The organism is Moritella sp. 24, from assembly GCF_018219155.1.
In the GTDB taxonomy this organism is placed as follows: Bacteria; Pseudomonadota; Gammaproteobacteria; order Enterobacterales; family Moritellaceae; genus Moritella.
In genome coordinates this window covers 749730-807400 of sequence record NZ_CP056123.1, presented here as the reverse complement: position 1 = coordinate 807400, position 57671 = coordinate 749730, and the positions used below count along the sequence as shown (strand labels likewise).

Genomic DNA, 57671 nt, shown 5'->3' with positions numbered 1-57671 from the left:
ATTGTCCCCACAGATCACTGCTACTTACTTTCAGTTGATCATCAAGATCCATAATTGGGAATAACACAGGAATACCACGTTTGTTTGCTTGGGCTTTAATTGCATTGATAAAGTCGGCGTAATCAGTGTCATTCTCGCCTTTTACACTTCGGCTAAAGTTTTCATCAACCACCAGCCATAAAACTTGCTGTGGACGGTTTTGGCTCCACACACCAAACTCGCTACTGCGTAATAAGCGATTTATTTTTTGCTCATTAAAGCTTGCTTGTAAATAACGTTCGCCGTCAACACGCTCTTCAGCCTGTTTAACCAAATACTCACGGGCTCTGAGCAATGCTTTTTTGATCACAGGGTTTGTCGCAATTGTCGCATTACCAGATATCTTCACGAGTACCTCAGCAAATGCCACTTTCTGTAAATCGCGGTTAGTTTGGTTACCAACAGCCATAACAGATGCAGAATAAAGATGCTCAACTTCAACCGCACGTGTAGTTAACGGTAAAAGAGATAACAATGATAATAAAATAGGAAATAAACGCTTCATACGATCCTTTTTAAGAGTAACGTGATGACTCAAATTGATTATTTAGATAATAACATAGCAAAGACTATTAATTTACCTCAAATAATAACCAAACCATACACTAAGTCCAACATATTCCATGACATCAACCTAATTAGCGATATAGCAAAAACTTGACCATACTAAAATATCAAGGAGTTAACTTAAAATGAAGGGGAATATTTATGTATTTTCAATCTAAAAATACAGATGATAAGCAGGCTGATAGTGAACGATACTTTAATATTGATATTGAGAAGGTTTATATATTGAATATGCTGTTCATATGGGGCGGGTATTTAGTGGGTAATCAAACAGAATAAAAAGGGTGGTAAAAAAAGACACCAACATAATTTGTTGATGTCTCTATAACTCAATTAATCAGATTAATTCAGTTGCTTATTACTGTACTTATTTAGTACCGAAAATCTTATCGCCAGCGTCACCAAGACCTGGAACGATGTAACCTTTTTCGTCTAAACGTTCATCAACAGATGCAGTGTAAAGCTCGATATCTGGGTGTGCTTCTTCTAGCGCTTTTAGACCTTCTGGTGCAGCAACAAGAATAAGCACTTTAATGCGCTTACAACCTTTTGCTTTTAACAGGTCTAATGTTGCGATCATAGAACCGCCAGTTGCTAACATAGGGTCAACAACAATTGCTAAACGTTCATCAATGCTGTGAACGATTTTTTCGAAGTAAGATACCGCTTCTAATGTTTCTTCATCACGGTAAATACCAACAACACTTACACGTGCACTTGGCATATGTTCTAGTACACCATCCATCATGCCTAAGCCAGCACGTAGGATTGGCACTACAGTTACCTTTTTCCCTTTGATTTGATCAACGGTAACATCACCATTCCAACCTTCAATGGTCTTCTGCTCTAACTCTAAATCAGCCGTTGCTTCATAAGTAAGTAGGCTACCCACTTCTGTTGCTAGTTCACGAAAACGTTTAGTGCTGATATCCGCAGCGCGCATTAAACCCAGTTTATGACGTACTAACGGGTGTTTTACCTCAACAACTTTCATGGAATCTCCTAATAAAATCAAAGTAAGTGCAATACAAAAACGCGCAATATTACCAATAATGGCACTATAATGATAGCTTATTCCAAGGAAAAGCCAGAGTTAAGAATAAAATCAATTAGCAGGTCAAACAAGGCATAATTTTGTTTCTATTATGTGAGTAAAGTTGTTAACATGACCGCGATTTTTTAATCCAATTGATACGATTAGTTTGTGAGGGATCCAGTGAGCAACCAAAATACTTCTCTAAGTTATAAAGATGCAGGCGTTGATATCGACGCAGGTAATGCATTAGTAGAACGCATTAAAGGTGTAGCGAAAAAAACTAAACGCCCTGAGGTTATGGGTGGTCTAGGTGGCTTCGGCGCTCTTTGCCAATTACCTACTGGTTATAAAGAACCAGTGTTGGTTGCAGGAACAGACGGTGTAGGAACGAAACTACGCCTCGCTATCGATTTAGCTAAATATGATACGGTAGGTATCGATTTAGTTGCTATGTGTGTAAACGACCTTATTGTACAAGGTGCTGAACCACTATTCTTCTTAGATTACTATGCAACAGGCAAGCTAGATGTAGATGTAGCTGCATCTGTTGTTACCGGTATCGGTGAAGGTTGTTTATTATCTGGTTGTGCGTTAACAGGCGGTGAAACTGCTGAAATGCCAGGTATGTACGACGGTAAAGATTTTGACATTGCTGGCTTCTGTGTTGGCATTGTAGATAAAGAAAACATCATTGACGGCACTAAAGTTGCTGCCGGTGATAAACTTATCGCTTTAGGATCGAGTGGCCCTCACTCAAACGGCTATTCTTTAGTTCGTAAGATTCTTGAAGTATCAAAAGAAGATCCAAGTCAAGCATTTGGTGATTCTACATTAGGTGATACCCTTCTAACGCCAACTAACATCTATGTTAAGTCTGTGCTAGCTGTGCTGAAAGAGTGTGAAGTTCACGCTTTATCACACATTACTGGTGGTGGTTTCTGGGAAAATATCCCACGTGTACTACCAGCACAAACAAAAGCTATCATTGATGAAAATAGCTGGCAGTGGCCTGAAATTTTCAACTGGTTACAAGAAAAAGGTAACGTTGAACGTACGGAAATGTATCGTACATTTAACTGTGGTGTTGGTATGGTTATCGCTCTACCAGAAGCACAAGTTGAAAAAGCACTGGAAATATTCACTGAACACGGCGAAAATGCGTGGCTAATCGGTGAAATTGCAGACGCTGCAGAAAATGAAGAACAAGTAGAGATAAAATAATGTCTAAACAAGCATCTATCGTAGTATTAATTTCTGGTAATGGCAGTAACTTACAGACCATTCTAGATCAGTGCGAACAAGGTACGATTAACGGCAAAGTAACTGCTGTTTTTAGTAACAAAAGTACTGCCTATGGCCTAGAGCGAGCTCAACAAGCGGGTGTAGATGCAATCTCACTTAGCCAAGTTGATTTCGCTGACCGCGCTGCATTCGATGCAGAGCTAATGACACAAATCGATCAATACCAACCTGATCTAATTGTGTTAGCAGGCTATATGCGTATTTTAAGTGACAACTTTGTTCAGCATTATGCTGGCAAGATGCTTAATATACATCCTTCTCTATTACCTAAATATCCAGGTTTAGATACACATCAACGTGCAATTGATAATGGCGATGAAGAACACGGTGCTTCAGTGCACTTTGTTACACCAGAGTTAGATGCTGGTCCCGTTATCCTACAAGCAAAAGTACCAGTATTTGCTGACGATACGGTAGATGATTTAAGTTCGCGAGTGCATACTCAAGAACATATGATCTACCCAATGGTTGTGCAATGGTTCTGTGCTGAACGTTTAGCAATGACTAACGGAAAAGCCGTACTTGATGGTAAAGAACTAGCACAAAGCGGCTACGCTGCTGACTAAGTTAGTTAACTAACCCTAGATAATAAAAAGCCTTTATCGCATGACTGCATAAAGGCTTTTTTAATGGCTTTAATTTTTATGACTGTACTAGATGCTACAAATAAATAAGTACTACTTATTTGTTAACATAATACTACCTCGACAAAATACACAGTATTCACCGGGCTGCATTTTATGCCACACTTCATTATCAGTCAGCGGTTGCGTTGCAATAATAGCCACTACATCTGTATCTGACGTTTCATTCTCAAAGTTAATTTCAATGTTTTCATCGATTAACTGAGCATGGCCAAACGGCGCTTCGCGAATAATATGATGTAAATTGTTCGTGCAGTACGCGAATACAAAGTCACCATCTGTTAGCAATAAGTTGAATACACCCAACGCTCTTAATTGATCACACAAAGTGGCAATAAAACGAAATACCGCTTTCATGTCATCAGGTTTAGTTGGAAACTCTTTACACACTTCCTGTAAAATCCAACAGAATGCTAATTCACTGTCGGTTTCACCAATCGGGGTGTAAAAACCAGTCGCTAAACCTTGATAATCAGTTAACTGGCCATTATGCGCATACGTCCAGTTTTTACCCCAAAATTCACGGGTAAAAGGATGGGTATTCTCTAATGCTACACCGCCACGATTCGCCTGACGAATATGTGAAATAACTGCTTGGCTTTTAATTGGGTAATTTTTTACTAATTGAGCAACTTTAGATTCACAGCTTGGTTTAGGATCGCGAAAAGTACGGCAACCCTTGCCTTCATAAAAAGTAATTCCCCAACCATCAGAATGTGGTCCAGTCTTACCACCACGCTGCATCAGCCCAGAAAAACTAAAACAAATGTCGGTAGGCACATTTGCGCTCATACCTAATAATTCACACATATACTGATAACTTCACTTTTATGACTTATAACAACATTAACCACACAGGGCTAAATTCACTTCATAATCTTTATTCTACTTATTGCCAAGCAACTGTCTATGGCAAATAACACTATATTACGCACCATTGTGCAATATCATATAGCTAAACAGCCTAGATTAATCAGCATAACCCATCATTTTTTCTACTAGCTGAATTAACAGGTGAATCACTTTAATGTGGATCTCTTGAATACGATCAGCATAACCAAAATGTGGCACGCGAATTTCGATATCTGCGATACCCGCCATTTTGCCGCCATCTTTACCGGTTAATGCAATCGTCTTCATGCCTTTTGCTTTCGCAGCTGCAAATGCGTTTAACACATTTTGTGAATTACCACTGGTACTCAATCCCAATAGCACATCACCTTGCTGGCCAATACCTTCAACATAACGTGAAAATACGTACTCATAACCAAAGTCATTACTCACACAAGACATATGGCTAACATCTGAAATTGCGATCCCAGCCATTGCAGGACGATTTTCACGGTAACGTCCAGATAACTCTTCAGCAAAATGCATCGCGTCACAATGTGAACCACCATTGCCACAAGATAACACTTTTCCGCCCGCTTTAAATGAATCTGCTAATAATGCCGCTGCAGCTTCAATATTTTCCGCGTTTTTAGAGTCTGCTAAAAAGTCATTTAAAACCTGTGCTGCTTCAGCTAATTCTTGCTGAATTAAGCCTTGATAATTTGTCATTTTTTATCGCCTTTACGTCTTAAAATACAGTTGTATAATAATACTATTGTTTCACAAAATAATGCACTTGTATTACTCATATAAATAAAAGGTTAAGCATAACCAAAAATAAGCTGACAGTATGATAAAGTGCTTAGTTAACACCCACTTACTACCCAAAAATAAGTACTAAATATCGTTATTTCTTGACCGAACTGACCTAAAATAAAGTTAAATAGGCAATTAAGTTATCCATCCAATAACGCTATTATCAGTGAACGCTTGTAAACCCAATTGGTCAAAAACAAGCGGTTAACGACAGGTTCTATAAATAGTATGTAAATTGCATGTAAAAAACTTGCTAATTTAATAGTTTTCAACTAGAACTAATAATTAAACCAGTCTTCTGGTCTGACCTCTGACCTAGCTATTTTAGTTGCTTTATGAAAGGAGAAAATCATGGCAACCACAATTTCACTATTAGCCTTAGTGGCAATATTTGGTACATTATCTTACCAACGAGCATCATTAGCTGCTTTTACTGGTGCGTTTTTTGTCGCACTTGCAGCCGTTTCATATTTCGGTGATGTACCACTAGCTATCTGGATAATAACAGCTGTAATTGCGATACCATTAAACATCACCAGTATTCGTCAAGGCTATTTAACAGCACCAATCTTAAAAGGCTTTCGTAAAATAATGCCTGAGATGTCTCAAACTGAGACTGAAGCATTGGAAGCAGGTACAACTTGGTGGGACGCTGATTTATTTAGCGGTAAGCCAAATTGGGAAAAACTGCATAATGTGCCTGCACCAGCACTAACTGCAGAAGAACGCGCTTTCCTTGACGGCCCTGTTGAAGAAGCATGTCGCATGGCTGATGAGTTTGATATCACTCACAATCGTGCAGACTTACCTCCAGAGCTGTGGGAATTCCTTAAAACTAAGGGCTTCTTCGCAATGATCATCAAGAAAAAATACGGTGGTCTAGAATTTTCAGCATTAGCACAATCAATGGTACTGCAAAAACTAACTGGCTCAAGCGCTGTAATGGCGAGCACAGTTGGTGTACCTAACTCATTAGGACCTGGTGAATTACTACAACATTACGGTACTAAAGAGCAACAAGATTACTACCTTCCTCGTCTTGCTGTTGGTGAAGAAATTCCATGTTTCGCACTAACAAGTCCTGAAGCCGGTTCTGATGCAGGTGCAATCCCTGATTTCGGTATCGTGTGTAAAGGCGAATTCGAAGGTAAAGAAGTTCTGGGTATGAAACTGACTTGGAACAAACGTTATATTACACTTGCACCTGTTGCGACTGTACTTGGTCTTGCAATTAAACTGCGTGATCCAGATGGTCTACTTGGTGATAAAGAAGACATCGGTATTACTTGTGCGCTTATCCCTACGGATATCCCAGGTGTTGAAACGGGTCGTCGTCACTTCCCACTTAACTTACCGTTCCAAAATGGTCCAACTAAAGGTAACGAAGTATTCGTACCATTAGACTACATCATTGGTGGTCCAGAAATGGCTGGTCAAGGCTGGCGCATGCTAGTTGAATGTCTGTCTGTAGGTCGTGGTATTACCCTTCCGTCATGCTCTGCAGGTGCAGTTAAACTTGCAGCACTAGGTATGGGCTCTTACACAGCTATCCGTCGTCAATTTAAAGTTGCGATTGGTAAAATGGAAGGTATTGAAGAGCCACTAGCACGTATCGGTGGTAATGCTTACCTGATGGGCGCAGCATCAACGCTAACAACAAGTGCAATTGATTTAGGTGAGAAACCATCAGTAATCACTGCGATTGTTAAAATGCATTTAACAGACCGTGCTCAAAAATGTGCTATCGATGCAATGGACATTTCAGGTGGTAAAGGTATCTGTCTTGGTCCAAACAACATGGCAGGTCGTGGTTACCAAGCGGCGCCAGTTGCAATTACAGTAGAAGGTGCAAACATTCTAACGCGTAACCTGATCATTTATGGTCAAGGTGCAATCCGTTGTCATCCGTTCGTATTACCAGAATTAACTGCAGCAGCACTTGAAGATCATAAGAAAGGGCTACAAGACTTTGATGCAGCACTGTTCGGTCATATCGGCTTTGCAATGTCTAACTTCTTCCGTTCATTCGTAATGGGCGTGACTAACGGTAAAGGGTCTGCAGCACCATTTAAAGATGAAACAGCGCAGTACTATCAACAGATGAACCGTTTAAGTGCTAACTTAGCGTTCTTATCTGATGTAGCGATGGGCGTACTCGGTGGTGACCTAAAACGTAAAGAACGTGTTTCTGCACGTTTAGGTGATATCTTAAGCCAACTATACCTATCGTCTGCAACGCTAAAACGTTTTGAAGATGAAGGTCGTCAAAAAGCTGATTTACCATTAGTACACTGGGCACTACAAGATTCATTATTCAAAGCTGAACAAGCGATTGATGAATTACTACGTAACTTCCCTGTTCGTGTTGTTGGTATCGCATTACGTGCAATGGTATTACCAGCAGGTACGCGTCTATCACGTCCTACTGATAAACTAGACCATGTTGTTGCAGGTTTACTACAAGTACCTTCTGATACACGTAGCCGCCTAGCAACAGATATGTACCTAACTGAAGAAGAAGGTAACCCTGTAGGTCTACAAGAGAAAGCCTTGAGAGACGTTATTGTTGCAGAACCTATCTTCATCCGTGTTTGTAAAGAGAATGGTGCGAAACAAGCATTTATTTACTTAGACAAATTTGCTGATATAGCGCTGGCTAACAAACAAATCACGGCAGATGAAGCTGAACTATTAAAAGTAGCTGAAGTTGGTCGTTTACGTACAATTAACGTTGATGACTTTGACCCTGAAGTACTTGCAGCTGACAAATCGTTAGTTAACCAACTAAACGGTGATTGGCGTGCACGTGCTCAAGCAGGCGTTACACAAAAAGCAGCACCTAAAAAGAAAAAAGCAGTAACAGCAGCTTAGTTTTAAAGTAAGCGCTTAACTTAAATAAAATCCCGCTACTGATAGTTTTCATAAATTATCAAGCGGGATTTTTTCGTCTAAAAATATAAATTAACAGTCATTTTTCATCTGATTTAATCGCTAATAATACAATAACACTATTAAATAACGCTATTATTTATTCTCCCTTTTATTGCCTATTCATTCCATAACTATACCTATATAATGCGCCGCATTAATTAGCACAAAACTCTAAACATGAACTCAGTTGCGACATATTGAGTTAATATATCTTTATGGATAAGTGAATATACCGATGAAATTGAAATCAGTTACAACAATGATGACCTTAGTTCTATTTCCACTGGCAACCCATGCTAACGTAATGACAACAGATTTAGCAATCAATGCGCTAAACCTGAAGGAGTTAGCATTAACTTACAATCAAGATAAAATTGCAAAAGCAACAGGAAGTGAAGCAGCTTCTCAAGCAGATGCACTATTAGTTGATATGGGCATTATCACTACAAAAGATTTAGCCAACACAAAAACAATGTCGCTAAAGCTAACCTCTTTTGTAAATGACTATAATGAACCATCAGGAAACTATATTGGTAACCTGTCTGATAAAAACATCGTTGAGCGAGTGTTAAATAAATGGAGTAGCGCGACGATCATCCAAGATAAAAAAGCGCTTAAGCAACTTAATAGCCTTATCGATCATGGTTACACCACGGGTTATAACGTGATTAACATGAAAGATGATTCAAACTTCAATACAGCGCTTATGATCCGTTATGGCCATAACAATATTAAGCATGCTACTCAGTTATTGTATTTAATGAAAAGTGAAGGCTTTGATCCCAAAGTACAGTTAACGCCGAAATCATCTGCATTTGAATATTTGCCTGAATGGGGCGAACCAAACTACTCTGTAACGACTTTAGAGAGCGGTAAAATGGTTTCAGTCGTAAAAGAATATAACTTGGATTTTGAGTTTGAAAACACTGTAAACAAAAACAAGTTTATGGCATTAATTAACAAATATGCTAAAAAAGATACAGCTAAAGAGACAGGGTTAATTGCTGAATCTTGGTGGCAGCCGTTCTATCGATCATACACAAAAACAGCTAATTACAGTGTACTGATAGAAAACAACGTAACCATCAACAACTATAAAATTGACTTATTAACGTTACCAGCTAAAGCTAAACTACAGGCGAAACAAGTGAGTGTAACAATGAACGGTGCTGAAGTAACACCAACGACAGTATGGGTTAACCCATCATTTTATCGTTACATGAATGGTGACTTTAAATAAAATAAAACACACCATCCTATTTGCTATACGCAGTGTATAAATAGGATGGTGTATCAAATACACTGACTCTAAACGTTAACTTAATCCAAAAAACAGCCCTGCAATTGTTGCAGCCATCAGATTAGACAATATACCTGCAACAAGTGCCTTCAACGCTAATTGAGATACTTCTGAACGTCGCTCCGGCACCATCATGCCAATACCTGCGATAGCAATCGCGATAGTACCCAAATTCGCAAAACCACACAGTGCAAACGAGAGGATCAGTTGGGTTTTTTCTGTCATTGCCATGCCAGTTGCATTAACAAGCATATCGCCATTAAGATAAGGCACTAAATTGATATAAGCAAAAAACTCATTAATAACAATTTTTTGGCCAATGAATGAACCTGCCAGCATAGCCTCATTCCAAGGCACACCCATTAAAAATGCAACCGGAGAAAAAAGGTAGCCAAGCATTAGCTGTAAACTCAGTTCAGGATAACCTAACCAACCGCCAATACCACCAAGTATACCGTTTAACAATGCGACTAAACTAACAAACGCAAGTAACATTCCGCCTACTTCGATCGCTAATCTAACACCGCTTGATGCTCCTGTTGCTGCAGCTTCAACAATATTCGAAGGTTCATATTCATCCTTGTCAGCTAAATCTTGCTCTACAATCGTCTCTGTTTCAGGTATCAGGATTTTGGCAAATAGCAAACCGCCTGGCGCAGCCATAAACGATGCTGCTAATAAGTATTCCATAGGAACGCCCATTTGTGCATAACTTGCCAATACCGTACCAGCAATAGATGCAAGGCCACCGCACATAATGGCAAATAATTCAGAACGCGTCATTTTAGGCAAGTAAGGTTTAACAAGTAGTGGCGCTTCGGTAACACCTAGAAAGATATTAGCAGTCGCAGACATAGACTCAGCTTTACTGGTTTTCAGTAGCTTTTGCATTGCCCCGCCAATCCACTTAACCACTAAGGGCATAATGCCTAAATAATATAATACCGCTGATAATGACGAGAAAAATACAATAATAGGTAATACTTGCAATGCGATGACAAAACCGCCACCACCAAAGAGTTCATACATTTTATCGCTAACTAAACCACCGAAAAGAAAGCTAATACCGTCATTACTGTAACCAATAACAGCAGATATACCATCAGCAATCGTTAATATGATTGTCTGCCCAATTGCAGAGTATAAGATGAAACCGCCTAATAGAAATTGAATTAAAAAAGCAAAACCAACGGTTCTTAAGTTGATTGCTTTTTTATTTTCAGAAAGAAGATAAGCGACACCAAGTAGGACTAAAATCCCGATAAGACTAATTATTGTTTCCATGTTTTCCATTTGCATTTGAGCATTTGAGCGTTAGCGCATCTGAGCGTTTGAGCATTTTAAGGGGCGCGAATATTAGCATAAAACAAGTCTTAAGCAATAAAATAAACTGGAGAGGCGGATTTATCAGCATTTATAACTAAATCGTGGTGTGTTTATTCGTTCATAGCATTATTCAGGATATTTATGATGAGTCATTAAATAATAAAAAGCCCGAATTATGGATGCTATATCCAAATTAATTCGGGCTTATTCACTTTCTTAAAACGGGGATGAGTTAATCAAGTAATGTTTTAGCTAATGTGCGGATACCATGCCCTTTCGCACCCGTCGCCCATAGATCATTCGCTGCCTTTTGATAACAACCTGCTAAATCTAAATGCAACCAACCTTGTCCATCTTCACGTACAAAACGTGATAAGAATGCCGCAGCAGTAGATGCTCCAGCACGACCTTCACCGGCATGGATATTTGCCATATCAGCAAAGCTCGATGGCAATTGCTGTTGATGCCATTTTTCTAGTGGTAGTTGCCAAGCAAACTCATTTTCTGCTTTCGCATTTGCTAATACTGAGTTAACGAAGTTCTGATCAAAGCCAAATAGTGCATTATAATCACGACCAAGCGCCATCTTAGCTGCACCAGTCAATGTCGCGGCATCAATCAAGCGTTGTGGCGCGTTCTCTTCTGCAGCCAGCAAACCGTCAGCTAGCACTAAACGACCTTCAGCATCAGTATTAAGCACTTCTACAGTGATATCATTTTTGTAGGTAATAATATCACCCAGTTTAAAGGCATTGCTGCTGATCATGTTCTCAGCACAGCATAAGAATAGCTGTACACGTTTATCTAAACCTTGGCTAATCGCTAAAGCAAGTGCGCCAGTTAATGTCGCTGCACCGCCCATATCACTTTTCATTACAGCCATGCCATCAGAAGGTTTAATGCTGTAACCACCCGAGTCAAACGTAATGCCCTTGCCTACTAGTGCTGTTGCAATAGGTGCATCAGCATCACCTGTTGGGTTGAAGTCTAATTGCAACATTGCAGGAAGGTGTTGACTGCCACGACCGACGGTATGAATACCGGTAAAGCCATGTGTTAATAAATCGTCACCCGCAATGATATTATACGTGATCGATTCAGGCGCTATTTTCAATAATAGATCCGCTGCACTTTGCGCTAGCTTAACCGGATACATTTCTTCTGCATCAGTGTTAATTGTTTTACGAACCCAGTGACTTGCTTGCTGAAAAGCATAAAAGTCTTTCTTCTCAGCGACACTTGCTAGCTCTAAACCAAAACAAGCTTCCTGATTTTCTTTCGCGGTGTAATAACCTTGATCAAATGCAATACGTAACTCAGTATTCCATAACTCGCCTTTTAAGCTGACTTTACCTATGCCTTGATTTGATAACTTACGTGCTGCACGTTGTACTTGTAATGAGTAGTCAGCACTATTATCACCAAGATGAATAGATGCAACTCCGGCATTAAAACTCACTAATGCATTCTTGCCCCAAAAACTGTCAGCGGGAGCAAGCGTTAGTTCTACGCTCATGAAATCCTTCATTAAATATCCTTAATATCGACGTGTTAGTGCGATTACTATAACAATACTTTAATGATTTGTTTGGTTATGTATCATAAAAGTACGGTTAAACACTTTATTATTCCACACCTTAAAAGTCGAATTGGACATTTAATGTATCTATGAATAATTCGTTCGACTTAAATGAACGTTTTTTTCGAACATTTCACGACCAATAGAATAATCTCAAACTACAATTTTTTTATCCCCCTTAGCGAACTGGTTTTTGCAAAAAAATCGGAAAAAGTGTCATGATATAAATCACGCTCAATGCGATGATCGGGGATAGCTTCGCGCCCTACTTTTATGATTGGTCCGGGCTTTATGCCGAGGGCATGATTGACGCGAGCGAATGGAAAGCGAATCGGTTTAGGTTGATGTAACGAGCCAAACATAGATAAATACAGCCATTTACGGCCATCTTACCTGAAACTACAGATCACCAAATCAGTGCAGAATTAAGTTGTCAATTTAAGCGGTAATCATCAGGGTTTAAGCTTTTCGAGCGACATTTTGATCGAACATCCTTTTGACGCTGCGTATTATCACCTTTATGTGCAATAGCCCGCTCAGGAACTATTTAAGCCCTAGATCTAAAAAGCCTCCAACAAGGAGGACAAATTTACTATCCCACTACAAAAAAGCATTGCAAACGCTAATGATATTCATTATCATTACCTTGTTTTTCAGAGGTTCAGGTTCCTTTTTAGGATAAGACATTGCTCACATGGCTTCAGGTTTACCTTATTACTCACTTATATTTGTAGGGTAAACCTATCCCCCCATTTTTCTGAAAGACAAAGTCTCATCACCAACATAAATTTTAATCCATTGTTATCCACTTTTCATTCCACCCTCATTTTCATGCGTATTAATCACTTTTATGTTCAATCGGCCGCTAAGAGACTGTTTTATCCCAAGATCTATAAAACCTCCAATTAGGAGGCTTTATAAAATTTTTATCTACTTGGATTTTGAACATAGGCCACCTTTGGCGGTAACTAACATTAAAAAAACAACGTTTAATATAAAAACTACACCTAAAGGGCATTGTCATGAATTGGAAATTAATATTTTTTTCCACCATCATTATTACTTTATCTTCTATAACTATAGGATTTATAGAGGGTTACATGAGCATTACATATGAATATTCGGAGTGGAGAGGATATTTTCTATTCATTCTATATTTTATCGTACCCACATATATTTTTATTTTAATAACTAATCGTCAGTTACATTACCCCATTGTTCACTCAATAACAGCAGCGTTTTTAAGTGAATTACTGGGTTATTTAGGTTTTTATTTACTGACAGGGGAAGTCTATTCCGGTTGGGACTCATATGACTTACTAGTTATATTTTCTTTAATATTCGGTTCCTCGATTGGCCTGTTCTTCCGTAAGAGACACGTATCGAATGGCTATTAACAAACCCAATCATCCTTATTCGCATGATTGTAGTGAAATAGCTAATTTGGCCACAAACTAAAAGGCTAAAATCACTGCGTATAACGCATGCTATGTAAGATTAGGTCGTGAAAATGGTTCGCGACATGAAATATAGCGAACTAATTCCAGACAAAGTGTGTAACGAACAGGCCTCAATAAAAACCTGCAATGACACACTTTTTTGATTGGTTCCATAATTTATGTAGATTACATTTTATACGTAGTGTTCTACAATGATGATTAAGATAAACAAGAACTTTCATAACCACCCGTAGAGATAGACCAGTACACGGAGATATAATAATGAGTGCAGAAAATACATCTTATATTTTAATGGCCATCTCAGGAACAACTGCGATTATTTGTTTGGGTTTTGCATTTTATTTTAGTCAGAAAAACAGTAATAACTGAAAATAACGCCATGAAGTAGAATAGTTAATTAGGCCACAGATTAAAACCCATCAACGATAATTAAGCCATGCGCGGAACCAAGGTTACAAAATGAAAAACGAGATTATTTCATCTTGTTTTTCATAAGTTAAAGCAAAAAAAAGCCCACAATCAGCATAATGCTAACCATGGGCTTATTCTGTATTAACGATTATCCATTAACAATTAAATAGTTAATATTCATCAATCCAAGCAAGCATCACTGCTTCAAGAACTCGTTCACCACAATGATTAGGATCATCGGTAAACTCATCTAACCCTAATATCATCTTACGTAAATCCGTAAATCTGACTTGTTGTGGGTCTTGTTCTGGATAATGTTCAGCTAACGTAATTGCAATCTCAGCACTGTCTGACCAAGCTAACGCCATAAAACCTCCCTGAAATAAACACCGTACAGTAATCAATACTGTACGGTTACTTTCAGTTTAGTTCGGTTACGTCATAAATGCGCGTAACCAAGATGCTTTCACTTAACTGTAATTAGTGGCTTTCAGAAACCATATTAATTGTATATTTCGGGATCTCAACAACCAGATCTTCGTCTTCGATAATTGCTTGGCAACCTAAACGAGAATCAGGTTCTAAGCCCCATGCTTTATCTAGCATGTCATCTTCAAGTTCATCGCTTTCTTCAATTGAATCAAAGCCTTCACGAATGATCACATGACAAGTAGTACAAGCACATGATTTTTCACATGCATGTTCAATGATAATTTTGTTTTTTAATGCAACATCAAGGATTGTTTCACCTTTAGCAGCCTCTACAGAGAGACCTTCTGGGCATAAATCTTCATGAGGTAAAAATATAACTTTTGGCATTTCTTAGACCTTATCTACCGACTGACCCTGCAACGCTTTACGGATTGATTGATCCATACGGCGAGCAGCAAAATCTTGTGTTAATTTATCGACTGTTTCAATTTCTTTTTCAATCGCATCTCTATCATCACCCTGACGGATCTGATAAAGCGTTTGAATCGCTGTTTCAATGACATTTTGTTCAGCATCAGAAAGTAATGCTTTACCGTCTTGTTGTAAGGCAACGATCAGGCTTTCCATTACGCGGTCAGCTTCTAACTGTTGCTCAGCTAACATACGCGCAGTTACATCTTCTTTCGCATATGTCATTGAATCTTTAAGCATGTTTGCAACTTCATTATCACTTAAACCATAAGACGGTTTAACTTGAATCGAAGCAGATACACCCGATGATTTTTCCATCGCTGATACACTTAGCAAACCATCAGCATCAACTTGGAACGTCACACGAATATGTGCAGCACCTGCCGCCATAGGTGGAATACCAGTTAATGAGAAACGCGCTAATGAACGACAATCAGCAACCATCTCACGTTCGCCTTGCAGCACGTGAATTGTCATTGCCGTTTGCCCATCTTTAAACGTGGTAAACTCTTGCGCACGTGCTACAGGGATAGTTGTATTACGTGGAATAACTTTCTCAACCAGGCCGCCCATGGTTTCTAAACCAAGTGATAACGGTGTAACATCCAGCAGTAATAAATCTGAATCAGGTTTGTTACCCACTAATACGTCAGCCTGAATCGCAGCACCAATCGCAACAACTTTATCTGGGTTAATACTCGTTAGTGGTTCTTGAGCGAAGAACTCACCTACTTTTTCACGTACTAATGGCACGCGCGTTGAACCGCCTACCATCACAACTTCAAGTACGTCATCTTTGCTGATATCGGCATCTTTTAACGAACGGCGACATGCTAATAAAGTGCGCTTAACTAATGGCTGAATAAGACCATCAAACGTTTCACGGCTTAATGTTCCCTGCCAGTTAACAGACTCTAATGCGATAGTAATATTAACGCTAGCTGAATCTGTTAAGTCTTGTTTCGCTTGTTTTGCTTGTGTTAGTAGCAAACGCTGCATTGCTAATGATTGCTCTCCCACAAGTCCCGCTTCAGCACTGATCCAATCAGCAACGAGATGATCGAAGTCATCACCGCCAAGCGCTGAATCGCCACCAGTCGCAAGTACTTCGAATACGCCTTTATTAAGACGTAAAATAGAGATATCGAACGTACCACCACCCAGATCGTAAACAGCAATAATGCCTTCTTGACCCGCATCTAAACCGTATGCAATCGCAGCGGCTGTTGGTTCATTCAATAAACGTAAAACATTCAGTCCTGCGATATTTGCCGCGTCTTTCGTACCTTGACGTTGTGCATCATCAAAATAAGCAGGTACAGTAATAACCACACCGTTAAGCTCACCAGCAAGTGTCTCAGTTGCACGTGCTGCCAATGCTTTTAGGATCTCAGCAGAAACTTGTACCGGATTAAGTTCTCCAGCTACCGTTTTAATTAACGGTTGGCCCGATGCAGATTCTACAAGTACATTCGGAATACGAGCAGCGTCAATATCTGAAAAGGCTTTGCCCATCAAACGCTTTACCGAGGAGATAGTATTTTCTGGATCCGTTACCGCTTGTTGCGCAGCGTCTTCGCCAACAACAATTGAATCTGCAGTATAACGAACCACGGAAGGTAAAATATCTTGACCCGTGTTATCAACTAATGTTTTAGCGCTGCCACTACGGACACTTGCTACTAATGAATTAGTCGTACCGAGATCAATACCAACTGCAAGTTTATGTTCATGAGGTGCTGCCGATTGACCCGGTTCAGCAATTTGAAGTAATGCCATGTTTTAGGTTCTTAAATTTAAATTATTTGATTAGTAATCAAGTAAACTATCTTCAAGTGTACTTAATTGTGCTTGCAGTTTGTAAACAAATTTTAATTTACGCACTACATTTGCCGCGTCGTTATAATGCTCTGCACTGAGTAATTTAGAAAATTCTTGCAAGTATGCTTTGATCGAGGCTGTTAGCTCATCGTCGAAGTCTGCAATTTCTTGCTCAGGGTCCGCAGAATCGGGAATATCTTCAAGACGCTCGTGTAGTTCCATTTGCTGCATAAGAAACATTGGATCTTGCAGTGTTTTTTGTTCACCACGAATATCTTCATGACAAACAGCAAGGATATATTCTGCACGTTGAATTGGCGACTTTAGAGTGGAATACGCATCATTAACTTGCGATGATTTTTGCACTGCAATTAAGCGATCTCGCTCACTGCCATTAGCAAAGTTATCAGGGTGTAGTGTGCGCTGTAAGTCTCGATATGTTGTTGCTAAACCGGCACTATCTAGTTCAAAATTAACGGGTAAACCAAACAGCTCAAAATGGTTCATCTGACGACCTTTAATGGATAGATTAAATAAACAAAACCCAAATAACGAGGTTATTTGGGTATATCAATATTACACGTTGAAGCTTTCACCGCAGCCGCATTCGCCTTTCATGTTGGGATTGTTAAATTCAAACCCTTCATTGAGGCCTTCTTTAACGAAATCTAATTCGATTCCATCAAGATAAACGTAGCTTTTTTTATCCACGATAACGGTAACACCTTTTTCAACAAAAACTTCATCGTTCTCATCAATAGTGTCAACAAACTCAAGGATATAAGCAAGGCCAGAACAACCAGATGTTTTCACACCCAGACGTAGACCGGCACCTTTACCACGCTTCTCAAGATAGCGAGCAACGCGCGCTGCAGCAGAGTCAGATAAAGTAACAGCCATCGTTAGCTCCTAAGACTCTTTTTTCTTTTTGTAATCATCAATTGCAGCTTTGATTGCATCTTCAGCAAGAATTGAACAGTGAATTTTCACTGGAGGCAATTCTAGTTCTTCAGCAATAGTTGTATTGGTGATTTCGCCTGCTTGCTCAATGCTCTTGCCTTTTACCCATTCGGTAACTAAAGAACTTGATGCAATAGCAGAACCACAACCGTAAGTTTTGAATTTAGCATCTTCAATGATGCCTTCTTCATTAATTTTAAGTTGTAACTTCATTACGTCACCACAAGCCGGTGCGCCAACCATACCGGTTGCGATAGATGGGTCACTTTTATCAAATGAACCTACGTTACGTGGGTTTTCATAATGGTCGATTACTTTTTCGCTATAAGCCATGATATAACTCCTTCAAACTGAATATAAATTTTCGTGAAATAAGGGTGAACGTTTAGTGGTGATCCCACTCGATAGTGCTTAAATCGATACCATCTTTAAACATCTCCCATAAAGGTGACATTTCACGTAATTTACTGATGTTTTCTTTAATGATGCTTGTTGCATAATCTACTTCTTCTTCTGTCGTAAAACGACCGAATGAGAAACGAATTGAGCTATGCGCCATTTCATCGTTTAGACCTAATGCACGTAGTACATAAGATGGTTCTAAACTTGCTGATGTACAAGCAGAGCCTGAAGAAACCGCGAGGTCTTTCAGTGCCATCATTAATGACTCACCTTCAACAAAGTTGAAGCTTACGTTCAGGTTACTCACGATACGCTGTTCAGCGTGACCGTTTAGATATACTTCTTCAATATCGGTAATACCAGCCCAGAAACGTTTACGTAATGCTTCTGCATGGTCTGTATCTTGTTGCATTTCTTCTTTAGCAATGCGGAAAGCTTCACCCATACCCACAATTTGGTGAGTAGGAAGTGTACCACTACGCATACCACGTTCATGACCGCCACCGTGCATCTGTGCTTCTAAACGGATACGAGGTTTACGTTGAACGTATAATGCACCAATACCTTTAGGGCCATAAATTTTATGTGCCGATACTGATAACATATCTACTTTAAGTTCAGAAAAGTCGATTGGTAATTTGCCCGCACTTTGCGCAGCATCTACATGGAATAAGACTTTCTTAGAACGACAAAGTTCACCCAATGCAGCGATATCATTAATCGCACCAATTTCATTATTCACGTGCATGATACTAACAATAATTGTATCTTCACGGATTGCAGCTTCAAGGATTTCTACTGTAATTAGACCTTCAGAAGTTGGGTCTAAATACGTTACTTCAAAACCTTCACGCTCTAGTTGACGACAAGTATCAAGCACTGCTTTGTGCTCAATTTTACTTGTAATGATATGCTTGCCTTTTTTATTATAAAAATGCGCAGCACCTTTAATAGCAAGATTGTTTGATTCAGTAGCACCCGACGTAATAACAACTTCACGTGGATCTGCATTCACTAAATCTGCAATTTGATTACGAGCAATGTCTACTGCTTCTTCTGCCTGCCAACCGAAACGATGTGAACGAGACGCAGGGTTACCAAAGATGCCGTCCATAGTCAGACACTGCATCATTTTTTCTGCTACACGAGGGTCTACAGGCGTAGTCGCAGAATAATCCAAATAAATAGGTTTTTTCATCTAGTCATTGCTCCATACAACACAATTAGGTCACTAATTAGTGTTCATATCTTATAATTATAATTATGATTACTTATGTATTCTTTAAATACGTATCAAATGATATTGATATCAATTTTATTTAATACTTGGCGGTTATGATCTTGATCATTGACCATCTGCTTAATCTCATTATTTTTCATCAAATCAGCAAGCGATATGTTATCAAGAAAATCACTAATTCGCTCACTTAAATCATCCCAAAGTGAATGCGTTAAACAGCGTTTTCCATCATTACAACCACCTGTAGAATCACATTTGGTCGCTTTTACATTCTCGTCTACTGCATCAATGATCATCGCAACAGAAATGTCCCCAGGTAACATACCTAACTTGTAGCCACCACCGGGTCCTCTTGCACTTGCTACTAGCTTCTTTCGACGTAATCGAGAGAATAGCTGCTCCAAATACGACAGTGAAATACTTTGTCGTTCCGATATTTCAGCTAATGGCACAGGTTTCACTTCTGCGTGCAATGCAAGGTCGATCATAGCCGTAACGGCGTAACGTCCCTTCGATGTCAATCGCATAGCAACCTCTAAAACTGTTATTTACAGTTATGGTTACATACCCGACTAAAATGGTCAAGTATATACCTGACTAATTTACTCAGGTATTAAAATTAAGCAATCGATGGAACAACGTCGTCACTATTTTTTCAGATTACGTTGAATAGACACTAATGCGCCACGTAGAATATTTAATTCAACGGTTTCTGGACGAGCTCGAGTGAAGAGTCGACGTAAACGATTCATAACCACACCTGGATGCGCTTTATTGATAAAACCAGAATCCCATAACGTCTCTTCAAGATGCGTATGGAACATTTCCAATTCAGCTTGCTTTGGATACGGATTATCTTGTTCTGGGAACGAGTTTGTCGCCAGATAAGCCATACGTGTTTCGTATGTTAAAATCTGTACAGCCATTGCGAGGTTTAATGAGCTATATTCAGGATTTGCAGAAACACATACATGGTAAGTACATTTTTGTAGTTCATCATTGGTTAAGCCAATACGTTCGCGACCAAATACTAATGCAACAGGATAGTTAGGCACTTCTTCGATTAGCTTCAAGCCCGCTTCACGTGAATCTAGCATTGGCCACTGCAATGTACGAGAGCGTGCACTTGTGCCAATCACCAGGCCACAATCTGTTACCGCTTCTTCTAAGGTATCGACGATGATCGCATTTTCTAGTACATCTGCGGCACCAGCAGCCAACGCAACTGATTTTTCATCAATTTCACAAAGAGGCGCAACTAACACTAATTGCGTTAAACCCATTGTTTTCATGGCGCGAGCGGCCGAACCAATATTACCTGGGTGAGATGTACCGACTAATACAACTTTTACGTTTGCTAACATTATTAATACCTAAAAAGACGCATAATAGTAAAACTGGGAAAATTTAAACCTCGTGTTTAAACCACCGTTCAGACTATTATTGGAATTGTTAATTTACTGGTCGCGAATTCTATCACAGTATACGAGGTATATCTCGCTTCAATATCATCCCCACCTTGACTTACAACTCTTACTCTAGCTTACGTCTGCTTACGTTTTTCCTATTCTTAATATGACACCATAACGATGAACAATAAAGTTCAATGATTTCAAATAAATGGCAATCTAAGGATGGTAAAATGAAACGCTTAATGTTCGTCACAATAATGCTAGTAACAACCTTACTCAATTATGCAAATGCTGCAACCAATCGAAATTATACAGATACACAATACCCGATTGTACTTGTACATGGTTTTTTAGGGTTTGATGATATTCAAGGCTATGACTATTTTTATAAAATAGCGCAAACACTAAGACAAAACGGTGCAACGGTTTATACCGCTCAAGTATCATCAACCAATACAACTGAAATTAGAGGCGAGCAGCTTTTACTGCAAGTTAAACAGTTTTTAGCGCGTACAGGCGCAAGCAAAGTGAATTTAATAGGTCACAGCCACGGCGGTCCAACGTCTCGATACGTGGCATCTGTCGCCCCAGAGCTCGTTGCATCAGTAACCAGTATTGGTGGTGTGAATAAAGGATCTAAGTTCGCAGATTTATTTTATAGCGTGGCGCCAGATGGCACGTTAGTTAATAGTGCAAGTTCAAGTGTTATTGGCTATTTATCAAAAATAACACAATATCTATCGAGCGGTTCGACACTTCCAGTCAATGCTAAAGGGGCTTTAAAAGCATTAACGACACATGAGTCTCTCGCCTTCAATAAAAAATATCCAGAGGGTGTACCTACAACAGCATGTGGTCAAGGTGACCCTGTAGTAACAAGTACAGTCAACGGCATCCAGCACAAGGTGTATTATTACTCTTGGAGTGGTAGTCGATTAATGACGAGTCCAAAAGATGCACTTGTTGATGCTCCACTAAAAGCAGTGAGCTTACTTGCTTTCGGTTCATCATGGTTAGGTGGTGAAGCAAATGATGGCATGGTTGGTGTTTGCAGTACGCACTTAGGCAAAGTCATCAACGATAGCTACCGCATGAATCATGTTGATGAAATTAATCAGGTACTGGGGCATACCGCTTTATTCTTGTCTGTACCAAGTATTTACCGTCAACACGCAAACCGATTGAAACTACAAGGCTTATAATCATGAAAAAGGCTACGCTAGCAATCACAATTATCACCGCGGCTGCGAGTGTAGCCTATATAAAGTTAATCGATGATCCGATTCATAAACAAACTATCGTCATCATTAATCCCGCAGTTGATTCCAAAACAAAAAGAATAGAAGCAGTACAGCATAACGGAGAGATAGTGCTAAAAAGCAAAGATAAAAAAATAATACCGTCAATCATCAGAATCGATAACGCTTCAATTCAAGCCGTATCTCAACAAGACACTGAGATTGATCAGGCCTCATTACGCGATATGTTTGATTATTTTTTATCGGGTTTTAATGAAACAGAAACAGAAACAGATATCGAACACTTAAAAATGAACGTCAAAAAGTTCATTACAAATAGCCCTGAACACTACAGTTCAGCAGACTATGATTTATTCGAACGCTTCCTTTTATATAAACAGTCTTTACTCTCGATAGACATAAACAGCGCACCCAGTATTGATGATTTAGAACGCCTCGATAGTGAATTAAGGAGTAAACAGTTGGCGTTATTTAGCCCTGAAGAGCAAACGTTACTCTTTAATAACGAGAATCTACATCGACAAGTCACTATAAAAAAACAACAATTACAAGCAATCTCTGTATCTCAAGTTGATTACAACTACCTATTAAAAGAAGAGTTGTCGAATATGCCCGATGAGATTAGTCGCGTTTATCAAGATGATCTTATCTCTGCCGAACTCAATCAAGTAGCGAGTAATGATGATGCACAACAACGTTATATCACGTATGAAGCATTACTCGGGTCAGAGGCCGCAGTAAGAATGACAGCCCTAGAACAGCAAGAAGCGCGATTTAATCGCAAAGTAAATTCATATCTAGCGCAGAGAAAAGTAATTCTCAACGATGACAGTAACTTAAATAAAGAAACACATATAAATGAGTTAAGAGACGCACACTTTAATGCCACAGAGCAAAAGCGGATCCGATCCCTTGAGTACATCAGTGATCTATAATATATCTGTTACCGCTCATCTACCTACAGTTGTTCAGCGGTATTTAAAGCAAAACAACAATACGCGGAGCAATCGCCAAACTAAAAATATGGGCAATTTTAAATAAGAAAAAATAAATTTTGAACATTTTAATAAAGTTGGTATACTCCGCGCCCTAAATCCCGTTCTTTCAAAAATTTGGTGGTAATAGTATGCATCCGATGCTAACAATCGCGATCCGTGCTGCGCGTGACGCAGGCAATATAATCGTAAAAGCTTATGGTGATCCAAGCAAGACTAAAGTAGAGCAAAAAGGCACAAATGATTTTGTGACTAACGTAGACAAAGAAGCTGAAGCAGCTATTATCGCTACAATTAAAAAAGCCTACCCAGAGCATACTATCATCGCAAAAGAAAGCGGTGCTACAACTGGTACAGATACAGACTACCAGTGGATCATTGACCCACTAAACGGTACGACTAACTTTGTTAAAGGCATCCCACACTTTGCTATTTCTGTTGCTTTACACGTTAAAGGTAAAGCTGAAGTTGCTGTTATCTTTGATGCTATCGGTGATGAAATCTTCTCTGCTTGTCGTGGTAAAGGCGCTCAATTAAACGGTTTCCGTTTACGTGCTGGTTCTGCTAAAGATTTATCAGGTACTGTTCTTGCTACTGGCTTCCCACATACGATGAAGCACCAACAAGATACTTACATGAACATCTTCGGCGCATTATTCTCTGAATGTGCTGATGTACGTGCATCAGGTTGCCCTGCACTTAACCTTGCTTACCTAGCAGCTGGTCGTGTAGATGGTTTCTGGAGCATGGGTCAAAAACCTTGGGAAACTGCAGCGGGTAACTTAATCGCTACTGAATCAGGCGCAATCGTAACTGATTTCGCTGGCGGCCATGATTTCTTCAAATCTGGTAACTCAGTTGTTGCATCTCCACGTGTACTTAAAGATATGCTTGCTAAGATCCGTCCTCACCTGACTGAATCTTTAGCTAAATAATATTAGCGCGAACGCTAGATTATTGAGTTCAAATCTTAAGTAAAAAAGGCCCAGTACTTGTACAAGTACTGGGCCTTTTTATGTTTACTCGACTATCAGCTAATAACTTATTACACAGCCTATATAAGCCATTTCATGACACCTTTACGTTTCGTCTCAGTTTAATACCAGTGAATACTCATTACCTTAGCTGGACACACCAATTGTAAATCCACTGTTTAGTGATCAATATCCACATTCTGAAATTAAGTAATTAAATTAGGCATTAGTTTAAAATAAACTTGTTTATGCTTAATCACTTTTTAATTTTACGTAGCATTCGCTATTTATTTTTAAATAAAAAAACCATATTTCAAGGATGAAACAGTGATGATGAGATTTGAATTCGGTAATATATTACCTTTAGCGGCCTTAACGCTCGCGACAAGTTTAAGCTTAGCAGGATGCTCAAGTATGCAAGAAGCCGTTGCAGCAAGTCCGACAGTCAGCAGTGTTTGGGGCGTAGGTGAAATGCCACTAGAAGATATCAATGCACTGTACACTAACGAAGAATCACAGTGGATGAGCATTAATGGTATGCAGGTTCACTACCGTGACGAAGGTAATCCCGATGGCCAACCAATTGTATTAATACACGGTATTTTATCGTCATTGCATACATGGGATAAGTGGAACGAAGGCTTAGCGGATGATTACCGCATCATTAGTCTTGATGTCCCTGGGTTTGGTTTGACTGGTGGTCAAAAAAATCCTGATGACTTCTCTGAAGATCTATTACATTCTTCTTTCGAACAATTCATCACCCAATTACAACTTGATGATTTTGTCTTAGTCGGTAATTCACTCGGCGGTTATATTTCAGCGCATTACGCCGCTAGCAACCCCGATAAAGTCGAAAAACTTATTCTCATCGACCCTGCTGGCGCGCCACAAGAACTGCCCTTTATTTTAAGCTTAGCAAGTATGCCGGGGATCAATTCACTTGCAGCTAATGTATTCCCTCCCTTCATTGTCGCGATGGGTGTCAAAGATGTATATGGTGATCCAGACCGTATAACTAAAGAGAATATGAACCGCTACATTCACTTGTCATTACGCCCTGGTGCAAAGCAAGCATATGCAAATACCATCGCTATGCTTGATGAAAAAAACAGTAAAAACAAGCCTTTAAACTTTGCATCAATCACTGCGCCAACGCTACTGATGTGGGGTGAAAAAGATATTTGGGTACCAGCAACATTAAGCGAACAATGGCTATCGAATATCCCAGGTTCTACTTTAATCACATACCCAAATGCGGGACATGTACCAATGGAAGAAATTCCACAGCAAACACTCAATGATGCACTTGCCTTTTTAAACTTAAAATAAGCAGTCACCTTTAATAAGGCGAATAATTAACATTGAGTACGACGTTAATTATTCGCCTTATCGCGACTTATACCTTCCCTTGCTTTGTCACAATATCATCATCCTGACATAATTTAGCTGTCATAGTTCTAGCCAATACTGATCAACGATAAAAGTATTTATCACACGAGAGATAGACATAAAACTACCAAATATTGGTATTTATTCTAGGCTTGTTAAATCAAGTGAATATATCGAGGTTGCTATGATAGAAACAGCACTTGTTGTAGAAGGTGGAGGAATGCGCAGCGTATTTACTGCAGGAGTGCTAGATACCTTTCTAGATCATGGGTATGACCCTTTTGATCTGTTTATTGGTAGCTCAGCAGGGACGTTGAACCTCTCCGCGTTTATCGCCGGACAAAAGAAATATTCAGTTAGACTTATTAACCACCTTGCTAAATCAGCTACGTTTGTCGATTGGACTCGTTTTTTAAAAGGCGGGAATGCCATGGAACTAGCAGAGTTACATGATTTATTAGCATTACACGATCCGATTGATCTAAACCAAGCCAAACGGCGCTTAAAATCACGCCCTTTTGTTATTACCAGTTGTGACAAATCAAAGGGTCAAGCCAGCTATCAGATGGCAGAGCCAAGTCGATGGTTTCAACAAATAATTGCATCTTGTGCATTGCCCATTGTTTTCCGACCGGGGATTAAATTCGGAGAAGATGTACATATTGATGGGGGGTTAGTCGATCCAATACCGGTAAAAAAAGCGGTCGATTTAGGTGCTAAAAATATTATCGTGATAAGAACAAGAACAAAACGTTGGATAGAGAAGTTGTCAGTCGTAGAACGCTTACTCACATACTGGGTAAGAAACGATAGCGTTCTCACCAAACTCCTTGAAAATTACAGTAAAGAATACAACAGCACTTGTGAATTTATGCGCAACCCGCCAGCAGGCATCAATATAATAGAAATTGCACCCGATGAAGAATTAAAAACGCCAACATTAACACGCCAAGTGACCACGCTAGAAAACGACTATACCGCAGGCATAAAAGCTGCAACGTCATTTTTACAACGTCATTAATCAATGATATAAAAAATGGGCTAACGATCGTGAAGATACACGCTCTAGCCCATTTTAATATTAATCAAACGTTGTTATTACAATGCAGAATTTTTAGCCTGCTTTAGTTCTCGTCTTTAAGCAAAGGGTGATCAGCAGGTAATTTACGAGATATCCAAATAGCTAATTTGTGCTTAATGTTTAAGCCTGTTTCTTGGTCTTTAGCAAGTGGTTGCATTAATTTATCAAACACCAAGGCTTTATAAATATACTGTGCTTTAACGTCTTCAGAGTCTGTCGCAGTGAATGTACTGCCACGTTGTTGAAGGTATTGCGTACCTAATGAGATAGCCGCTTTAAATAGCTTCTTTTCGTTCTTCAGTTTTGCCATCATTCCCTCTTAACTTAACATGCTGCTAATCATGCTCTACAGGCTTAGCAGAAGTGTGAAACAGTTTATACACATGCAATCTATACGCGAGGCAATTTAGCTTGAGTACAAGGCTGTTATAGCATAATTAAGCAAAAATAAATGTGACATTTAAATTATAAGTTAAGTTTTAATCGGTTGATATTGTTCAGCATCAACGAGGTGATGTGCTTCCATGGCATAAATATCATTATATTCATGCTCAATGAATAAACCAAAATTGACAGAGAGTAAGCCAATATCTTGCAAAGATAAATCTTCAAGAGACCAAACAGGAGTCGCATAATCACAGATATAATAACCTTGTAATTGTGCACTTGGATTCTCTACGATCATGAGGCGATCAATCGCGTAACACTCATCGATACCAGCAACAGATAGGCATGCTTTATCTGCAATAAGTAAGACACTGAATGTCACTTTAGAATCCGGCAGTTCTAATAAATAGCAAAGTTTTTTAGGCATTGTGACACTCATCATAAAAGTTTAACTCTGATTAAAATACTAGAACAAATTTAGACGATAGCACTGATATTCGATGAATTAATTCAATTTTTATCATTAACCCAATCTAACAATTACATTAGCAGAATAAAAAAGAGCCCAAAGGATAAGTTCCACTGAGCCCTTTTTGACAACAACGACTGTTAATTCTAAATTGTAGCAGCGAGTTCCGAGCCTTGTTTAATCGCACGTTTTGCATCAAGTTCAGCAGCGATATCAGCACCACCAATAAGATGCACTTGCTGATTTTCACCAACAAGTTGTGCTTGTAATTCGCGTAATGGATCCTGTCCTGCACAGATGATGATATTATCCACGTCTAACAATTGCGGTTCGCCAGCAACGCGAATATGCAAACCTTGATCATCGACTTTGACATATTCAACGCTATTTATCATTGCGACTTTTTTACTTGCTAAACCAGCACGATGAACCCAACCTGATGTTTTACCCAGTCCAGCACCCACCTTGCTTGTTTTACGTTGTAGTAAATAAATATCTCGTGCAGAGGCTGTCTTTTTCGCGGCGGTTAAACCACCTCGATTTGTCATGGTCAAATCAACACCCCATTCACGCATAAAGGTATCAATATCTTGACTAGCAGCAGGTTCAGTTGAATTATGCTCGTGAGCGAGGTACTCCGCAACATCAAATCCGATACCACCAGCACCAATAATTGCAACTTTATGCCCTACAGGTTTCTTATCTCGCAGTACATCCAAATAAGATAATACTTTACGATGTTCAATACCCTCAATTGGTGGCGTACGAGGAGCAATACCTGTCGCAAGTACCACATCATCAAAGCTATTAGCGATAAGTTCGTCTGCTGAGATTCGTTTGTTTAATACAACCTCAACACCTAACTTCGTTGTCATGGTCGTAAAATAACGCAAGGTTTCATAAAATTCTTCTTTACCAGGTACTTGCTTAGCTACGTTAAATTGACCTCCCACTTCAGCTTTATCATCAAACACAGTGACCTTATGTCCACGCTGTGCTGCAACTGTCGCAAACGCTAAACCAGCGGGACCAGCACCAACGACAGCAATACGCTTACTCACGGGTGATTGAATGTAAACAAGCTCTGTTTCATGGCAAGCACGAGGATTAACTAAACAAGACGTGAGTTTCATGCTAAATGTGTGGTCTAAACACGCTTGGTTACAGCCAATACAGGTATTGATCTCATCACTTTTTCCCGCTGCCGCTTTATTTACAAACTCAGGATCGGCTAAAAATGGACGTGCCATTGATACCATATCAGCATGACCTTGCTCCAGAACCGACTCGGCAATTTCAGGTGTGTTAATACGGTTTGTGGTGATCAGCGGAATAGATACTTCCCCTTTTAACTTTGCAGTTACCTTAGTAAAGGCAGCTCTTGGCACTTTCGTCACAATCGTTGGTACGCGCGCTTCATGCCAGCCGATACCCGTGTTAATGATCGTCGCCCCCGCTTTCTCAATCGCTTTTGCTAATGCGACAACTTCTTGCCAACTGCTACCCTTTTCAATTAAATCCAACATGGATAAACGGTAAATAATAATAAAATCAGTACCTACTTTCTCTCTCACTTGACGAACTATTTCAACAGGAAAGCGAATACGATTTTCAAAGCTACCGCCCCATTCATCATCACGTTGATTCGTATGCTCAACAATAAATTGGTTAATTAAATAACCCTCAGACCCCATGATCTCAACACCATCATAATTAGCTGATTGCGCTAATCCAGCACAGTTAACAAAGGCTGCTACCTGCTGATATACTTCTTCTGTTGTTAATGCTCGTGGTCGTGCTGGATTGATTGGCGCTTGAATTGCCGACGGTGCAACTGGCTGTTTACTATAAGCATAACGACCAGCATGTAATATCTGCATGCAAATTTTACCACCTTCTGCATGTACAGCTGCCGTTACTTCTTTATGCTTTTCAGCTTCTTCAGGCGTATCCATTTTAGAACCACCTTGAAAAACAGCACCTTCTGGATTTGGGCCGATACCACCAGTAACAATAAGACCGACACCACCCGCTGCACGTTCGGCAAAATAAGCTGCCATGCGTGTAAAGCCATTACTTACTTCTTCAAGTCCAGTATGCATAGATCCCATTAACACGCGGTTTTTTAACTGTGTAAAACCAAGATCAAGAGGGGATAATAAATTCGGATAATTATTACTTGCTGACATAGGTCACTCCATTGCGGTGGCGATTCAAATTCAAAGTTTATTATTATTTTTGTTAAAAGTAGCCTTAAAGCACGGCGTATACAATTCCCATGATATACAATTAATTATCTTTAGTTAGCAATCGTTATTTTTAACGTACGTTTGTGATAATGGCTTCTTACATTTGGAGAATAGGATCGATGACAACCGCAATAGATTCAAAAGTCAGCTTAGGTGATATCTCCGTTAATTTTTTACAACAAATGAGCCTAACAAGTAGTAAGCTCGGTTATGATATTAATCCTACGCTGGCTAAATACAATGTATCTGTCGCTCAGTTAAGTGCGCATCATGGGCGCTTATCTATCCCCAAGTATATGCGTATTGGCTTTGAACTTATTCAGCAAACTGGACGAGATGATCTCGGTCTATTGATGGGCGAAAATGTGTGTTTTCAACATTATGGAATGCTCGGATTTACTTGTATGTCGGCGATTGATATAAGCACGATGGCATACGCGATTGCTCAATACGAAAGCTTGTTAAGTCAAAATGTACGTGGTCACTCGCAATTTATTACTGACCCCCAACCGACTCTCCGCTTTTATTCTATTGCCCCTTACAATGCCTATAATTATTTTGTAGTTGATTCTGTACTAGCGAGTTGGTTCACCTTGCTCACCTCACGCGCTGTCCATTTACAAACCATTAAAAAGGACCTGAAGACCTCGCCACACTCAAACCAATCGCCCCATATTATTAAAGCCGTTCATATCGAATATCCAGAGCCTAAGAACGTTGAACGCTACCAACAATTTTTTAATTGCCCAGTAATATTTAATTCAACATTTAATGGTTTGGTATTGAATAGCGATTACATCGAGCAGCCGTTACCGGATGCGTGTATGAGCAGTTATATTCAAGCTCAGCAATTATGCCAAAATGAATTACAACGCCTACAACAAAATCAAGACTGGCAAAGTAAAGTCATCGAAAAAGTAAGTCATCATTTAGTAGGGAGCATGCCAGACATTAACCAAGTAGCAGCCTTACTCGGCACCTCAGCATGGACATTGAGGCGACGTTTATACAAGGAAAATACGAACTATCAATGCATAATGGATAAAACGAGAAAAGGCTTAGCATTGAGTTATGTACGCGATACACAACTCGCCTTTAGTGAAGTGTCATACTTACTTGGCTTTGCAACTCCAGCCGCTTTTTATAAAGCATTTAGACGCTGGACTAACAGCACCCCCAAAAATTATCGACAGGCATTTATAAGCAAGCGCGAATGAACGATCTAAACTCGACAACCAACTGGTCAGCCTCTTGATCTCGTTGCTGTAGGCGTAATAACTCAATGACACACTCAACAGTACTTAACCCGCCCTCTAATTGATTGGCACGTAAGATAAACTCTGACGCTTGCGCGGCACTTAACGTGACCTTGGGTAGGTCCTGTAGATAATCACTTTGGCGATACATTTTACGCGCTTCCTGCCATGTACTATCCAGTAATACGAGGCTATCGAATTCACTGATATCATGCTCCTCATCCGCATCTGGGGCTAAAATGGCAACACGACCAGATTTGATCGCCGTTAACAATTTTGTATCAGGTTCTTTACGGCGCCAAGGTACAATACTTGTCTCTTTGGGTAGAAACTGTTGAACTAATTTACCGGTATTACTACGGCGTGAGAACTCTCGTTCATGGGTCACAAGGTATATATGCATGAATAATTAACTTCAGTCGACGAAATAGGATAAATATTAAATAAGAGGTAAAGTAACCGCTATCATTATGCCTTACAGTAGGTCTTAACTAAGCTGTAAGTATGACGAGGATCTACTATGTTCGCATTTAGTAAACACATTTTTAGCAAATTAAGCTACATCTTATCACTCTTTTTTTGCCCGAAGGAATCAACTCAAACCAACATCACCTTTATGACGATATAATCATCATTTAAACACGATATAATACATCGACTTTCATCTTATTATTCATAAAGGGAATACATGTCTAAGACTCAACTTTATCAACGCCTTGCCCAACAAGCCGATGCGTTGATGGCAGAAGAAACACATTTAATTGCTAATTTAGCAAACCTCAGTGCCCTACTCTTTATGGAGCTGGAAGACATAAATTGGGCTGGATTTTATTTATACGAAAATGATGAGTTAGTACTTGGTCCATTTCAAGGGCTACCCGCTTGCATCCGCATTCCGGTAGGCAGAGGTGTTTGTGGGGCTGCGGCAAGTACGTTACAAACGCAATTAGTCACTGATGTACATGACTTCCCCGGTCATATTGCCTGTGATGCTGCAAGTAACTCAGAGATTGTAGTACCGATTGTGGTTAATGATAAATTAATCGGTGTACTTGATATCGATAGTCCAAGCATTGGTCGCTTTGATCAAGATGATTTAGTTGGTGCAGAACTACTTGTTAGCCAGCTCATTAAGCGCCTAGCAATCAAGTAACCTATGTAGTTATTTAGCTCAGTCGTGATTATAAGGCCTGTAGCTCTCGTGCGCAGGCCTTCGTGATTAACGCGACACGACGCCCTAAATACCTTGCTGTATCAAGATCACTGCGATGTACCTCGCCTTCTGGGTTATGCCCAACAACACCTAACTGACAGCCTAAGCGATTTAAACCTAAACTATTATATCCACCAGCAATATCTAAACCCACCCATAACATACCATGCTGGCTGGCGAGTGTTGCCATGTATTGGAGTGTATTCGCTTGATCGCCATTAAGACAACTGCCGACAGTAAAACCCGCTGTAAACTTATTTCGCCATTGCTGACCATCCCAGCGTTCACTACTTGCATCTGCAAATGCTTTAAACTGACTCGATACACCACCCATATATGTCGGTGAACCAAATATAATGGCATCAGCATTATCTAATAGACACATCAATTCATCATTATCGAAGCGACCTTCAAACATATCCCAAGCTTGAATCTGACATTCAATGACCTTTACGTCTTCAACGGTATTGATACCGGTGATAACGTCCCGCGCTAACGCTTGAGTAGAGCCTGATTCCGAAAAATAAACGACAGCAACAACGGTCAAGCAAAACCTCTCATTTTATCCATACACATTAACGTAATATCCCTATTTCATATAGCTTCAAATAGTAGCAGCCTTTACATCAATAGTTATAATTAAATACCGTAAATATGATAAAAACATGATTCAGAGATATAAAAAAAGGCCTGTAAAAACAGACCTTTCTATCAATAATAATCAGCGTTATTATTTTTTACTCTTATAGTGCGACATCATACGACGACGTTTCTTCTGTTGCGATAATGATAAGTTATTTTTCTTATCTGCAAACGGGTTTTCGCTGTCACGGAAATCAACTTTAATCGGCGTGCCCATAATTTTTAATGAACGACGGAAATAGTTAATTAGGTAACGGCGATATGAGTTCGCTAATTTTGTTACTTGGTTACCGTGCACAACGATAAGTGGTGGATTGTAGCCACCCGCATGCGCGTAACGTAGTTTAACACGACGACCTGCGTGCATTGGCGGTTGGTGATCATCAACAGCCATACGTACAATACGCGTTAGCATAGACGTTGATACACGCTTAGTTGATGAATCGAATGCTTCTGTAATCGATTCAAATAAGTGACCAACACCTGTACCGTGTAATGCAGAGATGAAATGGATACGTGCAAAGTCAATAAAGCCTAAGCGACGATCAAGTTCAGATTTAATGCGATCTTTCACATCAGTATCTAAACCATCCCACTTGTTCACTGCAATCACAATTGAACGACCAGAGTTAATTGCAAAGCCTAACAATGTTAGATCTTGTGCAGTAACACCAACGCGTGCATCAAATACCATCAATACAACGTTAGCATCATCAATTGCTTGTAATGCTTTAACGATTGAGAATTTCTCAACAGCTTCATTGATATTTTTACGACGACGAACACCTGCAGTATCGATAAGCATGTAGTTACGACCATCACGCTCCATCGGGATGTAGATACTGTCACGCGTAGTACCAGGCATGTCATAAACAACAACACGCTCTTCACCTAGGATACGGTTAACTAGCGTTGATTTACCAACGTTAGGGCAACCAATCATCGCTAGTTTAATCGGTAAACTTGCGTAATCTTCGTCACGTTGCTCTTCTTCCTCTTCTTCAGGTAATAACTCACCATCAATGAAAGGGTCAGCGTCAGAGAATTCTTCCTCTTCTTCAGCATCAACAACTTCAACGTGTGCTAATGCTTCTTCAATAAGAATATTAGTACCACGACCTTGCGATGCAGCAATTTGGTAGATATCACCAAGTGCAAGCGCATAGAATTCTGCAACAGCAACATCGCCATCTAGGCCATCTGTTTTGTTCGCAACAAGAAATACTTTCTTTTCTTGTTTACGTAAATGTTCAGCAATTGCTTGGTCAGAGACAGTTAAGCCTGCTCGTGCATCCACTAAAAATAATACGGCATCAGCTTCTTCAATCGCAAGTAGCGATTGGTCAGCCATTTTTGCATCAATCCCTTCTTCATCACCGTTAATACCGCCGGTATCAACTACGATGAACTCACGACCAGCTAAGTTAGCTTGTCCATATTTACGGTCACGAGTTAACCCTGGGAAATCGGCAACAAGTGCGTCCCGGGTACGAGTTAAGCGGTTGAACAATGTTGATTTACCAACATTAGGGCGTCCAACCAATGCAATTACAGGGGTCATATATAACCTCAGCCTCAATACGGCTCTAGTAAAATGAAAGTCACTTATTTAAAAGGACAAAATGCGCCTCTCGGCGCAATAAATTATGTTAATGGTATTCTATCTAGCGGGTTAAATTGGTTTCTTTACAGCAACCAAGTCACCACTGCGGCTTTGAACGTAGAGATATTCTTCTGAGTTCAATGCTTTAGAAAATAGTCCATCACTATCAATTAACTGTTGTGCTACCAGTTTACCGGTTTTACGATCTAACCAGTGTAGGTAGCCTTCTTTATCTCCGACAACAATATTGTTACCCGAGACAACCGGTGCAGTAACACCGCGTAATGCTAAACGATTCTGCGACCATAAAGTCAAACCATTACGACGATCAATCGCATGGATGCGGCCTTCAGTATCTGTTAAAAACAACTCGAAACCAGCCACGGTGAGATCTTTTACTGACGCATAAGCGCGTTTCCAAAGAACCTTACCAGAGCGTAATTCAATTGCCATTAGTTCGCCATTAAAAGCCGACGTATACACGTCTGTACCACGAGCAACTGCTTGCCCATTAACATCAACTAAACGGTCAATATCATTAGCGCCTTTTGGCTTAGCAACATTAACTTCCCAGATCAAACGACCATTGGCAAGAAAGACGGCGGCTAGTTTACCATCACTGCGTCCATAAATCGCTGCTCCATTAGTAGTGATTGGCGAATTATTCCCACGTAATGTTAATGTAGGTAATTCTGAGCTTTGAATCCAACGTTGTTCACCCGTTTGCACATCAAAGCCAATCAAGCTACCACTGCCAGTTTGAATGATAACCAGTCCTTCATCAACAACAGGGCTCGCAATCACTTCACCATCAGTTTCAACTTGCCAGATAACGTCACCAGTTTTGTCATCTAATGCAAATAAGACTGCATTTTCACTGCCAACAAATACCATGCCGTAACCCGCAGCAATGCCGCCCGAAAGCAGGGCATTATCACTGTCATCAAAACGGTTAAATACCGCTTGTTCAGATAGATCCTGTTCCCAAATTTCATCACCTGAAATTGGGTTTAACGCTGTCACTAAGCCAGCTCGACTTGCCGCAAACAGTTGGTCGTTTACAAGTAATGTTCGAGTCTGTGAATAATACTCACCAACACCCGAACCAATACTCTTGCGCCATTCTACTTCTGGCGTAAATTCAGACTGAATCTCAGGCAATGGAGAATACACGTCCTCATCATCGCTAAACAAAGAGCAACCTTGTAACAAGACTGAAAGAACTGCAGCTGTAGTCAGTGTTCTCAGCTTATTGGCCATTCAAGTCACCTGCAATCGCAGCATCTAGATCATCTGCAACGTCAGCAACAGCAAGGTCATTCAGTTTTAATTGTAATAACTGTGTATTTGCACCAACACCTGCTAACGCAGCTTCATAAGCACTACGCGCTGCGTTTAAATCGCCTTGTTGAACATAAATATCACCTTTGATTTCCGCTGTTTTACTCGCGAATGTATCAAGTGTTACTTTTTCAAGAGTCGCTAATGCTGCATCAAAGTTTTCTAATTGCGCTTGAACACGTGCTAGACGAAGATTAGCAATCGGCAAGATACTTGCTTGATTACTGCTATTCGCTACCCAGCTAAGTTGTTTCTCAGCTTCAGCATAATCTTGTTTTTTAACGGCTTCAGCTGCAAGCTGTAATGCTGTTAATGTTGCATAAGCATTACCACTGTTTGCATCAATAAACATCTGAGTTGTCGCCTTCGCCGCAAGTCCATTTTCAGATAATTCAGTCACAACAGTATCATAAGCAGCTGATAGTTCTTCTTGTCCTGTTAACTGGCTATCGTTGTAATAACGAAAACCAACTAAACCTGCTAGGCCTAGCACAGTACCAAAAATAACCGCATTACCATTGGATTTCCACCATGACTTCAGCGCTTCAACTTGTTGTTCTTCAGTAGCGTAACCTTCCACGTCTCACCCTTAATTTTTAAACACAACTAAACAGTATTATTTTACTTGTTTAATAGCGTTGTTAATTTATTGACTAACTCTGTCACTGCAATGGTTTGCTGTTCTGTTTTACCAGTCAGGTCTTTCACAGTCACTTGTTTGTTTTCGATTTCATCGCCACCCAAAATAAGAGCTACTTTCGCGCCATTTTGGTCAGCTCGTTTAAGTTGTTTCTTAAAGTTACCGCCGCCGTTATGCATCATTACTTTTGCAGTTGGCATTTGATCGCGTAACTGCTCCGCTAATAACATACCGTGTACATCAGCGCCTTCGCCTAATGCTGCGATATAAACATCAACAGCGCCAGCGATATCCGCTGTCAGCTCTAATGTTTCTAATAATAATACAAGACGTTCAATGCCCAAAGCAAAGCCAACAGCAGGTGTCGCTTTGCCACCAAGTTGCTCTACTAAGCCATCATAACGACCGCCACCACACACAGTACCCTGTGCGCCTAGGCTTTCAGTAACCCACTCAAATACAGTGTAGTTATAATAATCAAGGCCGCGAACTAAACGATCATTGATTTGATATTTAACGCCTGCGCTATCTAACATCTTACATAGACCATCAAAATGCGCTTTAGTTTCTTCACCGTAGTAATCAGCTAAGCTTGGTGCATCTGTAAGCAATGCTTGTACATTTGGATTCTTGCTGTCTAGTACACGTAATGGGTTCGTGTACATACGACGTTGGCTTTCTTCATCAAGATCTTCTTTAAAGCCTTCTAAGAAGCTAATTAGTGCTTCCTTATGCGCAATACGCTCTTCTGAAGAACCCAGTGAGTTCAGCTGTAATGTCACATGCTGGTCGATACCAAGTAGTTTCCACAGACGCGCTGTTAATAAAATAACTTCTGCATCAGTATCTGCACCTTTAAGGCCAAAAATTTCCACACCAAACTGGTGGAATTGACGATAACGTCCTTTTTGTGGGCGCTCATGACGGAACATTGGTCCGATGTACCACATACGACGTTCTTGGTTATATAACAAACCATTTTGAATACCAGCACGTACTGTTGACGCAGTGCCTTCAGGACGTAGTGTAAGGCTGTCACCGTTACGGTCATCAAACGTGTACATTTCTTTTTCAACAACGTCTGTTACTTCACCGATCGCGCGCTTAAATAAATGCGTAGATTCAACGATTGGCATACGGATTTCAGAGTAGCCATAGGCTGCAACAGTATCACGTAATACTGATTCTACTTTTTGCCATACCGGCGTTTGTTCTGGTAAGCAATCATTCATGCCACGAATTGCTTGGATTGGTTTAGCCACGGTCACTCTCGAAAATTAAAAAAGACATATAACCCCAGATTATAAGGAGTTTCTACGTCGAGGTAAAATATTCAAAGGTGTTAGTAGGATATTTATCCTAATTCCAACACCTTTACGGTAAAATTACGATTCTGCGTCTGTTACGATGATATTTTCAGGTGCCATCATCGCTGCTTTCGCTCGAATTTTAGCCTCTAACTGATCGATCATGTCGTTATTATCAAAACGTTCTTTTTGACGTTTGCCATCTAAGTAATAACCGCTCTTATTACTACCGCCAGTTACACCAATCTGTGATACTTCAGCTTCGCCTGGGCCATTCACGACACAACCGATGATAGATACGTCCATTGGTGTAATAATATCTTCTAAACGCTCTTCAAGTGCATTAACAGTGCTGATAACATCAAACTCTTGACGTGAGCAAGTAGGACAAGCAATAAAGTTAATACCACGACTACGGATACGCAGTGATTTAAGAATATCAAAACCAACACGAATTTCTTCAACTGGATCTGCTGCAAGTGAAATACGTAACGTATCACCAATACCTTCAGCTAATAGCATACCAAGACCAACCGATGACTTAACCGCACCACTTCTGAAACCACCGGCTTCAGTAATACCTAAATGTAGCGGTTGCTCGATTCTCTTTGCTAATTGACGATAAGATTCGACAGCAAGAAATACATCCGATGCTTTTACGCTAACTTTAAACTGATCAAAGTTCAAACGGTCAAGAATATCAACGTGGCGCATTGCTGATTCAACAAGTGCAGCAGGTGTTGGTTCACCATATTTCTCTTGGATCTCTCGTTCTAACGAGCCACCGTTTACACCAATACGAATAGGAATATTCATATCTTTAGCGCAATCAACAACAGAACGAATACGGCTTTCATTACCAATATTGCCTGGATTAATACGTAAACAATCCACACCATATTCTGCCACTTTAAGTGCGATACGGTAGTCAAAATGGATATCAGCAACCAACGGTACATCTACTTGCTGTTTAATCAATTTAAATGCTTCAGCTGCATCCATCGTCGGTACAGAAACACGAACAATATCAGCGCCAACGGCTTCTAATGCTTTAATTTGAGCAACGGTTGCAGCAACATCCGTCGTCAACGTATTTGTCATTGACTGTACAGCAATCGGCGCATTGCCGCCGACAGGCACATTACCAACCATAATTTGTTTTGATTGGCGGCGAATAATTGGGCTTTCCTGGTGCATATATATAACTCGTTAATTAAGCTTTAAAAGGTAATTTAAATTTAGCAAGTCGACCTTTTCTAAAGGTAGATAGATCGACTGGTTCACCGGCATAACTCATTGTAACTTGCTCTGGCGCGCCGAGTTTTACTGACAATGGTGCTAAACCCTGTAATGTAACTGTCTGACCGGCTTTTTTAACACCAGTCAATAATGTTTTTCCATCACTGTCTTTAATCTGTATCCAGCAATCACCTGTAAACATTAATAATAACGCTTGGTTAGGATTATCCGCTGGACTCTCCTCTCGTTTTTTTACAACGTTCACCGTAGGCTCTTCAAGATTCGCTGCAATTGGCGATTCAAGTTCAACAATTGGCGTTACAATAGGCGTGATAGCCATTGCTTGTTCAGGTAATTCTGTAGGCTGTTCAGATACTGAAGTTGGCGATACGATTACTGTATCGGTAGCAGTATCAGTAGCAATGTCCAGATTTTCAGTCATTGGAACAACGACATCATCTTTGACGACAGCGTCTGTTGATACAACAGTTTCAATTGGGCTTGGTTCAGGAACAGGTACAACAACCTCAACTTCATCGCCGCGTAATCCCCAAATTAAGAATACGATAAGCATAAAACCAACGATGCCATAACTCACTAACATGAGGCGGTTATCATGTGCTTCTAATTTTGTTCGTTTAGAAAAGCTTTGTAATTCGGCTTGTTGCTCACATGCTACGTTTTGACAGTCATATGCACGGAGTACTTCGTCTTCATCGATCTTTAGATAACGGGCATAGCAACGAATGTAGCCACGCATGAAGGTTGGTGAGATATCTTTATCAGCAACAGCTTCTTCAATGTTGCGAATAACGGATAGTTTTAGATTAATATTGTCACTGACTTGCTTTACGCTAATACCTAATGCAACACGCGCATCTTGTAATATCTGCCCTGCAGTTATTACTTCGATATTATCTTGCAGATCAGCAGGTTTATCTGCATCTTTTAAGGTTTCTAAATCAATAGTCATTTGTAATATATTTTTGTGTTTGGATCGCTAACGGAAATTGAGCTAATAATTGACGACTATATACTTCAGCGACCGCTGAACTATGTTGTTTATCCGCAATATTAAAACCCAACCAAAGACTGCGTGCGGTTGCCTTAGTGGCTGACTCATATTTCATTAATTGCTGTTTAGCCGCCGCGTAATCGGCCAATTTATAGTGTAATTCAGCAATAGATAACCGTACGTCTAAATTTTGCGGTGCATATGCGAGAGATGATTGTAAATATGTTAACGCCTGTGACTTTTCGCCATTTTCAAGCGCACACTGGCCCGCATTTTCATAACTATTTGCAATTTGATTATAACTTGGTGACGAGATTGCAGCTAAAAACTCAGCCTCAGCTTCATGATATCGAGCTATTCCACATAGGAATACACCAAAGTTATTATGGATGTTACCATCATTTGGTGCAAGTTCAAGCGCCTGTAGATAGGCTTTTTCAGCTTGTGCATGCTCTTTTACTTTCTGATAGTAATACGCATACGCTAAATAAACATCTGCATCGTTAGGTGTATAACGCACAGCTCTATCAAGATTCACTTTTGCTTCTTGATAGTTTTCAATTTCAATATACTTTAGTGCTAAGGTTAAACGGCTTCTTGCCGCTGCAGTGATATCAACCGAGTTGTCACTCAAACCAGCACTGGTTTCAATGTAACTCTGTGAGCTACACCCTGCCAGTGCTGTTACTATTAATCCTACTACAGCGAAACGTTTCATGCCTAAATCCATCTAGTCAAATGTGTTAATCACTCATTTTGACTGAAATCTCTTCGCCTTGCATCCGTTTTTTTAATGTTCTCTTCGTTCTGTCGATTACATCACCCGCTAATTGACCGCAAGCAGCATCAATATCATCGCCACGTGTTTTACGAATTGTTACTGTATTTTCGTAAGTCATCAGTACTTTATTGAAGCGATCAATACGGCTATTACTTGGCTTACCATAGTCACTACCCGGGAAAGGGTTGAATGGAATCAAGTTGATTTTACACGGTGTATCTTTTAATAAATGCGCTAATTCGTGTGCCTGATCCGTTGAATCATTAACATGATCAAGTAGTACATACTCGATTGTTACTTTCTGACGGTTGGCATTTGATTTGCTAATGTAGGTCTTAACAGATGATAACAAGGTTTCAATATTATACTTTTTATTGATCGGTACAATTTCGTCACGTAGTTCATCATTTGGCGCGTGTAGTGATACAGCTAGTGCCACATCGATTAAATCACCTAGTTTGTCCAGTGCAGGTACAACGCCAGAAGTAGATACTGTTACGCGACGTTTTGATAGACCAAAACCGTAATCATCTAGCATCAAGTTTAACGCAGGTACCAAGTTTGTCATGTTAAGTAGAGGCTCGCCCATTCCCATCATTACAACGTTAGTGATCGCACGTTTCTTGTTGTTGAAACCAATAACTTGTGTTGCACGCCATACCTGACCAATGATCTCAGATACACGTAAGTTACGGTTAAAGCCTTGCTGTGCTGTCGAGCAGAATGTACATTCTAGTGCACAACCAACTTGTGACGATACACAAAGTGTCGCACGGTCACCATCAGGAATATAAACCGTTTCATATTCTTGGCCATCAACTTTTAATGCCCATTTAATTGTGCCGTCAGCACTGCGTTGTTCTTGACTAATTTCAGGTGCTTCAATAACAGTTTCGCGCAATAATTTTTCACGTAACTTCTTATTTAAGTTAGTCATTTCATTGATGTCATCACAACCTTCATGATAAATCCATTTCATCACTTGATCGGCACGGAATGGTTTTTCACCAATGTCTGAAAAATATTGGCGCATAGCGTTGCGATCAAAGTCTAATAGATTAATCTTTTTATTACTCATGAAGTGAGCCTCTGTAATGTATTTTATTCGGTTTGAAACAATTTAAGACTCAATTTTAAACACTATTTTGAACATAGTTGGATAAAAAAGACGATGCTAAAATTGAGGTTTCAGGGCGCGGGATTGTACAAAGTTTAACGCCTTGACGCTAGCGCATTAGCCGAATTAAACAAAATAATTTATTAGCCATCATATTCAATAATCGAGAATAAGGCTGAATAACAGAGGATTAAGGTGTTATAGACGAAATATATAAGAATTTAATGGAGGAGGTAAAATAGAAGACGGGCAGTAAATCAATCATACCTAGATGTGTGATCTCTTTACTACCCGATAAACAATAGGATTAGCGTGAGCAAACTTCATTTTCAGTAAAGAAGTAAGCTATTTCACGTGCTGCTGATTCTTCGCTATCAGAACCATGAACAGCATTGAAACGCATGCTTTCAGCATAATCGCAACGTAACGTACCCGCTGCTGCGTTTTCTGGATTCGTTGTACCCATTAATTCACGGTAGAAAGTGATCGCATTTTCACCTTCTAATACTTGAACCATGATTGGACCAGACGTCATGAATTCCATTAGAGGTTCGAAAAATACTTTGCCTTCATGCTCAGCATAAAAACCTTCCGCTTGTTCACGAGTAAGGTGAAGCATTTTTGCTCCCACTACACTTAAACCACAAGCTTCAATACGAGAGTAAATAGCACCGATTAAATTTTTTCTTACTGCATCAGGCTTAACAATAGAAAAAGTGCGTTGAATCGCCATAATTTTTAACCTTAATTTGAGAAATTGACTATTAAAATTTGACTATCTAAGCAGAGAGCTAGTCAGCTGATAACCTTCTAAAACAAAGACTACCTTATTAACATTGACTTTAATTGCATTACATTTTTTAAACAAGTATTAATCGCGAAAGAATTATTAAATACGTCCCTTATTTTCTGTTAATTGAACTCACTTTCTAATTGGTTACGTTTCAAACTATTTATCAAGTGAATTCAAATCCAGATCGGTCAACATATCAAGATCTCCACTCATTCCTTTCGGCTCTTTAGCCGTATCATCACTAGCGGTTATCTCGTCGCTGTTCAATTGATTAGCGATTACTTTTTCAAATTTACGCTTTTGCCAAAATTTAATACTAAATAAAATCGCGACTGCAACGATGAGAGTCGTTAATAACCCCCCGACAACCCACAATAATATATTCCACTCAATTTCAGAGTCGTCGCTAACAGCTTCAATTGTCGGCTCAGCCTGAGATGCAATAGGAGCAGGTATTAATGAGCTGTCGATAGTGATAGGTCGGGGAATGACAAAGGCTTCCGGAGACATATTAATTGTAATTTCACGCCCTGCTTTTGTTGTAGCAAACAACGCTAATTCGATATTATAACTACCAATATGCTCAGGTCGCTCAAATGTATGAATCAGTTCAGCCGTATCTGGTTCACCATAAATGATAAAGTCACTGCTTGGACCACCGTTAACGGACGCTAAGCGACCTTTAATCACGACACTCTCTGACTTTAGCTCCTCGATATCGACAGTTACTTTTAACTTAGGCTCAGCATCGAATAACAGAGGTAACATTTGTGTTTTTATTGGGCGAGGAAAGATGACTACATCTTGATTAAAGCTGCGCGTAAACGCGTGATTGTTTACCGCAACTTCGAACTTATATTTACCAGTGGCTAAATCAAGTTTTAAATACGTCGTAAACAGACCATCTTCAGGGATCTCATCATAAAACATCCCTTCATCATTAAATTTAGCCAGTTCTTGAGAAATGAAATTAAAATTTTCGTCTTCGGTACGATTATAACCATAAGCAGTCATAATCAGTTCAGTGTCTCGTAAGTAGGATTCGTTTAAACGTTTCTTCAAATGTAATAACGCACCACTTACCTTTAAACGCTCCCCACTGTAAAGTTGAATAGGCAAACGGTCAACTTGCAGCTGAACATCAGATAATATCTGAATCCGATTATCACCTTGGATCTTGCCTAACGCCTGCCAAGGTCCAGGCATCGGATCATCGATGGTGATAATGTCATTTTCTTCACCTTCAATCCAATGAACTTGCTCTGATTTATCCCAAACATAGACCTTGCTACCATCAGGACGAACTAAGATCACTGCTTTAGAAAAACGTGCTCGCGCAATAATAAATGTTATTTTTTCAATGCCATAATCAACACGAAAGCGATTATCTAACAAGGGAATATCACTCGTTTGATAAACACTTTGGGCGGTACTAAAAGCACTCATCGTTACAGCAAAAATAAATGCTAATAATAACCCTATATTACGCATACGTTTCCTTTATTTTAGTGTACTTGCCACAAAGCATCACCGACGATACCAAGTCGCTCATCATGCGCTTTCAATTCTTCACTCGTCGCGAGTACAACCTTCAACGGCGCACGCGTCGCGGCAAGTCGACGAAGACCACTACTTTGATCACCCGCACTGTCTTGCGATAAATTCAATTTAGTTTGACCACCGGTCATAAACAGATAAACATCTGCTAAGATCTCGGCATCCAGTAATGCACCATGCAGGGTACGGTGTGAGTTATCGATACCATAACGGTTACATAATACATCTAAGTTATTTCGTTTACCGGGAAAGAGTTTCTTCGCGATAGCTAATGTATCGGTAATCTTGCAGATTTCTTTAGTTTCAGGCAGACCTTTATTCAGTAATCTGAATTCATGGTCGATAAAGCTAATATCGAACGAGGCGTTGTGAGCCACCAATTCGGCACCGTTAATGAAGGTAAGAAACTCATCAGCGATAGCAGAAAATACAGGCTTATCTTGCAAGAATTCATCCGTGATCCCATGAACCGCGATCGCTTCAGGATCAACCAAGCGGTCGGGCTTGATATAAACATGGTAAGTACGGCCAGTAGGACGGCGATTGATCAATTCAATACAACCAATTTCAATCACGCGATGACCAATGTGTACACCACCCGCGCCCATATTCATACCGGTTGTTTCGGTATCAAAAACGATTACACGACCAGCGCCCTGTATTAACTCTGCATTGTCCAACGACATAAATTTCACCACTTCAATTAAACTGTGGCTATTCTAATATGAATTGACGTTCGATTCACCTGATAACATGCGTAAATCAGTTAGGGAAGTATAGATGAGAGGATAAACATACCGCGAGATAAACTAAGATGACTTATGCGGTAATTTCTGGGTCGCGCCTGTGGGGATAAAACGACGTTTAGCTCGCGCTACTTGCCACCAATTTTTAACCGGTGATATCGGTGCTCGTCGTTTACGAGCTACAATAAAGTAGACCGATGAAAAAGAAGGAAAGTGCATTTGACCAATCCCTTCAGACCACCACGTTAATGGTTTCTTGCCCAAAAAAGATGTGAAAGCAAATCGATCATCTTGCACAATTTCAAAACCGAGTAATTCAAGCCAGTCTTTAATACGTGCAGGGGTGAACATTCTGCCAGACCAAGGGGGATGATTACGTTTCACACCAAACAATTTAACCATGCCACAGAGTGATAGCGGATTATAGCCACTTAAAATAAGGTAACCATCACCGGTTAAGACACGCTCAACCTCACGTAATACTTGATGCGGATCAGCCGAAAAATCCAATGATTGCGTCAGAATACAAGCATCAATACAATTTTCCTGAAAAGGCAAATGTGCAGGGTCAACAAATATCCCCCCCATCCCTTGTTCTGATGTTGCCGTGACCTGATGTTGTATACTACTGCCAAAACAATTAAGCTCACCACTCAGCGAACCCAATTTTAGTAGATGATAACCAAATACTTTAGGACACCAAACATCTAGCCGAGCCTGAATTTGGCTAGCAAGCCACTCTCCCATTGGAAGATCGTTCCAAGAGTGAGGGATTGTTATTTCATGCTTATGATGTGCAGGTTTTATTAACACGACAATATCCGCTAAAATTTTGTTTTATATGTAATTAAAGATAATCCCATAAAGAGAACGATGCAATGCTTGAAGTCATTTCTATACCAACATTTAACGACAATTATGTTTGGTTGATCAAAAATACTGAAAATAATCACTGTTGTATCGTCGATCCAGGTCAATCAGGTCCCGTATTAGAAGTGATCAATAAACAGAATTTGATCCTCGATGCTATTTTAATTACACATCACCATTATGATCATATTGACGGTATCAATAACATAATTACCGCATCAGAACACCCTGTGAATATCTATTCATCAATTGAAATGGATGTTAATGCGCCACTCACGTTAGTATCTGAAAATAGCCAATTAAGTTTATTAAATAATAGTTTAATATTAACGGTTATGGCGACACCAGGGCACAAGCGTGAACATGTTGTTTACCATAATCAAACCATGTTGTTTTCAGGTGATACATTATTCTCTGGTGGCTGTGGCCGAATTCTTGACGGAAACGCGACTGAACTTTTTTCATCACTGCAACGTATCAAAGCCTTAAATGAAAATATTCAGGTCTACCCTGCTCATGAATATACCCAAGCTAATTTAATGTTTTGCTATGCGGTTGAACCACAAAACAGTAACCTAAAAAAGCACATTGAGCTTACAGCAAAATTACGTCAACAAGGTTTACCTACCGTACCAAACAGCCTTAAAAATGAAAAAGAAATCAATGTTTTCTTACGTACTGATGAAATAACAGTGAGCATGGCAATGGAGCACAAACTGCTTGATATCCTAACCAGTGAACAAGCGGTATTCACAGCGTTAAGGGCTTGGAAAGACCATTTTTAACCAATAAAGATAAATAAATACCCCAAATGATACACTTGCTTTGTTTTTCGTTGACGATTAGCATACCAAGGTTGTTCACTCACATAAGATGTATATGAAATTTAAATTATCCATTCCGGTATTGATATTACTGACCGGTTGTCAAATGACACCAGAAGATCACAGTAACGATGTGCAAACTACGATAACGCCTGCCGTTACCCAATCTCCAAAAGCCAGCGATGAAGACACCGGTTTAGATAGTGCGACAGCAGAAAAAATTGCAAAACTGATTGTTAGTGAAGAGATCACCGTCGAGCCTATTGATAACGTTTGGGTACGTATTGCAGAGCAAATGACGATTCCTATTCCCGATAATGCTCGCATAGCAAAACACCGTAAATGGTTCTTAGAGCACCCGCAACATTTAATGACGGTATCAAAACGTGCAGAACCATTTCTCTACCTGATTGTTGAAGAACTTGAGCGTCGTAACTTACCATTAGAACTCGCACTACTACCTGTTGTAGAAAGTGCATTTGACCCATTTGCCTACTCTCATGGTAGTGCATCAGGTATGTGGCAATTTGTACCCGGCACAGCAACGCAATATGGTCTAGATCAAAACTGGTGGTACGATGGTCGCCGTGACGTACTTGCATCAACAAGTGCAGCGTTAACCTACATGGAATATTTAAGTCGTCGCTTCGATGGCGACTGGCTACACGCCCTTGCTTCATATAACTCAGGTCAAGGTCGCGTAGGTCGCTCTATTAAGCGTAACCAAAAAGCCGGCTTAGCAACGGACTTCTGGTCGTTGTCGTTACCAAAAGAAACAGAAGCATACGTACCGAAGTTATTAGCACTTGCAGACATATTGCAAAACGCTGACAAATATAACCTGACACTACCTGTCATTGATAACGAGCCAGCTATTCAACAAGTTGACGTTAATAGCCAAATAGACCTAGCGCTTGCCGCTGATCTAGCCGATATGCAAGTTGATCAACTACAGCGTCTTAACCCAGGCTTCAACCAATGGGCTACAGCACCAGATGGACCGCATACCTTATTAATTCCAAATGAGAATGTAGAAAAATTTGAAGCTGCATTAGCAAAAACGGATGCGAAAGGTCGTCTAAACTGGGTTCGCTATAAAGTGAAATCAGGTGATAGCTTAGGTGAGATTGCTGAAAACTATAATACCTCAAGTAAGATCATCGCATCTGTTAATAATCTCGATTCGAGCATGATTAAAATCGGCCAAGCATTGTTGATCCCGATGGCTGCAAAAGACTTAAATTATTATAAATTCAGTGAATCATCGCGTATTACACGCCGTCAAGAAAAGCCAGCAGGACGCTTCAAAGTAGTCCATAAAGTACAATCAGGCGATAACTTGTGGGATATCTCACGTGCTTATAAAGTCAATTATAAGAGCTTGGCAAAATGGAACAACATCGCGCCTAAAGATGCATTAAAGATCAATCAAAAACTGGTTGTTTGGCAAGGTAAAAAACAAGGTAGTAGCAATGGCAAAGGTATTATGCGTAACATTACCTATAAAGTACGCCAAGGCGATTCACTCGCTCGTATTGCCAACAAGTTTAACGTAAAGGTCAAAGATCTTGTTAGATGGAATGGGCTGGCTAATCAGAAGTACATCCAGCCAGGACAATCATTACGCCTTTATGTTGATGTAACAAAAGTAAATACTTAATACATCAACGTAAAACCCAAACAGCACATATAAAAAATGGCTTACGCTAAGAGTTAATCTTATCCGTAAGCCATTTTTATTTGTTTGCTTATCGTGTCGTCATATTAACGACAGCGCTAATTATAGACCTAGCATATCTTCTTTTAAATCATCATCCGCTGGCTTGTCGCCTAACCAAATAGATAATACCGCCTGACGAAAATCATCATTAGTAATCGTTGATAGTTTTTCATCATTTTTATATGTCGTTAAACCTTTGCCTGGAATGCTCACTAAAGTGAATTGGTCACCTTTAACGATCTCTTCGCTAAATACACCAATGAACTCTGCAATCTCTGCTGAGATTGGCGCAGTATTACCTGATGTCGCACCATCAAAACCTTCGTTAATCGCACTCACCATTTTCTCAGAAGTAATTAAACCAGAAATAATATTAAGGCGAATTGCACTTTGATCTTGGCTTTTTACTACATCTGTATCCGCTTTTTGTGTAAATAGCGAACCAACATACAAATCAATAAAGAATTTACTACGAACACCCGCACCTTGATAGTTAAGCGATGCGCCTTCAACAGAGACATTATCTGGTACTGAAACGCCTGACACTTCCTGTGCAGCATTAACAGAGAAACTTAATAGCATTGCAGAAGCTAGAGTTACTAATTTATTCATGACTTGATCCTATGTGAGTCGGTATTAAAACGCAATTTAACCACAAAGAGACTAGAGCTAAAACTCTAAGTGGTGGGATTAAGCAAATTTAATACAATTTCATTACCTCTAAATTAATACCTAATAAAAAAGCCACTCATTACTGGAATGAGTGGCTTTTTCTAATTTTACAATGCTAATTTAATATAAGTAAATGTTACTTTTTAAATTTAGAACTCCAGATTTCACTGTTAATCTTTTTATCGATTTCAGGGTATTCTGAGCTATCAAATGTAGGCGTTTTACCTTCAGCTAATTGCTTGTTGTAATCTTTCGCTACGATAATCACGTACTTAGATAACATCAAGATGGCGATAATATTGACTAGCGCCATTAAGCCCATTGAAGCATCGGCCATATTCCAGATTAGATCCGATTTTGCAACCGCACCAAACATTACCATACCTAATACAACAACACGGAAGATCCATACCATCACTTTAGAATCACGGTTCAAGAATAAGATACTTGTTTCAGCGTATGAGTAGTTAGCAACAATTGACGTAAATGCGAAGAATAAAATCGCAATAGCAACAAAAGTACTACCCCAGCTACCAACGTGCGATGACAATGCATGCTGCGTTAATTCGATACCACCAACACCAGATGCATCACCTAGGTCAGAAAGTAAGATAATAGAAGCAGTCGCAGTACAGATAACGATAGTATCAATGAACACACCTAGCATCTGTACATAACCTTGCGATGCAGGGTGATTCGGGAATGGTGCCGCACTTGCCGCAGCATTCGGTGCACTACCCATACCAGCTTCGTTCGAGAACAAACCACGTTTGATACCTTGCATCATTGCAACACCTAACGCACCACCAGCCGCTTCTTCTAAGCCAAATGCTGATTTAACGATAAGTTCAAGTACTGCAGGTAATTCTGAAATGTTCATTGCAACAACAACAAAAGCAATCAGAATATAAGCAAGCGCCATGAATGGTACTACGATTTCAGCGAATGCACCGATAACACGTAGGCCACCAAAAATGATGAAGCTTGTGAATATAACTAATACAACACCAACAATCGTTTTATCGAAGCCAAATGCATTGTGCATTGAATTAGCAATAGCATCAGACTGAACAGCGTTAAATACCAAACCAAATGCAACGATTAGGCAGATAGAGAATACAACGCCCATCCAACGACGACCTAGACCTTTTTCCATGTAGTAAGCTGGACCACCACGGAAGTTACCATCAGCGTCTTTCGTTTTAAATAATTGTGCTAACGAGCTTTCTGCAAAACTTGTTGCCATACCAATAACAGCAATTAACCACATCCAGAATACAGCACCTGGGCCACCAGCGGTGATTGCAACAGCAACACCAGCAAGGTTACCAGTACCAACACGCGCTGCTAAACTTGTACATAATGCTTGAAATGATGATACACCCTCACTACTGCTTTTACGGCTACCAGCAAGAACAGAGAACATATGAGTAAAATGGCGGAACTGAATAAAACCTAATTTAAAGGTAAAATACAGACCAGTACCGATAAGCAAATAAACCAGTACAGAGCCCCACAACAGCCCATTTATAAAGTTGATAAATTCCGTCATATTTTCCTTTCCACACTCTTATTAAAGTCCATAGATAGTAGTTTAAATAACACCACCAACTAAACGTGGCGCGAAATATAACATAAAAAACCAGTAAATTGTTAATAAACAGGCGTAAAAATTACCGAACTCGCAATAGTTGAGCGAGCTAGATACATATACGCAAAATTAACACATTAACTTTTACATAAACTATTTTATACAATTATTATTCTAGGCACATTTTTGTGATCTAGCACCCAAATGTACATAGAAATACGGCAGTGGACATTAAAAAAATGATATAGAGAAAAGGTTACTATCATTACAAAGGTGATCCCATGGAAGGAATAAATCAAGTGTCGATAGAAAATACAAAAAAAGAAACAAAATCGTCTTCAAAACGTAAGTGGCGTGAGATTGAAGCGATTAAGGACAAACTAATCTTAGAGAAGGAAATGGATGGTTACGATGATCCTTTAAGCTATTACTCTGATCTCATTGCTTAAATAAAAAAGCCGCATTTAATGCGGCTTTTTTGATAGTATCAAAGTCATCATTTCGCGCTTATACCAAACACAAATCTTCTTCTGACTCACAACTGAATCCTGCATCAATAATTCGCTGTTGTAATTGCCCATAAGCATTATTAAAGACTGCGATGGCTTTTACTTCTTGTGAACTACCATTTTTCCACAAATGTTCGATATGGCACCAATCATCTGGCGAGAATTTCTCAGCCATTAATGGCATTACAACATTTGTTTCAAATTGAATATGTGATCGTTGACTATTAACGAATCCTCTTAACTGAGAGGCTAATTCATCAAATGGCATCACTGAATCAAGCTGAATCATAGCGAGTGTATTCGATAGCTCACGACTCAAAAAGTTTAAGCTTTGATGCTCACTGGCTAAGCGATTAGGCATATCCGCATCTTCAACATAGTGTTCAAGATAGTATGAATAAATAAGATCTTCTTTTGGGTGATGATAACGATCAATATAATTGCGTAAATAATTAACGATATCATCCATCAAAGCAAAATTAACACCCTGCTCTTCAGATTCGAGTTCAGCTAGCTGCTCAGTTAATACATTCAACAGTAACTCTACTTTTTCATGGTCTTTTGTTATGAGAGATAACATATAAACTCCAATTTGAATTGTCTCCCCTTACCATATACCCAAATAGTGTTACCTTCTTTGATCGCGCTCACATTTACCTATTTAGTTATACTAACGCTTTAACATCACTTACCTGCCAATTAATTTGGGATTTTTGACGTGTTTTCAAACGCGCATTAATCGCAGAGAAATGCTGACACCCAAAGAAACCGCGACTTGCTGATAGTGGCGATGGATGCACGCCTTCTAAAACAAAATGCTTATTACGATCAATATGGCGACCTTTCTTCTTCGCGTGATTGCCCCATAATACAAAAATAATTTCGTCATCTTGTTGATTCAGAAACTCAACAACATGATCGGAAAATGTTTCCCACCCTGATTTAGCATGAGAATGAGCCTTGGCCTGCTCAACAGTCAGAACCGTGTTTAGCATTAAAATGCCTTGTTGAGCCCATTCGATTAAATAGCCATGATCAGGTGTATTAAAACCGTCTATATCACTCGTCAATTCTTTATACATATTACGCAATGAAGGTGGGATCTTGATTTCAGGTAATACAGAAAAGCATAAACCATGCGCTTGTTCAGGCCCATGATAAGGGTCTTGTCCCAATATAACGATTTTAACGTCTTTTAAAGGGGTTAATGTGAAGGCTTGAAATACATCCGCTTCCTTAGGATAAATGACTTTACCAGCGGCTCTTTCTGCAGTGATGAAGTTTTGTAACGCTAAATAATACGGTTGTTGCTGTTCGTGCAACAAAAATTCTGACCAAGTTTTCATTTATAGCTTCCAAAGATTAGCATTGCCAAAAACGTAATTTTATCGTAAAAAGCCACCTTTAAAACTGTTTTATCATTTAATTGATTAGAAAATATAAATTCCTAAAGTAATGGAGCAAAAAATGACTAAGTTTATTGGTGCACACGTATCTGCCGCTGGCGGCGTATGGAATGCCCCTAAAAATGCACATGATTTAGGAGCGACGGCCTTTGCTCTATTCACCAAAAACCAACGTCGTTGGGATGCGAAAGCACTGACTCCTGATGATATTCGTAAATTTAAAGCCAACTGTAAACGCTACAACTTTAGTCCTGCGCAAATTTTACCGCACGACTCTTACTTGATTAACCTTGGTCACCCAGACGCAGAAGCATTAGAAAAGTCACGTAATGCTTTCTATGATGAAATGCACCGCTGTGAGCAACTCGGTTTAACCTTACTTAATTTCCATCCAGGTAGTCACTTAAAAAAAATATCTGAATCAGAAAGTTTAAAACGTGTTGCCGAATCAATTAACTTAGCGTTAGAGAAGTCTACATCAGTTAAAGCTGTGATTGAAAATACGGCAGGACAAGGCACAAACCTAGGGTATCGTTTTGAACACCTTGCTGAGATTATTGATCAAGTCGAAGATAAGAGTCGTGTAGGTGTTTGTATCGATACTTGCCATACCTTTGTTGCAGGCTATGATTTACGTACCTTCGAAGCCTGTGAAAAAACCTTTAATGACTTTGAGCATATTGTCGGTTTTGAATACCTTGCTGGTATGCATATAAATGATAGTAAAGTCGAACTAGGCACCAAAGTTGATCGCCATCACAGCTTAGGCCAAGGCTTTATTGGTGAAGATGCGTTTAAATTTATCATGCAGGATGACCGGTTTAATGGTATACCTATGGTATTGGAAACAATAGATGATACTATTTGGGCCGATGAAATAGCTTGGTTACAGCAGTTAGCCGCAAATAAATAAGATATAGTAATACAAATTATATCAATTTTGGAAAAGCCCAAACACGCGGAGCCGAGTTTGGGTATAAAAAGGATTATCAACTAGGATTGTTGATGACAGATAGGGATGTAATTTGAAATACTCAATAGAGCTTGTACCCCGTACATGGGAAACCTTAAATACTGAAGTCGAAGAAGTTAGCCAATTTACCCAAATTAATACACTAAACATTCCAGACTTACTTCGCTTTGATGTTCGCAGCTGGGATGCTTGTGACCGTCTGCAGGATAAATTCGACGAAGTTATCCCACACCTTCGGGCTATCGATTTTGATCTGAAAAATGGTTTTCCACTCACCGACTTTTTCCGTCATAGTAAGATCAACTCAGTACTTGTTGTTGAAGGCGATCCACCGCAGGATATCTCACATCGTACTTACCGTAATACATCATGTGAACTGATTCGAATTATTAAAAAAGAACTGCCATATATGAAAGTTTACGCTGCGATCGATCAGTATCGAACCAGTATGCGTAAAGAACTCGATTATATTCACGATAAAATCGATGCTGGTGTTGATGGATTTTTCACGCAGCCGTTCTTTGATTTGAAGTTTCTTGATGTATACATGGATATGTTACAGGGGACAGAAGTATTCTGGGGCATGAGCCCAATTCACAGCGAAACGAGTCAATCTTATTGGGAAAATAAGAATGATGTTGTTTTTCCTAGTGATTTCAAAGCAACGAAAGAATGGAATATTGAGTTTGGCCGCGCCATGATCAAAAAGGTGGCAGCAAAAGGCGATAACGTCTACTTCATGCCAATTAGAGCCAATGCAAGTGAATACCTGAGTAAATTACTTGCTGAAGACTAATCTCGACATGAGATGAGTCTATAAGCCACGTAAATAAGCCACTTTAACTACCACAGTAGTGGTTTATTTACTCTCTTTAAGTTCCGCTAATAAAGCATCAAGTTTATCATTCAACTGGTTTATTTTATCACTTTCAATGCCTGTTAATTTCGCATAGGTTCGTTGTATTAATCTTTCTAACCCATGTAAAGAAATATACTCACCTGCGGTATGCAATTTAAAGGCTGAGTCTACCTGTTCACCTTGTCGTAGCAAGTCTTCAAAAAACATAGAAGACTTTTCTCCTGCCGTATTAATTTCATCAATGCTATGGCTATACGCACCAAGTCCCGCTAACCAAACTTGTCTAACAAAATTCATTTTTTCTGCTAAAGTCACTTCAACAGCAACAGTATCGCCATCAATATCACACGTAGAATCACTATTGGTAGTATCGCTATTATCATTAATAGCCGCAAAATTATCAATTAATACATGATTATTAACGACATCATTTTCTAAATTGCAGTTTTTATTCTCACGCATTGTTAAATCTTACCTGTCACACTAGGAACTATTAAGCATAGATGTAATGGCCACAAATGAGAGCACAACTTGTATCATTGTGATCTTAATAGCGAAATAAAGTATTAAAACCATTACATCTTAAATAGTAAAAATATCTATTAAGCTTCTATATTCATCGTTAAAAACTGAGTTATATGTTGTGATATATCATTTATTTGTTGTGGTGTAACAGTATGCTCTGCTGGATAGCGACTATATTTCGGTGCATAACCAAGTGTTTCTAAATGCTTAATGGCATCTAAACCTAGCGATTCAGCCACAACAGGATCTGCACTACCATGATATATATGGATAGGTAACGCGAGATTATGTTTATGCGGTTCTACTGTTTTATGTGTAGCGAAGTAACTCGACATCACCATCAAACCTGCAAGTGGTTCAGCAAAGGTTAATGCACTTTGATAAGCAACGGCACCACCCTGCGAAAAACCAGCGACAATAATACGCGTACTATCAATTCCTCTGTCTATCTCGCGTTGGATCAGTTTCTGCACTTGCTCAACACTCACCATTAAACCTGGCATATCTATTTTTCGCTCAAGTGTTATTTCTAAAATGTCATACCATGCTGGCATTTTATAACCGTTATTAATCGTGACCTTTATCTCTGGTGCATGTGGAAATACATAACGCACTTGATGTTCTTTTGGTAATGCAAACATAGGCACAATAGGCGCAAAGTCATGGCCGTTAGCGCCCAGTCCATGTAACCAAATAACACTCGCATTCGCGGCTTGCTTTGGCTCAATTTCAACACACGATAAATAAGTCATTACGTTTCCTCAAAATAAGTCATCTTTAACAAACATGTTATCGTATAAATTCACAACGAAACAACGATAACCATGTTAACTGGCAATAAAGTGGTTATAATAGCGAGGTTATCTTTATTTATGGTGAGTTATTTAATGAGAATTTGTAGTGTTGAACTAGCAGGCAATGAAGTAAATCTATGTTTCCTATCTTTAAAAGACGGAATGTTTGAACTTATTGAATGTCGTAAAAGAAAAATTACCTTAGCAAGTTCAACTGAAGCGTATCAAATGCGTCAGTTTCATAAAGAATTTGCCCAGCTAATGACAGATTATAAAATCGAAAATGTTGTGATCAAAGAACGCCTAACAAAAGGTAAGTTTAGTGGTAGCTCAACAAGCTTTAAAGCAGAAGCAGCAATCCAACTTGTAATGAATGTTGAAGTGAACATGGTTTCACAAACATTCTACAAGCAACTTGTACAAGATCACCCAATCTTTGTTGATTTTGCAGAGACTGGCTTGAAAAAATTCCAACAAAATGCATTCACACTTGGTTGCCTATTCTTAAACGAAAAAGCAGCAAACAACGCACTTTAATTATAAAGACGTGTTGTAATGCAATAAGCAGACTAACTTATGTTAGTCTGCTTTTTTTTACTTTAAAATATCGCTAAGCAGTAAATAACGCAGGTTGTAACTGTTTAATTTTATCGACGATATCTGCTGGCACAGGCATTTTCTTATGCGCTTTGTAATCAACGAACACAATCACGCCTTCCCCTTCAGCAACAACCCGTTCTAGCGTATTACTCCACACTGCATATTTCATAATAAGTTTATGCGCAGCAAACTCTGACACTGTCGCACCAATTTGAATAGTATCCGGTGATTTTAATGGTGCTTTAAAACGGCAATTAGTCGCAGCCAAGATTGGGCCAATACCATGCTCGTTCATGTATTCCATTGCTTTAATTTGATCAAAGTAGCCAATTCTTGCTTGTTCAAAATAGCGGAAATACACCGTATTATTAACGTGACCAAAGGCATCCATATCACCCCAACGTACAATATCATCGACAATAATAGGGTACTGCTGCTTAAATTTATCCATCATATTCATCCATCACTAATTATAAAAATATGCCGTTGGTCGTTATTAATATAGTGGACCAAAACGTGCGACGATCGGGTTATGATCTGATGCTTCAGTTTCATAAGACGATGCACTTATCTGCTGCATGCCTCTAAAATAGATATCATCAAGTGGATGACCAAACGCCGTTTCGCGCACATCGTTTTGATAAACCAATTGTTGTAAATCAACACTCGCTGTAATATCAAGCAATTGGTTTAAACGTTTATTTGTCCACGTATTAAAATCACCCGCCATGATCACTGGGCCGCTATATTTGCGAATAACAGAAATCACACCTTCTAACTGCTGATTAAACTCGTCGACACCCAAAGTAAAGTTAATCATGTGCATATTTGCGACAAGTAAAGGCTCATCACTACCAGCCCAAGGGTAATAACTGATTAATGATGATTTAGGAAAACGCAGCCAAGGTTCAGCCAGGGTTTGTTTACAAACAGATAAAGGCATCACTTTACTTGCCGTTAGTACACCCATCGACTGCTTGTAAACACTAAACGCTTCCACTTGTGTCCACGTTAATTCATATTGCTGCATTAATTGATGTAATAAAAAGCTTAATTTAGCTTCTTGTAAAACAATTAAATCATTTTTTTCAATTAAGTTTGTTAACTCTGCGCGCCAGTTATCGTTATCCTGCTTATATATATTCCAACCCGCAATGCCAAATTCGGTGGGAAGCTGAATGTCAGCCATGTCATTATTCGTATTAGTTAAAAAGGTAGGACATGTGCTCGAAGAATCTGTAACAAAACCGAATTGATCATCATTGATTTGTGTTGAATCAGTCACTTTCCAT

The 57671-nt window shown here is 39.5% G+C and carries 58 protein-coding genes (2 of these 58 cut by a window edge); 18 read left to right on the top strand and 40 right to left on the bottom strand.

Features of this window, described 5'->3' with window-relative positions; translation table 11 throughout:
- Window positions 1-544 carry the 5' portion of a DUF2066 domain-containing protein gene (locus HWV00_RS03795; RefSeq protein WP_211684781.1) on the bottom strand. 503 nt of this gene lie to the left of the window's left edge, so the window shows 544 of its 1047 coding nt (coding positions 1-544); its start codon is at window positions 542-544; its stop codon lies beyond the left edge, outside the window.
- A 203-nt stretch (window positions 545-747) separates the two neighbouring features.
- On the opposite strand from HWV00_RS03795, the gene HWV00_RS03790 reads away from it, so the two are divergent.
- Window positions 748-885 (top strand): uracil phosphoribosyltransferase, encoded by a 138-nt coding sequence (locus HWV00_RS03790; RefSeq protein WP_211684779.1) that lies wholly within the window; start codon window positions 748-750, stop codon window positions 883-885.
- Window positions 886-973: 88 nt separating this feature from the next.
- Here the strand turns inward: HWV00_RS03790 and upp are convergent, their stop codons facing one another.
- Window positions 974-1600, bottom strand: a complete 627-nt coding sequence (gene upp, locus HWV00_RS03785) for a uracil phosphoribosyltransferase (protein ID WP_211684778.1) — start codon at window positions 1598-1600, stop codon at window positions 974-976.
- Between the two features lie 222 nt (window positions 1601-1822).
- Here upp and purM point away from each other — a divergent pair, with 222 nt between their 5' ends.
- The gene (purM, locus tag HWV00_RS03780; protein WP_211684777.1) at window positions 1823-2863 is read left to right on the top strand and encodes a phosphoribosylformylglycinamidine cyclo-ligase; all 1041 of its coding nucleotides are present in this window, start codon (window positions 1823-1825) and stop codon (window positions 2861-2863) included.
- Entirely contained in the window at window positions 2863-3510 is a 648-nt protein-coding gene (gene purN, locus HWV00_RS03775) for a phosphoribosylglycinamide formyltransferase (protein WP_211684776.1), read from the top strand. Before purM ends, purN begins: the two co-directional genes overlap by 1 nt.
- Before the next feature lie 111 nt (window positions 3511-3621).
- Here the strand turns inward: purN and HWV00_RS03770 are convergent, their stop codons facing one another.
- Together HWV00_RS03770 and lpcA are read right to left on the bottom strand one after the other, a co-directional pair.
- Complete coding sequence (locus HWV00_RS03770) at window positions 3622-4398, bottom strand: class II glutamine amidotransferase (protein WP_211684775.1); 777 nt, start codon at window positions 4396-4398, stop codon at window positions 3622-3624.
- 159 nt (window positions 4399-4557) lie between these two features.
- A complete protein-coding gene (gene lpcA / locus HWV00_RS03765) occupies window positions 4558-5148 on the bottom strand; it encodes a D-sedoheptulose 7-phosphate isomerase (protein WP_211684774.1) in 591 nt (196 codons plus the stop codon).
- Window positions 5149-5586: 438 nt separating this feature from the next.
- Here lpcA and fadE point away from each other — a divergent pair, with 438 nt between their 5' ends.
- Both fadE and HWV00_RS03755 read left to right on the top strand, forming a co-directional pair.
- Complete coding sequence (fadE, locus tag HWV00_RS03760) at window positions 5587-8106, top strand: acyl-CoA dehydrogenase FadE (protein ID WP_211684773.1); 2520 nt, start codon at window positions 5587-5589, stop codon at window positions 8104-8106.
- Window positions 8107-8401: 295 nt separating this feature from the next.
- On the top strand, window positions 8402-9406 hold the full coding sequence (locus HWV00_RS03755; protein WP_211684772.1) for a hypothetical protein: 1005 nt from the start codon (window positions 8402-8404) through the stop codon (window positions 9404-9406).
- 75 nt (window positions 9407-9481) lie between these two features.
- Here HWV00_RS03755 and HWV00_RS03750 read toward each other — a convergent pair whose 3' ends face one another.
- The 11 genes from HWV00_RS03750 to trmJ all read right to left on the bottom strand — a co-directional run bounded on the left by HWV00_RS03750 (window position 9482) and on the right by trmJ (window position 20932).
- Window positions 9482-10750: a NupC/NupG family nucleoside CNT transporter gene (locus HWV00_RS03750; RefSeq protein ID WP_211684771.1), complete on the bottom strand. Its 1269-nt coding sequence runs from the start codon at window positions 10748-10750 to the stop codon at window positions 9482-9484.
- Window positions 10751-11024: 274 nt separating this feature from the next.
- Window positions 11025-12320: an aminopeptidase PepB gene (gene pepB / locus HWV00_RS03745; RefSeq protein ID WP_211684770.1), complete on the bottom strand. Its 1296-nt coding sequence runs from the start codon at window positions 12318-12320 to the stop codon at window positions 11025-11027.
- A gap of 2092 nt (window positions 12321-14412) precedes the next feature.
- Complete coding sequence (gene iscX, locus HWV00_RS03740; RefSeq protein ID WP_211684769.1) at window positions 14413-14610, bottom strand: Fe-S cluster assembly protein IscX; 198 nt, start codon at window positions 14608-14610, stop codon at window positions 14413-14415.
- A 112-nt stretch (window positions 14611-14722) separates the two neighbouring features.
- Entirely contained in the window at window positions 14723-15061 is a 339-nt protein-coding gene (fdx, locus tag HWV00_RS03735) for an ISC system 2Fe-2S type ferredoxin (RefSeq protein ID WP_211684768.1), read from the bottom strand.
- Between the two features lie 3 nt (window positions 15062-15064).
- Window positions 15065-16924 (bottom strand): Fe-S protein assembly chaperone HscA, encoded by a 1860-nt coding sequence (gene hscA / locus HWV00_RS03730; protein ID WP_211684767.1) that lies wholly within the window; start codon window positions 16922-16924, stop codon window positions 15065-15067.
- Window positions 16925-16954: 30 nt separating this feature from the next.
- On the bottom strand, window positions 16955-17473 hold the full coding sequence (gene hscB / locus HWV00_RS03725) for a co-chaperone HscB (RefSeq protein ID WP_211684766.1): 519 nt from the start codon (window positions 17471-17473) through the stop codon (window positions 16955-16957).
- A gap of 69 nt (window positions 17474-17542) precedes the next feature.
- On the bottom strand, window positions 17543-17866 hold the full coding sequence (gene iscA, locus HWV00_RS03720; protein WP_211684765.1) for an iron-sulfur cluster assembly protein IscA: 324 nt from the start codon (window positions 17864-17866) through the stop codon (window positions 17543-17545).
- Window positions 17867-17875: 9 nt separating this feature from the next.
- Window positions 17876-18259, bottom strand: a complete 384-nt coding sequence (gene iscU, locus HWV00_RS03715) for a Fe-S cluster assembly scaffold IscU (protein ID WP_019441554.1) — start codon at window positions 18257-18259, stop codon at window positions 17876-17878.
- A 52-nt stretch (window positions 18260-18311) separates the two neighbouring features.
- Window positions 18312-19526, bottom strand: a complete 1215-nt coding sequence (locus HWV00_RS03710; protein ID WP_211684764.1) for an IscS subfamily cysteine desulfurase — start codon at window positions 19524-19526, stop codon at window positions 18312-18314.
- Window positions 19527-19621: 95 nt separating this feature from the next.
- Window positions 19622-20095, bottom strand: coding sequence for a Fe-S cluster assembly transcriptional regulator IscR (gene iscR, locus HWV00_RS03705; protein WP_211684763.1), 474 nt, complete (start codon window positions 20093-20095; stop codon window positions 19622-19624).
- A gap of 120 nt (window positions 20096-20215) precedes the next feature.
- Window positions 20216-20932, bottom strand: a complete 717-nt coding sequence (gene trmJ / locus HWV00_RS03700) for a tRNA (cytosine(32)/uridine(32)-2'-O)-methyltransferase TrmJ (RefSeq protein WP_211684762.1) — start codon at window positions 20930-20932, stop codon at window positions 20216-20218.
- Window positions 20933-21210: 278 nt separating this feature from the next.
- Between trmJ and HWV00_RS03695 the strand changes: the two genes are divergently transcribed.
- The 5 genes from HWV00_RS03695 to HWV00_RS03675 all read left to right on the top strand — a co-directional run bounded on the left by HWV00_RS03695 (window position 21211) and on the right by HWV00_RS03675 (window position 26621).
- Window positions 21211-22182, top strand: a complete 972-nt coding sequence (locus tag HWV00_RS03695; RefSeq protein ID WP_211684761.1) for a triacylglycerol lipase — start codon at window positions 21211-21213, stop codon at window positions 22180-22182.
- Window positions 22183-22184: 2 nt separating this feature from the next.
- The gene (locus HWV00_RS03690) at window positions 22185-23174 is read left to right on the top strand and encodes a lipase secretion chaperone (RefSeq protein ID WP_211684760.1); all 990 of its coding nucleotides are present in this window, start codon (window positions 22185-22187) and stop codon (window positions 23172-23174) included.
- Window positions 23175-23365: 191 nt separating this feature from the next.
- On the top strand, window positions 23366-24169 hold the full coding sequence (gene suhB, locus HWV00_RS03685; RefSeq protein WP_211684759.1) for an inositol-1-monophosphatase: 804 nt from the start codon (window positions 23366-23368) through the stop codon (window positions 24167-24169).
- 369 nt (window positions 24170-24538) lie between these two features.
- A complete protein-coding gene (locus HWV00_RS03680; protein ID WP_255554899.1) occupies window positions 24539-25540 on the top strand; it encodes an alpha/beta fold hydrolase in 1002 nt (333 codons plus the stop codon).
- Between the two features lie 244 nt (window positions 25541-25784).
- Complete coding sequence (locus HWV00_RS03675) at window positions 25785-26621, top strand: patatin family protein (protein WP_211684758.1); 837 nt, start codon at window positions 25785-25787, stop codon at window positions 26619-26621.
- A gap of 103 nt (window positions 26622-26724) precedes the next feature.
- Here HWV00_RS03675 and HWV00_RS03670 read toward each other — a convergent pair whose 3' ends face one another.
- From HWV00_RS03670 to HWV00_RS03660, 3 genes are all read right to left on the bottom strand, one after another.
- Window positions 26725-26991, bottom strand: a complete 267-nt coding sequence (locus HWV00_RS03670) for a DUF5062 family protein (RefSeq protein WP_211686314.1) — start codon at window positions 26989-26991, stop codon at window positions 26725-26727.
- Between the two features lie 162 nt (window positions 26992-27153).
- On the bottom strand, window positions 27154-27495 hold the full coding sequence (locus HWV00_RS03665) for a hypothetical protein (protein WP_211684757.1): 342 nt from the start codon (window positions 27493-27495) through the stop codon (window positions 27154-27156).
- A gap of 188 nt (window positions 27496-27683) precedes the next feature.
- Complete coding sequence (locus HWV00_RS03660; protein WP_211684756.1) at window positions 27684-29726, bottom strand: NADPH-dependent 2,4-dienoyl-CoA reductase; 2043 nt, start codon at window positions 29724-29726, stop codon at window positions 27684-27686.
- 179 nt (window positions 29727-29905) lie between these two features.
- Between HWV00_RS03660 and HWV00_RS03655 the strand changes: the two genes are divergently transcribed.
- Window positions 29906-31003, top strand: coding sequence for an AraC family transcriptional regulator (locus HWV00_RS03655; protein ID WP_211684755.1), 1098 nt, complete (start codon window positions 29906-29908; stop codon window positions 31001-31003).
- Here HWV00_RS03655 and HWV00_RS03650 read toward each other — a convergent pair.
- Window positions 30984-31445 (bottom strand): tRNA-uridine aminocarboxypropyltransferase, encoded by a 462-nt coding sequence (locus HWV00_RS03650; protein ID WP_211684754.1) that lies wholly within the window; start codon window positions 31443-31445, stop codon window positions 30984-30986. The two genes, HWV00_RS03655 and HWV00_RS03650, sit on opposite strands and share 20 nt — an antisense overlap.
- A 285-nt stretch (window positions 31446-31730) precedes the next feature.
- On the opposite strand from HWV00_RS03650, the gene HWV00_RS03645 reads away from it, so the two are divergent.
- On the top strand, window positions 31731-32195 hold the full coding sequence (locus tag HWV00_RS03645) for a GAF domain-containing protein (protein WP_211684753.1): 465 nt from the start codon (window positions 31731-31733) through the stop codon (window positions 32193-32195).
- Between the two features lie 28 nt (window positions 32196-32223).
- Here HWV00_RS03645 and HWV00_RS03640 read toward each other — a convergent pair whose 3' ends face one another.
- The 13 genes from HWV00_RS03640 to HWV00_RS03580 form a co-directional block, all read right to left on the bottom strand.
- A complete protein-coding gene (locus HWV00_RS03640; RefSeq protein WP_211684752.1) occupies window positions 32224-32802 on the bottom strand; it encodes a flavodoxin family protein in 579 nt (192 codons plus the stop codon).
- Window positions 32803-32985: 183 nt separating this feature from the next.
- The gene (der, locus tag HWV00_RS03635; protein ID WP_211684751.1) at window positions 32986-34458 is read right to left on the bottom strand and encodes a ribosome biogenesis GTPase Der; all 1473 of its coding nucleotides are present in this window, start codon (window positions 34456-34458) and stop codon (window positions 32986-32988) included.
- A gap of 111 nt (window positions 34459-34569) precedes the next feature.
- The gene (gene bamB, locus HWV00_RS03630; RefSeq protein WP_211684750.1) at window positions 34570-35760 is read right to left on the bottom strand and encodes an outer membrane protein assembly factor BamB; all 1191 of its coding nucleotides are present in this window, start codon (window positions 35758-35760) and stop codon (window positions 34570-34572) included.
- Window positions 35750-36421, bottom strand: a complete 672-nt coding sequence (locus HWV00_RS03625) for a tetratricopeptide repeat protein (RefSeq protein ID WP_211684749.1) — start codon at window positions 36419-36421, stop codon at window positions 35750-35752. Before HWV00_RS03625 ends, bamB begins: the two co-directional genes overlap by 11 nt.
- A gap of 41 nt (window positions 36422-36462) precedes the next feature.
- Window positions 36463-37743, bottom strand: coding sequence for a histidine--tRNA ligase (hisS, locus tag HWV00_RS03620; protein WP_211684748.1), 1281 nt, complete (start codon window positions 37741-37743; stop codon window positions 36463-36465).
- A 123-nt stretch (window positions 37744-37866) separates the two neighbouring features.
- Window positions 37867-38985 (bottom strand): flavodoxin-dependent (E)-4-hydroxy-3-methylbut-2-enyl-diphosphate synthase, encoded by a 1119-nt coding sequence (gene ispG, locus HWV00_RS03615; RefSeq protein WP_211684747.1) that lies wholly within the window; start codon window positions 38983-38985, stop codon window positions 37867-37869.
- A gap of 16 nt (window positions 38986-39001) precedes the next feature.
- Entirely contained in the window at window positions 39002-40000 is a 999-nt protein-coding gene (locus HWV00_RS03610) for a RodZ domain-containing protein (protein ID WP_211684746.1), read from the bottom strand.
- Window positions 39990-40760, bottom strand: coding sequence for a type IV pilus biogenesis/stability protein PilW (pilW, locus tag HWV00_RS03605; RefSeq protein ID WP_211684745.1), 771 nt, complete (start codon window positions 40758-40760; stop codon window positions 39990-39992). The genes HWV00_RS03610 and pilW overlap by 11 nt, the downstream gene beginning before the upstream one ends.
- A 25-nt stretch (window positions 40761-40785) precedes the next feature.
- Window positions 40786-41901 (bottom strand): bifunctional tRNA (adenosine(37)-C2)-methyltransferase TrmG/ribosomal RNA large subunit methyltransferase RlmN, encoded by a 1116-nt coding sequence (locus HWV00_RS03600; protein WP_211684744.1) that lies wholly within the window; start codon window positions 41899-41901, stop codon window positions 40786-40788.
- Window positions 41902-42247: 346 nt separating this feature from the next.
- Complete coding sequence (gene ndk / locus HWV00_RS03595; protein ID WP_211684743.1) at window positions 42248-42673, bottom strand: nucleoside-diphosphate kinase; 426 nt, start codon at window positions 42671-42673, stop codon at window positions 42248-42250.
- 216 nt (window positions 42674-42889) lie between these two features.
- A complete protein-coding gene (locus tag HWV00_RS03590) occupies window positions 42890-44224 on the bottom strand; it encodes a TIGR03503 family protein (RefSeq protein ID WP_211684742.1) in 1335 nt (444 codons plus the stop codon).
- 14 nt (window positions 44225-44238) lie between these two features.
- The gene (gene dnaQ, locus HWV00_RS03585) at window positions 44239-44976 is read right to left on the bottom strand and encodes a DNA polymerase III subunit epsilon (RefSeq protein ID WP_211684741.1); all 738 of its coding nucleotides are present in this window, start codon (window positions 44974-44976) and stop codon (window positions 44239-44241) included.
- Window positions 44977-45099: 123 nt separating this feature from the next.
- Window positions 45100-45849: a class I SAM-dependent methyltransferase gene (locus HWV00_RS03580; RefSeq protein WP_255554898.1), complete on the bottom strand. Its 750-nt coding sequence runs from the start codon at window positions 45847-45849 to the stop codon at window positions 45100-45102.
- 65 nt (window positions 45850-45914) lie between these two features.
- On the opposite strand from HWV00_RS03580, the gene gloB reads away from it, so the two are divergent.
- Both gloB and HWV00_RS03570 read left to right on the top strand, forming a co-directional pair.
- On the top strand, window positions 45915-46691 hold the full coding sequence (gene gloB / locus HWV00_RS03575; RefSeq protein WP_211684740.1) for a hydroxyacylglutathione hydrolase: 777 nt from the start codon (window positions 45915-45917) through the stop codon (window positions 46689-46691).
- 94 nt (window positions 46692-46785) lie between these two features.
- Complete coding sequence (locus HWV00_RS03570) at window positions 46786-48390, top strand: LysM peptidoglycan-binding domain-containing protein (protein WP_211684739.1); 1605 nt, start codon at window positions 46786-46788, stop codon at window positions 48388-48390.
- Between the two features lie 120 nt (window positions 48391-48510).
- Here HWV00_RS03570 and HWV00_RS03565 read toward each other — a convergent pair whose 3' ends face one another.
- Together HWV00_RS03565 and HWV00_RS03560 are read right to left on the bottom strand one after the other, a co-directional pair.
- The gene (locus HWV00_RS03565) at window positions 48511-49062 is read right to left on the bottom strand and encodes a chalcone isomerase family protein (protein ID WP_211684738.1); all 552 of its coding nucleotides are present in this window, start codon (window positions 49060-49062) and stop codon (window positions 48511-48513) included.
- Between the two features lie 196 nt (window positions 49063-49258).
- A complete protein-coding gene (locus tag HWV00_RS03560; protein WP_211684737.1) occupies window positions 49259-50674 on the bottom strand; it encodes a sodium:alanine symporter family protein in 1416 nt (471 codons plus the stop codon).
- Window positions 50675-50994: 320 nt separating this feature from the next.
- Between HWV00_RS03560 and HWV00_RS03555 the strand changes: the two genes are divergently transcribed.
- Window positions 50995-51162, top strand: a complete 168-nt coding sequence (locus tag HWV00_RS03555) for a DUF3545 family protein (protein ID WP_211684736.1) — start codon at window positions 50995-50997, stop codon at window positions 51160-51162.
- A 58-nt stretch (window positions 51163-51220) separates the two neighbouring features.
- On the opposite strand, the gene HWV00_RS03550 is transcribed toward HWV00_RS03555, so the two are convergent.
- Both HWV00_RS03550 and ung read right to left on the bottom strand, forming a co-directional pair.
- The gene (locus HWV00_RS03550; RefSeq protein ID WP_211684735.1) at window positions 51221-51802 is read right to left on the bottom strand and encodes a hemerythrin domain-containing protein; all 582 of its coding nucleotides are present in this window, start codon (window positions 51800-51802) and stop codon (window positions 51221-51223) included.
- Window positions 51803-51887: 85 nt separating this feature from the next.
- Entirely contained in the window at window positions 51888-52568 is a 681-nt protein-coding gene (gene ung, locus HWV00_RS03545) for a uracil-DNA glycosylase (RefSeq protein WP_211684734.1), read from the bottom strand.
- A 121-nt stretch (window positions 52569-52689) separates the two neighbouring features.
- On the opposite strand from ung, the gene nfo reads away from it, so the two are divergent.
- The gene (nfo, locus tag HWV00_RS03540) at window positions 52690-53541 is read left to right on the top strand and encodes a deoxyribonuclease IV (RefSeq protein ID WP_211684733.1); all 852 of its coding nucleotides are present in this window, start codon (window positions 52690-52692) and stop codon (window positions 53539-53541) included.
- Window positions 53542-53653: 112 nt separating this feature from the next.
- Window positions 53654-54397: a methylenetetrahydrofolate reductase gene (locus tag HWV00_RS03535; RefSeq protein ID WP_211684732.1), complete on the top strand. Its 744-nt coding sequence runs from the start codon at window positions 53654-53656 to the stop codon at window positions 54395-54397.
- Window positions 54398-54460: 63 nt separating this feature from the next.
- Here the strand turns inward: HWV00_RS03535 and HWV00_RS03530 are convergent, their stop codons facing one another.
- Both HWV00_RS03530 and HWV00_RS03525 read right to left on the bottom strand, forming a co-directional pair.
- Window positions 54461-54922, bottom strand: coding sequence for a hypothetical protein (locus HWV00_RS03530; RefSeq protein WP_211684731.1), 462 nt, complete (start codon window positions 54920-54922; stop codon window positions 54461-54463).
- A 140-nt stretch (window positions 54923-55062) separates the two neighbouring features.
- Window positions 55063-55737 carry an alpha/beta hydrolase gene (locus HWV00_RS03525; protein WP_211684730.1) on the bottom strand — a complete coding sequence of 225 codons (675 nt, stop codon included), beginning with the start codon at window positions 55735-55737 and terminating at the stop codon, window positions 55063-55065.
- 135 nt (window positions 55738-55872) lie between these two features.
- Between HWV00_RS03525 and HWV00_RS03520 the strand changes: the two genes are divergently transcribed.
- Window positions 55873-56316, top strand: a complete 444-nt coding sequence (locus HWV00_RS03520; RefSeq protein WP_255554897.1) for a DUF3010 family protein — start codon at window positions 55873-55875, stop codon at window positions 56314-56316.
- A 73-nt stretch (window positions 56317-56389) separates the two neighbouring features.
- Here the strand turns inward: HWV00_RS03520 and HWV00_RS03515 are convergent, their stop codons facing one another.
- Window positions 56390-56833, bottom strand: coding sequence for a thioesterase family protein (locus HWV00_RS03515; protein ID WP_255554896.1), 444 nt, complete (start codon window positions 56831-56833; stop codon window positions 56390-56392).
- 42 nt (window positions 56834-56875) lie between these two features.
- Window positions 56876-57671, bottom strand: partial view of an endonuclease/exonuclease/phosphatase family protein gene (locus tag HWV00_RS03510; protein WP_211684728.1) — the 3' portion only. 98 nt of this gene lie beyond the right edge of the window; the window shows 796 of its 894 coding nt (coding positions 99-894); its start codon lies off the right edge, out of view; it ends in the stop codon at window positions 56876-56878.

Excerpts from the sequence above, each read along its gene's own strand:
- HWV00_RS03790 (WP_211684779.1), top strand. The coding sequence starts at position 748 with ATGTATTTTCAATCTAAAAATACAGATGATAAGCAGGCTGATAGTGAA.
- upp (WP_211684778.1), bottom strand. The coding sequence starts at position 1,600 with ATGAAAGTTGTTGAGGTAAAACACCCGTTAGTACGTCATAAACTGGGT.
- purN (WP_211684776.1), top strand. The coding sequence starts at position 2,863 with ATGTCTAAACAAGCATCTATCGTAGTATTAATTTCTGGTAATGGCAGT.
- HWV00_RS03770 (WP_211684775.1), bottom strand. The coding sequence starts at position 4,398 with ATGTGTGAATTATTAGGTATGAGCGCAAATGTGCCTACCGACATTTGT.
- lpcA (WP_211684774.1), bottom strand. The coding sequence starts at position 5,148 with ATGACAAATTATCAAGGCTTAATTCAGCAAGAATTAGCTGAAGCAGCA.
- fadE (WP_211684773.1), top strand. The coding sequence starts at position 5,587 with ATGGCAACCACAATTTCACTATTAGCCTTAGTGGCAATATTTGGTACA.
- HWV00_RS03755 (WP_211684772.1), top strand. The coding sequence starts at position 8,402 with ATGAAATTGAAATCAGTTACAACAATGATGACCTTAGTTCTATTTCCA.
- HWV00_RS03750 (WP_211684771.1), bottom strand. The coding sequence starts at position 10,750 with ATGGAAACAATAATTAGTCTTATCGGGATTTTAGTCCTACTTGGTGTC.
- pepB (WP_211684770.1), bottom strand. The coding sequence starts at position 12,320 with ATGAAGGATTTCATGAGCGTAGAACTAACGCTTGCTCCCGCTGACAGT.
- iscX (WP_211684769.1), bottom strand. The coding sequence starts at position 14,610 with ATGGCGTTAGCTTGGTCAGACAGTGCTGAGATTGCAATTACGTTAGCT.
- fdx (WP_211684768.1), bottom strand. The coding sequence starts at position 15,061 with ATGCCAAAAGTTATATTTTTACCTCATGAAGATTTATGCCCAGAAGGT.
- hscA (WP_211684767.1), bottom strand. The coding sequence starts at position 16,924 with ATGGCATTACTTCAAATTGCTGAACCGGGTCAATCGGCAGCACCTCAT.
- hscB (WP_211684766.1), bottom strand. The coding sequence starts at position 17,473 with ATGAACCATTTTGAGCTGTTTGGTTTACCCGTTAATTTTGAACTAGAT.
- iscA (WP_211684765.1), bottom strand. The coding sequence starts at position 17,866 with ATGGCTGTTACTTTATCTGACTCTGCTGCAGCGCGCGTTGCTCGCTAT.
- iscU (WP_019441554.1), bottom strand. The coding sequence starts at position 18,259 with ATGGCTTATAGCGAAAAAGTAATCGACCATTATGAAAACCCACGTAAC.
- HWV00_RS03710 (WP_211684764.1), bottom strand. The coding sequence starts at position 19,526 with ATGAAAAAACCTATTTATTTGGATTATTCTGCGACTACGCCTGTAGAC.
- iscR (WP_211684763.1), bottom strand. The coding sequence starts at position 20,095 with ATGCGATTGACATCGAAGGGACGTTACGCCGTTACGGCTATGATCGAC.
- trmJ (WP_211684762.1), bottom strand. The coding sequence starts at position 20,932 with ATGTTAGCAAACGTAAAAGTTGTATTAGTCGGTACATCTCACCCAGGT.
- HWV00_RS03695 (WP_211684761.1), top strand. The coding sequence starts at position 21,211 with ATGAAACGCTTAATGTTCGTCACAATAATGCTAGTAACAACCTTACTC.
- HWV00_RS03690 (WP_211684760.1), top strand. The coding sequence starts at position 22,185 with ATGAAAAAGGCTACGCTAGCAATCACAATTATCACCGCGGCTGCGAGT.
- suhB (WP_211684759.1), top strand. The coding sequence starts at position 23,366 with ATGCATCCGATGCTAACAATCGCGATCCGTGCTGCGCGTGACGCAGGC.
- HWV00_RS03680 (WP_255554899.1), top strand. The coding sequence starts at position 24,539 with ATGATGAGATTTGAATTCGGTAATATATTACCTTTAGCGGCCTTAACG.
- HWV00_RS03675 (WP_211684758.1), top strand. The coding sequence starts at position 25,785 with ATGATAGAAACAGCACTTGTTGTAGAAGGTGGAGGAATGCGCAGCGTA.
- HWV00_RS03670 (WP_211686314.1), bottom strand. The coding sequence starts at position 26,991 with ATGGCAAAACTGAAGAACGAAAAGAAGCTATTTAAAGCGGCTATCTCA.
- HWV00_RS03665 (WP_211684757.1), bottom strand. The coding sequence starts at position 27,495 with ATGCCTAAAAAACTTTGCTATTTATTAGAACTGCCGGATTCTAAAGTG.
- HWV00_RS03660 (WP_211684756.1), bottom strand. The coding sequence starts at position 29,726 with ATGTCAGCAAGTAATAATTATCCGAATTTATTATCCCCTCTTGATCTT.
- HWV00_RS03655 (WP_211684755.1), top strand. The coding sequence starts at position 29,906 with ATGACAACCGCAATAGATTCAAAAGTCAGCTTAGGTGATATCTCCGTT.
- HWV00_RS03650 (WP_211684754.1), bottom strand. The coding sequence starts at position 31,445 with ATGCATATATACCTTGTGACCCATGAACGAGAGTTCTCACGCCGTAGT.
- HWV00_RS03645 (WP_211684753.1), top strand. The coding sequence starts at position 31,731 with ATGTCTAAGACTCAACTTTATCAACGCCTTGCCCAACAAGCCGATGCG.
- der (WP_211684751.1), bottom strand. The coding sequence starts at position 34,458 with ATGACCCCTGTAATTGCATTGGTTGGACGCCCTAATGTTGGTAAATCA.
- bamB (WP_211684750.1), bottom strand. The coding sequence starts at position 35,760 with ATGGCCAATAAGCTGAGAACACTGACTACAGCTGCAGTTCTTTCAGTC.
- ispG (WP_211684747.1), bottom strand. The coding sequence starts at position 38,985 with ATGCACCAGGAAAGCCCAATTATTCGCCGCCAATCAAAACAAATTATG.
- HWV00_RS03610 (WP_211684746.1), bottom strand. The coding sequence starts at position 40,000 with ATGACTATTGATTTAGAAACCTTAAAAGATGCAGATAAACCTGCTGAT.
- pilW (WP_211684745.1), bottom strand. The coding sequence starts at position 40,760 with ATGAAACGTTTCGCTGTAGTAGGATTAATAGTAACAGCACTGGCAGGG.
- HWV00_RS03600 (WP_211684744.1), bottom strand. The coding sequence starts at position 41,901 with ATGAGTAATAAAAAGATTAATCTATTAGACTTTGATCGCAACGCTATG.
- ndk (WP_211684743.1), bottom strand. The coding sequence starts at position 42,673 with ATGGCGATTCAACGCACTTTTTCTATTGTTAAGCCTGATGCAGTAAGA.
- HWV00_RS03590 (WP_211684742.1), bottom strand. The coding sequence starts at position 44,224 with ATGCGTAATATAGGGTTATTATTAGCATTTATTTTTGCTGTAACGATG.
- dnaQ (WP_211684741.1), bottom strand. The coding sequence starts at position 44,976 with ATGTCGTTGGACAATGCAGAGTTAATACAGGGCGCTGGTCGTGTAATC.
- gloB (WP_211684740.1), top strand. The coding sequence starts at position 45,915 with ATGCTTGAAGTCATTTCTATACCAACATTTAACGACAATTATGTTTGG.
- HWV00_RS03570 (WP_211684739.1), top strand. The coding sequence starts at position 46,786 with ATGAAATTTAAATTATCCATTCCGGTATTGATATTACTGACCGGTTGT.
- HWV00_RS03565 (WP_211684738.1), bottom strand. The coding sequence starts at position 49,062 with ATGAATAAATTAGTAACTCTAGCTTCTGCAATGCTATTAAGTTTCTCT.
- HWV00_RS03560 (WP_211684737.1), bottom strand. The coding sequence starts at position 50,674 with ATGACGGAATTTATCAACTTTATAAATGGGCTGTTGTGGGGCTCTGTA.
- HWV00_RS03555 (WP_211684736.1), top strand. The coding sequence starts at position 50,995 with ATGGAAGGAATAAATCAAGTGTCGATAGAAAATACAAAAAAAGAAACA.
- HWV00_RS03550 (WP_211684735.1), bottom strand. The coding sequence starts at position 51,802 with ATGTTATCTCTCATAACAAAAGACCATGAAAAAGTAGAGTTACTGTTG.
- ung (WP_211684734.1), bottom strand. The coding sequence starts at position 52,568 with ATGAAAACTTGGTCAGAATTTTTGTTGCACGAACAGCAACAACCGTAT.
- nfo (WP_211684733.1), top strand. The coding sequence starts at position 52,690 with ATGACTAAGTTTATTGGTGCACACGTATCTGCCGCTGGCGGCGTATGG.
- HWV00_RS03530 (WP_211684731.1), bottom strand. The coding sequence starts at position 54,922 with ATGCGTGAGAATAAAAACTGCAATTTAGAAAATGATGTCGTTAATAAT.
- HWV00_RS03525 (WP_211684730.1), bottom strand. The coding sequence starts at position 55,737 with ATGACTTATTTATCGTGTGTTGAAATTGAGCCAAAGCAAGCCGCGAAT.
- HWV00_RS03520 (WP_255554897.1), top strand. The coding sequence starts at position 55,873 with ATGAGAATTTGTAGTGTTGAACTAGCAGGCAATGAAGTAAATCTATGT.
- HWV00_RS03515 (WP_255554896.1), bottom strand. The coding sequence starts at position 56,833 with ATGATGGATAAATTTAAGCAGCAGTACCCTATTATTGTCGATGATATT.